Source organism: Streptococcus caledonicus, assembly GCF_042656225.1.
In the GTDB taxonomy this organism is placed as follows: domain Bacteria; phylum Bacillota; class Bacilli; order Lactobacillales; family Streptococcaceae; genus Streptococcus; species Streptococcus caledonicus.
The window spans coordinates 9,173-63,754 of the sequence record NZ_JBHSOJ010000028.1 but is presented as its reverse complement, the minus strand read 5'-3'; the positions used below and the strand labels follow the sequence as shown (position 1 = coordinate 63,754).

Annotated in this window: 41 protein-coding genes and 2 pseudogenes; 10 read left to right on the top strand and 33 right to left on the bottom strand. The window is 39.4% G+C overall.

Features of this window, described 5'->3' with window-relative positions; all coding sequences use genetic code 11:
- Positions 1-76: 76 nt before the first annotated feature.
- The 7 genes and pseudogenes from ACFPQ3_RS09980 to ACFPQ3_RS09950 all read right to left on the bottom strand — a co-directional run bounded on the left by ACFPQ3_RS09980 (position 77) and on the right by ACFPQ3_RS09950 (position 7,166).
- Positions 77-370, bottom strand: coding sequence for a dihydrofolate reductase family protein (locus ACFPQ3_RS09980; RefSeq protein ID WP_380434449.1), 294 nt, complete (start codon positions 368-370; stop codon positions 77-79).
- 510 nt (positions 371-880) lie between these two features.
- Positions 881-1,336 carry a hypothetical protein gene (locus ACFPQ3_RS09975; protein ID WP_232323250.1) on the bottom strand — a complete coding sequence of 152 codons (456 nt, stop codon included), beginning with the start codon at positions 1,334-1,336 and terminating at the stop codon, positions 881-883.
- Positions 1,314-1,650 (bottom strand): annotated as a pseudogene (locus ACFPQ3_RS09970) (aldo/keto reductase); the annotation flags it as partial. The gene ACFPQ3_RS09975 and the pseudogene ACFPQ3_RS09970, both read right to left, overlap by 23 nt.
- A 113-nt stretch (positions 1,651-1,763) precedes the next feature.
- Entirely contained in the window at positions 1,764-2,591 is an 828-nt protein-coding gene (locus ACFPQ3_RS09965; protein ID WP_156806890.1) for an MBL fold metallo-hydrolase, read from the bottom strand.
- A gap of 1 nt (position 2,592) precedes the next feature.
- Entirely contained in the window at positions 2,593-3,828 is a 1,236-nt protein-coding gene (locus ACFPQ3_RS09960) for an MFS transporter (protein ID WP_232323249.1), read from the bottom strand.
- Positions 3,828-5,252, bottom strand: coding sequence for a 6-phospho-beta-glucosidase (locus ACFPQ3_RS09955; RefSeq protein WP_156806888.1), 1,425 nt, complete (start codon positions 5,250-5,252; stop codon positions 3,828-3,830). The genes ACFPQ3_RS09960 and ACFPQ3_RS09955 overlap by 1 nt, the downstream gene beginning before the upstream one ends.
- Before the next feature lie 63 nt (positions 5,253-5,315).
- The gene (locus ACFPQ3_RS09950; RefSeq protein ID WP_156806886.1) at positions 5,316-7,166 is read right to left on the bottom strand and encodes a beta-glucoside-specific PTS transporter subunit IIABC; all 1,851 of its coding nucleotides are present in this window, start codon (positions 7,164-7,166) and stop codon (positions 5,316-5,318) included.
- Between the two features lie 165 nt (positions 7,167-7,331).
- Between ACFPQ3_RS09950 and ACFPQ3_RS09945 the strand changes: the two genes are divergently transcribed.
- Positions 7,332-8,183, top strand: coding sequence for a MurR/RpiR family transcriptional regulator (locus tag ACFPQ3_RS09945; protein WP_156806885.1), 852 nt, complete (start codon positions 7,332-7,334; stop codon positions 8,181-8,183).
- A 116-nt stretch (positions 8,184-8,299) separates the two neighbouring features.
- On the opposite strand, the gene ACFPQ3_RS09940 is transcribed toward ACFPQ3_RS09945, so the two are convergent.
- The 12 genes from ACFPQ3_RS09940 to ACFPQ3_RS09885 all read right to left on the bottom strand — a co-directional run bounded on the left by ACFPQ3_RS09940 (position 8,300) and on the right by ACFPQ3_RS09885 (position 18,850).
- Positions 8,300-8,479, bottom strand: a complete 180-nt coding sequence (locus ACFPQ3_RS09940; protein ID WP_156806884.1) for a hypothetical protein — start codon at positions 8,477-8,479, stop codon at positions 8,300-8,302.
- Positions 8,480-8,500: 21 nt separating this feature from the next.
- Positions 8,501-9,271, bottom strand: coding sequence for a nucleoside phosphorylase (locus ACFPQ3_RS09935; RefSeq protein ID WP_156806882.1), 771 nt, complete (start codon positions 9,269-9,271; stop codon positions 8,501-8,503).
- A 181-nt stretch (positions 9,272-9,452) separates the two neighbouring features.
- Entirely contained in the window at positions 9,453-10,070 is a 618-nt protein-coding gene (gene cysE, locus ACFPQ3_RS09930; RefSeq protein WP_156806880.1) for a serine O-acetyltransferase, read from the bottom strand.
- 9 nt (positions 10,071-10,079) lie between these two features.
- Positions 10,080-10,826 (bottom strand): SseB family protein, encoded by a 747-nt coding sequence (locus tag ACFPQ3_RS09925; protein WP_156806878.1) that lies wholly within the window; start codon positions 10,824-10,826, stop codon positions 10,080-10,082.
- A gap of 1 nt (position 10,827) precedes the next feature.
- Positions 10,828-13,086 carry a polyribonucleotide nucleotidyltransferase gene (pnp, locus tag ACFPQ3_RS09920; RefSeq protein WP_156806876.1) on the bottom strand — a complete coding sequence of 753 codons (2,259 nt, stop codon included), beginning with the start codon at positions 13,084-13,086 and terminating at the stop codon, positions 10,828-10,830.
- A gap of 303 nt (positions 13,087-13,389) precedes the next feature.
- Positions 13,390-13,755, bottom strand: a complete 366-nt coding sequence (locus ACFPQ3_RS09915) for an HIT family protein (RefSeq protein ID WP_156806874.1) — start codon at positions 13,753-13,755, stop codon at positions 13,390-13,392.
- Between the two features lie 17 nt (positions 13,756-13,772).
- Positions 13,773-14,012 (bottom strand): GlsB/YeaQ/YmgE family stress response membrane protein, encoded by a 240-nt coding sequence (locus tag ACFPQ3_RS09910; protein ID WP_156806872.1) that lies wholly within the window; start codon positions 14,010-14,012, stop codon positions 13,773-13,775.
- A 643-nt stretch (positions 14,013-14,655) separates the two neighbouring features.
- Positions 14,656-15,948 carry an adenylosuccinate synthase gene (locus tag ACFPQ3_RS09905; protein ID WP_156806870.1) on the bottom strand — a complete coding sequence of 431 codons (1,293 nt, stop codon included), beginning with the start codon at positions 15,946-15,948 and terminating at the stop codon, positions 14,656-14,658.
- Positions 15,949-16,109: 161 nt separating this feature from the next.
- Positions 16,110-16,340, bottom strand: a complete 231-nt coding sequence (locus ACFPQ3_RS09900; RefSeq protein ID WP_156806868.1) for a hypothetical protein — start codon at positions 16,338-16,340, stop codon at positions 16,110-16,112.
- 58 nt (positions 16,341-16,398) lie between these two features.
- Complete coding sequence (locus ACFPQ3_RS09895) at positions 16,399-17,280, bottom strand: hypothetical protein (protein WP_156806866.1); 882 nt, start codon at positions 17,278-17,280, stop codon at positions 16,399-16,401.
- Positions 17,281-17,282: 2 nt separating this feature from the next.
- Complete coding sequence (locus tag ACFPQ3_RS09890) at positions 17,283-18,050, bottom strand: hypothetical protein (protein ID WP_156806865.1); 768 nt, start codon at positions 18,048-18,050, stop codon at positions 17,283-17,285.
- Entirely contained in the window at positions 18,047-18,850 is an 804-nt protein-coding gene (locus ACFPQ3_RS09885) for a hypothetical protein (protein WP_156806863.1), read from the bottom strand. The genes ACFPQ3_RS09890 and ACFPQ3_RS09885 overlap by 4 nt, the downstream gene beginning before the upstream one ends.
- 196 nt (positions 18,851-19,046) lie before the next feature.
- Here ACFPQ3_RS09885 and ACFPQ3_RS09880 point away from each other — a divergent pair, with 196 nt between their 5' ends.
- The 4 genes from ACFPQ3_RS09880 (at position 19,047) to dusB (ending at position 23,107) form a co-directional block, all read left to right on the top strand.
- A complete protein-coding gene (locus tag ACFPQ3_RS09880) occupies positions 19,047-19,874 on the top strand; it encodes a hypothetical protein (RefSeq protein ID WP_156806861.1) in 828 nt (275 codons plus the stop codon).
- 18 nt (positions 19,875-19,892) lie between these two features.
- Positions 19,893-21,167, top strand: a complete 1,275-nt coding sequence (locus ACFPQ3_RS09875) for a toxic anion resistance protein (RefSeq protein WP_156806859.1) — start codon at positions 19,893-19,895, stop codon at positions 21,165-21,167.
- A gap of 103 nt (positions 21,168-21,270) precedes the next feature.
- Positions 21,271-22,137 carry an Hsp33 family molecular chaperone HslO gene (gene hslO / locus ACFPQ3_RS09870; protein ID WP_156806857.1) on the top strand — a complete coding sequence of 289 codons (867 nt, stop codon included), beginning with the start codon at positions 21,271-21,273 and terminating at the stop codon, positions 22,135-22,137.
- Entirely contained in the window at positions 22,130-23,107 is a 978-nt protein-coding gene (gene dusB, locus ACFPQ3_RS09865; RefSeq protein ID WP_156806855.1) for a tRNA dihydrouridine synthase DusB, read from the top strand. The genes hslO and dusB overlap by 8 nt, the downstream gene beginning before the upstream one ends.
- Positions 23,108-24,152: 1,045 nt before the next feature.
- Here dusB and ACFPQ3_RS09860 read toward each other — a convergent pair.
- A complete protein-coding gene (locus ACFPQ3_RS09860; protein ID WP_156806853.1) occupies positions 24,153-24,719 on the bottom strand; it encodes a TetR/AcrR family transcriptional regulator in 567 nt (188 codons plus the stop codon).
- Between the two features lie 412 nt (positions 24,720-25,131).
- On the opposite strand from ACFPQ3_RS09860, the gene ACFPQ3_RS09855 reads away from it, so the two are divergent.
- Complete coding sequence (locus tag ACFPQ3_RS09855; RefSeq protein ID WP_156806851.1) at positions 25,132-25,743, top strand: DUF6287 domain-containing protein; 612 nt, start codon at positions 25,132-25,134, stop codon at positions 25,741-25,743.
- A gap of 81 nt (positions 25,744-25,824) precedes the next feature.
- On the opposite strand, the gene ACFPQ3_RS09850 is transcribed toward ACFPQ3_RS09855, so the two are convergent.
- The 4 genes from ACFPQ3_RS09850 to ACFPQ3_RS09835 form a co-directional block, all read right to left on the bottom strand.
- Positions 25,825-28,269: an ATP-dependent Clp protease ATP-binding subunit gene (locus tag ACFPQ3_RS09850; RefSeq protein WP_156806849.1), complete on the bottom strand. Its 2,445-nt coding sequence runs from the start codon at positions 28,267-28,269 to the stop codon at positions 25,825-25,827.
- 2 nt (positions 28,270-28,271) lie between these two features.
- A complete protein-coding gene (locus ACFPQ3_RS09845) occupies positions 28,272-28,727 on the bottom strand; it encodes a CtsR family transcriptional regulator (protein ID WP_156806847.1) in 456 nt (151 codons plus the stop codon).
- 170 nt (positions 28,728-28,897) lie between these two features.
- Positions 28,898-29,260 (bottom strand): DUF1033 family protein, encoded by a 363-nt coding sequence (locus tag ACFPQ3_RS09840; protein WP_156806845.1) that lies wholly within the window; start codon positions 29,258-29,260, stop codon positions 28,898-28,900.
- An 884-nt stretch (positions 29,261-30,144) separates the two neighbouring features.
- Positions 30,145-34,026, bottom strand: coding sequence for a MucBP domain-containing protein (locus ACFPQ3_RS09835; protein ID WP_156806843.1), 3,882 nt, complete (start codon positions 34,024-34,026; stop codon positions 30,145-30,147).
- Between the two features lie 247 nt (positions 34,027-34,273).
- Here ACFPQ3_RS09835 and ACFPQ3_RS09830 point away from each other — a divergent pair.
- Positions 34,274-35,049, top strand: a pseudogene (locus ACFPQ3_RS09830) (IS30 family transposase); the annotation flags it as partial.
- Positions 35,050-35,228: 179 nt separating this feature from the next.
- On the opposite strand, the gene rpoC reads toward ACFPQ3_RS09830, so the two are convergent.
- The 3 genes from rpoC to pbp1b all read right to left on the bottom strand — a co-directional run bounded on the left by rpoC (position 35,229) and on the right by pbp1b (position 45,524).
- On the bottom strand, positions 35,229-38,861 hold the full coding sequence (rpoC, locus tag ACFPQ3_RS09825; RefSeq protein WP_156807116.1) for a DNA-directed RNA polymerase subunit beta': 3,633 nt from the start codon (positions 38,859-38,861) through the stop codon (positions 35,229-35,231).
- Between the two features lie 229 nt (positions 38,862-39,090).
- The gene (rpoB, locus tag ACFPQ3_RS09820; RefSeq protein WP_156807115.1) at positions 39,091-42,684 is read right to left on the bottom strand and encodes a DNA-directed RNA polymerase subunit beta; all 3,594 of its coding nucleotides are present in this window, start codon (positions 42,682-42,684) and stop codon (positions 39,091-39,093) included.
- A gap of 320 nt (positions 42,685-43,004) precedes the next feature.
- On the bottom strand, positions 43,005-45,524 hold the full coding sequence (gene pbp1b, locus ACFPQ3_RS09815; RefSeq protein WP_156807114.1) for a penicillin-binding protein PBP1B: 2,520 nt from the start codon (positions 45,522-45,524) through the stop codon (positions 43,005-43,007).
- Positions 45,525-46,688: 1,164 nt separating this feature from the next.
- Here pbp1b and tyrS point away from each other — a divergent pair.
- Together tyrS and ACFPQ3_RS09805 are read left to right on the top strand one after the other, a co-directional pair.
- Positions 46,689-47,945: a tyrosine--tRNA ligase gene (tyrS, locus tag ACFPQ3_RS09810; RefSeq protein ID WP_156807113.1), complete on the top strand. Its 1,257-nt coding sequence runs from the start codon at positions 46,689-46,691 to the stop codon at positions 47,943-47,945.
- Positions 47,946-48,040: 95 nt separating this feature from the next.
- A complete protein-coding gene (locus tag ACFPQ3_RS09805; protein WP_156807112.1) occupies positions 48,041-48,184 on the top strand; it encodes a hypothetical protein in 144 nt (47 codons plus the stop codon).
- 91 nt (positions 48,185-48,275) lie between these two features.
- Here the strand turns inward: ACFPQ3_RS09805 and ACFPQ3_RS09800 are convergent, their stop codons facing one another.
- Positions 48,276-48,965, bottom strand: coding sequence for a rhomboid family intramembrane serine protease (locus ACFPQ3_RS09800; RefSeq protein ID WP_198039936.1), 690 nt, complete (start codon positions 48,963-48,965; stop codon positions 48,276-48,278).
- Entirely contained in the window at positions 48,940-49,485 is a 546-nt protein-coding gene (locus tag ACFPQ3_RS09795; RefSeq protein WP_156807111.1) for a 5-formyltetrahydrofolate cyclo-ligase, read from the bottom strand. The genes ACFPQ3_RS09800 and ACFPQ3_RS09795 overlap by 26 nt, the downstream gene beginning before the upstream one ends.
- A gap of 303 nt (positions 49,486-49,788) precedes the next feature.
- Between ACFPQ3_RS09795 and ACFPQ3_RS09790 the strand changes: the two genes are divergently transcribed.
- Positions 49,789-51,117, top strand: a complete 1,329-nt coding sequence (locus tag ACFPQ3_RS09790; protein ID WP_156807117.1) for an MATE family efflux transporter — start codon at positions 49,789-49,791, stop codon at positions 51,115-51,117.
- A gap of 561 nt (positions 51,118-51,678) precedes the next feature.
- On the opposite strand, the gene ACFPQ3_RS09785 is transcribed toward ACFPQ3_RS09790, so the two are convergent.
- From ACFPQ3_RS09785 to ACFPQ3_RS09770, 4 genes are all read right to left on the bottom strand, one after another.
- Positions 51,679-52,806: an N-acetyldiaminopimelate deacetylase gene (locus tag ACFPQ3_RS09785; RefSeq protein WP_156807110.1), complete on the bottom strand. Its 1,128-nt coding sequence runs from the start codon at positions 52,804-52,806 to the stop codon at positions 51,679-51,681.
- A 48-nt stretch (positions 52,807-52,854) separates the two neighbouring features.
- Entirely contained in the window at positions 52,855-53,553 is a 699-nt protein-coding gene (dapD, locus tag ACFPQ3_RS09780) for a 2,3,4,5-tetrahydropyridine-2,6-dicarboxylate N-acetyltransferase (protein ID WP_156807109.1), read from the bottom strand.
- A gap of 221 nt (positions 53,554-53,774) precedes the next feature.
- Positions 53,775-53,900: a hypothetical protein gene (locus ACFPQ3_RS09775; RefSeq protein WP_269747758.1), complete on the bottom strand. Its 126-nt coding sequence runs from the start codon at positions 53,898-53,900 to the stop codon at positions 53,775-53,777.
- A gap of 96 nt (positions 53,901-53,996) precedes the next feature.
- A partial coding sequence (locus tag ACFPQ3_RS09770) for an IS30 family transposase (RefSeq protein ID WP_380434435.1) occupies positions 53,997-54,582 on the bottom strand: 586 nt, incomplete at its 5' end.

Here is a 54,582-nt window from a genome sequence, read left to right as displayed (position 1 = left end):
AAAAGAAATAGAATTCCTAGGAAATCATTGAACTATCAAACACCATATCAAGTTTTTCTGACTAACTTGAAAATGTCTAACTTAATTTGACAAATGAGGATTTCAAAGACTGTCCATCAATTAAAGCGGAGGTGTCTTTTCCACCAATCAGTATCGGAGACACAACGATATCGACAAAGTCAAATAGCTTTCCACGTAGGAACAATCCATCTACAGTTCCTGCCGACTGTACCGTCAATCTGTCACAGCCATAATCTTTATTTAGAATTTCAAGAGCCTCTTTCAGCGAGATTTGCTCTTGAAGAATAATGTGTAGATTATCCTCTTTTACAGAAAAAGCCAACTGTTTCGGATTGGATGTTATAACCACCGCCTACTTTGAACGTGCGCAGAAATACCTTACACCATTTTCCGTCAGATGGTGATTATCCAACAGTACAAATGATACCGGCATTTTTGATGGGAGCAGCTTTTCACTAATACCAATCTTAGCCTATACTCGACCCGTGTTAAAAGACCATAAGTCCGTGGATTGTTCAATTTCATAGTATTGATGCAACCCTTCCGCTACTCCGGTTATCTTAAGGAAGTCCTTATCTACATCCAATTCGACCGAAGTATCCGTGCTGATTTTGCCGTCAACAGACATCAACATAAATAAAGGTTGTTATCGGTCTGCCCCTTCTTTCATCCTCGATTCTTTTATTTTTTCGGTAGTTTAAATTTAATATTCACATTGCCACCAAGTACACTTACTCCTACCACTAACCCCGCTACAAGGACAGAACTTGCGATTTTTACAATGCCCCTATTAAACTGCCGCTTCTCCGAATCCTTCTTGTCAACCATACGAACCGTTTCTGTTTCCTGCGAACTAATCTCAGTATCCTTTTAGCTTACAGTTTTCAGAATTTCCATTTTTTTCAAGAATGGCTTCTCGTTCCTTGGCACTCAATTCCGGATTATCCAAGCACTTACTTACGTCAGCGTGTACTTTTTCGGCAAAATCATAGAACTGCTTTCGGCTATCTGTCGAGATATCCAATTCCTTATCAGCTGTTGCGTAAACCTGCTTTATGCTCTCATCATCGCTTGAAATTATGTTTCCCAAGATATCCTTGTACTCAGACATGGATGACTGAATGAATTTTACAAACTCAGGAAACTGTGCAATGACTTCTTTTGCAACATCCGACCGTAGTTCACTTGATTTGGACGCGATACTCAAGACGTCTGTTTTCGACAAATTCTTAAAATCTGTCCTTTTCATTATATCAAGTGCCTGTTTTTCAATTGGCGTAATAGTAGTTTCAACGATGAATATAAAGGATATCAATATAATCTGTTCCTAAACGCTTCAAACTCGCCTCTACTTGATTAATAATTGACTTTCGTGATAAACCTTTTATATTTTCCCCTCATGGAGACCATATCCGAAAAACACTTTTGTCGCCATAACAACTTCGTTGTGATCTGCAAAATCATGCAAAGCACGCCCTAAATATTCTTCACTAGTCCCTTTACCATAAACATTTGTAGTGTCAAAAAATTAATTCCCATATCCAAGGCTTTTTTAATAATCACACGTGATTTTTCTTCATCAAGCAACCATTTCCAACGAAAGCTTTGACTGGCATCGCCAAGGCTCATACAAGCACGACAGATTTTTGATACTTCTAATCCAGTATTTCAGAATTTTGTGTATTCCATAATTTCCTCCAACATCATAACAAGGTTTGAATTGAGTTCAAGCAGATAACTTCTTACAGACTAACCACTTTATTTTTTAAAACCAATCTTTGTCCCACATTTAACGCATGTACCCTTTCTGGATTAACAACATCCGTCAATAATTTTTCCGGATTTCCATTAAATGTATTCCAATCAGGAGCATCGACACTTCCCCAGTGAATACAAATTAATTCCGCTTTAGGGTAAGTATTAGCTAATTTAACAGCACCTTCATAAGTAATATGCCAATCATTATCACTAAAATCAAACAGAATAACGGCTGGATCAGGCATATTTAAATGCTCCGGAAGCAAACGTGAATCACTCGGTAACCAGATAGCACCATCTGGCGTATCCATCCAGTAACCCAAATACTCTTCCTCACGCCACTCACGGTACTTATATTTTTCTAATCCATTTTGCCAGTTGTGCTTGGTTGGTGTTGGAGTGACAAGAGTATTGCCTATCGGAAATGGCTGCCCTAGTGAACACTCTTGTGTTGGGTAACCTTTTTCTATCATGACCTCTGAGACATAAGGAGGTGCATAATAAGCTTTAGTAACTGTTTTGATATTTGCCAGAGTCTCAAAACTTAAATGATCACCATCAATATGACTAATCAGTAGACTATCAACCTTTGGAATGGCTGTGCTTTCAATCGGCATATCAATTAGTAAAGGCATATCAAATCCATCTAAAATCGGATCAATTAAAATAATGTGACCGCGACTATTAATTAAGATACTGGCATTACTTAACCAACGAATCTCCGTGTGCGATATAGCCACAAACGCTTCTTGGGTAATTTTTTCTGTTGCAAAAGGCATGGCTTGTCCATGCGAACTATATGATAATTTCATCTCATTTCTCCCTTACCATTTTTCTCCTATAAAAAGCTGAAAATAAACTTATTGTGCTGATCAAAAGAAAGACAACAAGCACTATCAGTGTCGGAAAGTAACTTCCTGTAAAATCATAAATGTAACCAATGATTGAAAAGGCTAAAGCCGCACCCAAGTTCCCCGCGAAGGAAATAATCGGGAATCGTTTCCCATAGGCTTCATCTCCAAAAATATCGCGCGTTACTAACGCTAGTGATACACTGCCTAAGCCATAACAAGATCCAAAAAGAAATGCTGCCAATAATAAGAAAACCGTTAACTGTGTTTGCATCAATAGCAGATTCCCTGAAAGTGCTAGCGCCAGCAGAACAGTTGTTGCTTTTAAGGACCCGAAGCGGTCACTTAAAGCGCCAATCACCAACTTAAAAATAATATTACCTAGCATCCCCATTGATAAAAGGCTAGCTCCTAAGGTCACCGATAACCCAACGCTTGCAGCATATCCTGGTAAATGCTGGGTCATACTCGACATAAATCCGATTAAGCTGGCAAAGACTAATAAAGCTCCTAATGAAAGACCTGTTGACGGATTCTTATCCTGAGACATAATAACTTGATCGTTTTTCAATGATTGTTTTCCATAAGCTTCACTACCTTCATCTTCTGGAGTCATCGTAAAAGGATAAAGAATAGCCGGTAGGCAAAGCAAGCCAATCAGTAGCGCTTCAAAACCATAAGCTCCTCGCCACCCTATATGGACAATAACCTCTGAAAAGATAGGTGAAAATACAGTACCCACTAACCCAGAAAATCCTAACGCAATACTCGTAGCCAACCCGTTTTTTTCTTTAAACCACTGATTAATAATCAACGTGATTGTTACAATTGAAAACATACCTGTTGAAAACCCTCGAATGGCTCCTAAAATATAAAACTGCCATAGATGACTTGAGATAGCCATTAAAGCTGTTCCTAAAACCGCCATAACAACAGAAAAGGTTAAAACTAGTTTTAAAGGATAGCGACTTAGTAAATTTGGTACAAATAAGGCACTAATCGCAGTCACTAAAGAAAATATGGTCATGTGGAAAGCAAAGGCACCTCTTAGCATTCCCAAATCTTCAGAAACCACTGTATAAAAGACTCCTGAGGTGTTAATCGATACTCCAATAGCTGCTGCGGCAAGTCCACATAAAACAGCTAAAACAGTCCAAGCCTTGTGATACCGACGCATCATGTCACCTTCTTTCTTCATTATAGCACTTCTCCATTACTTGCAATGACGTCCTTATACCAATAAAATGATTTTTTAGGCGTTCTTACTAGTGTACCGTTGCCTTCGTCGTCACGGTCAACATAAATAAAACCATAGCGCTTACTCATTTGGCCAGTTGATGCGGCAGTTACGTCAATAATCCCCCAAGTTGTGTATCCCATTAGTTCGACACCATCAATCTCTACAGCATCCTTAAAGGCTTCAATATGCTGGCGCGTGTAATCAATCCGATAATCATCCTCTACATAGCCAGTCTCATTAGGGACATCTTTAGCACCCAAGCCATTTTCCACAATAAAGAGAGGCTTTTGATAACGATTGTAAAGCATATTAAGAGATGATCTAAGCCCAAGAGGATCAATTTGCCAACCCCAGTCTGTTGAAGGGAGATTGGGGTTTTTGATAGATTTAAAAAGATTCCCAGTTGTAGTGGCATAATCCTCATCATACCCGGATACCGTCCGTGAAGAATAGTAAGAGAAAGAGACAAAATCCACAGTATTTTCTTTTAAAATACGCTCATCCTTTGGTTCAACAGATAAGGTGATCTTTTCACGTTCTAATTTCTTGAGAGCATAGCTAGGATAATAACCTCTTGCTTGAACATCAATAAAGAAATATTCCCCATTGTCACGATGAATCGCCTCCAGATAATCCTTTGGTCGACAGCTATAAGGGTAGTGACTACCTCCTGCAAGCATACAACCGACTTGATTGTTCTCATCAATATCATGGGCAATTTTAGTTGCCAAAGCTGACGCTACTAATTGATGATGGGCAGCCTGATATTTGAGGGCTTCAATGTCATCTCCCTCTTTAAATATCAAGCCTCCACCAACAAAAGGTTGATGCAGTAAGATATTGATTTCATTGATTGTTAGCCAATACTTGACTAGCCCTTTATAACGCGTAAAAACGGTCTGTGCATAATTGACATAGGCAGTCACCATGCGACGATCTCTCCAACCACCAAATTTTTTAATCAAAGCTACTGGTACATCAAAATGAGCTAAGGTTACCAATGGTTCAATCTGATGCTCTCGTAATTTTTTAAAAATAGCCTCATAAAAACGCAAACCTGCTTCATTAGGCAGTGCATCGTCTCCATTTGGGAAAATGCGTGTCCAAGAAATTGACATCCGATAAGCTTTTAAGCCCATTTGCGCCAATAAATCAATATCCTCCATGTAATGATGGTACATATCAATGGCTTCTTCACTTGGATAGAAATAATCGGAGCGACGTTCTAGATTATCTAAGCTCCCAAAAGCTATGGCTTTGCGATCTTCACCAATTGGCATCAAGTCCGTATTCGTGAGACCTCGACCACCTTCAAAAATACCACCTTCTGCTTGATTAGCAGCTGTCGCACCACCCCATAAAAAATGCGTAGGTAATGTCATCTAATCTTCTCTCCTTCTACTTTAATCAGTTTATCTCCTTATGAATATAAGAAAATAAATAGGTTACACTCTAACTTCGAGGACAAGTTCACCTGTACTTTTTTGACCATCTGCCACTTGATCAATCTGTGAAAAACTTGCCGTATTGGTTACAACCACAGGAATTTGTGTCCCATAACCAGCTTCTGTAATATTATCCAACTCAAAACTAATCAGCTTTTGCCCCTGACTAACATGTTCCCCTTCTGAAACGTAGGTTTCAAAAAATTGTCCATTTAATTCAACCGTATTTAATCCAATATGGATAAGCAGTTCCACACCACTATCCGATACCAAACCAATAGCATGTTTGGTTGGAAATACTGTCATTACTGTTCCATCAAACGGCGCTGTTACTAGTTCACTATCCGGTTCAATCGCGAATCCCTTCCCTAAAGCTTCAGAAGCAAAAACAGGACCTGAAACCTGATTCAAAGGAATCACACGACCTGAGATAGGAGTGACGACAGTTGTATCAGCGATGGTAAGAGTTTTTGTAGCAGGTTCTTCAATGCTAACTTTTTCAAAACGAAGGGACAAGAAATAAGTGATGATTGCAGTTGACACAATCGTAATCCCCATCGCAATTAAAATATTAACGAAGAAAAACATGGTATTATCGCCAATATATAGCAAGACCGCTGGCAAACCTGAAGACCCTGTTGCAAAACGGTGAACTTGCATGATTCCCGCATAAAGTCCTCCTAGGCCTCCACCAGCCATTGAAGCATACAAGGGGTATTTTTTAGGAAGACTCACACCATATAGAATTGGTTCAGTAATCCCCATATATCCTGTAATAGCTCCTGAGGTTGCTATTTGTTTTAATTTTTTATCTTTTGTTCTCATCGCAACAACTGCTGCAGCTGTTGCTTGTGCCATGTTAGAGCAAAGTGCCCCTGGCCCAAAAATACTGTCATATCCAAGTTGAGCCATTTGCATAACTCCCAGGGGGGCTATACCATTATGAATCCCAAACATTACCATTACTGGCAAAAGCCCTCCAATAAGAACCGCTGGTAACCAACTTGCTGTCTCAGACAGGTAAGTAAATACCGTCGCAAGCCCTTGCCCAATTAAAGCACCAATTGGTCCAAGAATAGAGAAAGCTAAAGTTCCCATAATGAGAAAGGTAAGCATGGGGACAAAAACTAATTCTACAGATTTTGGAATTATCCGATTAAGCCATTTTTCAACATACGATTGCACAAAAACAACCAGAATAGCCGGAATAACCGATGACGTATAAGTTGCTAAGGTAAACGGAATCACATTGAAAAATCTGACTGCTTCGCCTGTTGTTACCAAATTAATCCAGTTAGGATGTAACATCATTGCAATCACACCTACTGCTAAAATAGGATTAGCTTTTAATTTCTGAGCCGTTGTAACAGCTAAAATCAATGGTAAGAAATAAAAAACACCATCAGCAAAGGTATTTAACATGACATAGGTTTGAGAAGTGTTATCAATAACTTTGAAAACCATCAAAAGTGCCAAGACAGCCTTTACCATTCCAGCCCCGGAAAGTGCTGGAATCACCGGTTGAAAAGCACCCGCTACGAAATCAATGATTTGTTGCACAAAAGGTGATGTTTCCTGCTCTCCTTCATCCTGAGAAAGTTCCCATAAGATAAAACTCACTTCTTCAAAAACATCCTTAACATGCGTTCCAATAACAACTTGGTGAACACCAGCATTAACCAAATACATACTAACACCATCTAAGTGCTCTAATTCCTCTTTTTGGACAAGTTGCGCTTCTTTTAGTTTAAAGCGTAAACGCGTTTGACAATGGTAAACATCAGCAATATTATTTTTACCACCTAGTTGCGTAATAATGTTCTTTGCCAATTCATGATATTGCTTAGCCATAAAAAATCTCCTTTAAATTACTGCAATCATTTTTGTAATTTCTTACCCTCAGTATATCCCAGCTGTTGGACAAGGGCTAGCTTTTTTGCTAAACTTGGAATACGGTTTCAAAAAAACACTCAAAATAGCCTCAAATCGTGAAATGAAGTGAAATAAGGAGGCGCTATGTTACAAGCGATTAAAGATTATACTGCCAATGGACAAACATCAAAAGCCGTTATTGCAACATTTCTATTAGAAAACTTAGGCACCATTGAACATTTTTCACTGGAAGAACTAGCTACCGCAACCTTTACCTCAAAAGCTAGTTTAGTTCGTTTTGCTCAATCTCTCGGTTACAAAGGATGGACCGATTTTCTCCCTGCTCTGCTATCCGAACGTTATTATTCTGATACGCACTATTCAGATGTTGACCACAATCTTCCTTTTAACGAAGATGATGACCTTGCTTCTATCATCCAAAAAATTGCAACTGTTGAAAAAGAAAGCATTCAAGACACTGCTGATAAGATTAGACCAGAAGATCTCGATAAAGCAGCAGACTTAATCAAAAAAGCCAAACGAGTGGTTCTCTTCGGCCTTAGTCCCAATGAATATTTAGGCTATCTTTTCAGGCGGAAAATGCTCACCATTGGTAAAATTATTGAAATTGGACATTCAGGAGAATTTGGGTTAACAAGTTCGTCGCTCCAAGAAGATGATCTTGCCATTATTATCTCTTATTCTGGTAATTCTGAAACCATGGAGAGCCTTCGCTACATTCCTTTATTAAAAGCCAAGAAGACAAAAATCATTGCCCTAACCAGTGAAAGTGGAGATTTGCTCAAAGAAGCTGCTGACACAACCTTTCTTCTATGTCCCAAAGAAGATAAATTCAAAAAAATTGGAAACTTCTCAACTGAAGAATCCATCTTATTTATTCTTAACACACTATATGCCACCTATTTTAAAAAAGATTTTTTCTCTAATTATGTCAAGAAAGTCAATTTATCCAGTAAGCTAGAACAGGGAAGGTAAACACGCAAAGAGATAATCACTCTCTAAAGAGCTATAAAAGTCAATAAAAAGCCTAAAATCCATCAGTCGGATGCTAGGCTTTTTAGTATTTGGTAATATCTTTTGAATGGCTATCTTTATCTATGATTTTTATCTTGTTGATATTGTTTGTAAAAGCGAACACCACTGACCAACGTAAACGTCAACCAAATCAATCCTAACCAAGTTTTAGCTAACAAAACATTATGAATCGTTAAATAGCTGCCGCAGGCAATCATGACCAGATAAGACCAATAGTTTTTTAGAAATGATACCATCATTAACCTCCTTAAAATAAATTATGACAACTCTTCCGCAATCTTTAAGGCTACATCAAAGAAGCGAAGCAAGTTATCCTCATCATGCCCATCACGCGCATCCCAGCCATTATCCACATCAACATAGTCTGAGGTGTAAAAGAAATGGTAGACATCAGCCGCACGATACTGCGCCCAAGCTGCCACAGAAGCCCATTCCATATCAACCACCTGAGCTCCTGCTGCCATACGACGTTTAACCTTTTCTGGCGTCTCACGGTAAAAGGCATCCGTTGTCCAAGCCTTGGTCTGAGTATGGGGAATATGGTGATTATCCAAAATAGCTGCAAAGTGCTCCATGTGCTCAGTTGAATACCCAATCTCCTCAGAAGTTGGCGCATAGTGATAAGAAATTCCCTCATCACGCAGACTAGACGTCGGTAAAATAATTTTATTGGACTCCAAATCACCATCCAAAACACCACAAGTTCCAAAAATAATAAAGTTTTTAAAGCCAGATACTTTCAACTCTTCCAAGGTTCCAACTAAAGCTGGCCCACCAAGAAGCGCCTTCATCACAGCCACCTTTTTGCCCTTATGCTCATAAATGTACCAAGGATGTTTGCCATTGATATTAGACTTATAACCACCTTGGTAAACACCATCCTGCTCTGTAATTAAACGAAACAAGGTTCCTGAAAAGGGCATGATAATCGTATCACAAATTTCCGTAATCCCAATCTCACCTTTGACCGTTAATAAATCCTCTGGCTCAATCACGGCCTTGGTGTTTTCAAATTCTTCTAGTAGCATAGGCAACCTCCTAAGTGTATTGATTTATTATAAACAAAAGCTCCGAAAATCACAACGACTTTTGGAGCTCTGCTTTATTTTTAATGAGTTGAGACCATTTAGTTAAGGCAATGATATTCCGAAAAAGATTTCCTGATATTATTCTTCTTAAAACCGAAGTCAAAAATAATAATTCTATTTCTCACAATCCTGCTGAACGATGGCTCGCCTCACGCAATTCTTCTAATTTTCTGAGATAATGTTCACGATGATCTTCCAAATCGTGGATGACCTCGTCATCCTTTTTCCCATGGACACGCACAATTTTTGCTGGCATGCCAACAACAGTAACATTAGCTGGTACATCTGCTAGCACAACTGCGGCTGCACCCACTTTAGCATTCTCACCAATTTCAATAGGTCCAATCACCTGAGCGTGTGCCGAAACAAGAGCACCCTTACGCACTGTTGGATGGCGTTTGCCCACATCCTTACCAGTTCCACCGAGAGTTACACCATGATAAAGCATAACACCCTCTTCGACAATTGCTGTTTCTCCGATTACCAATCCAGCCCCATGGTCAATGAAGACTCCTGGCGCTATCTGAGCTCCCGGATGAATTTCAATATGAGTCCAAAAACGCCAAAACTGGCTGTGCATCCGTGCCATTAATCGAAAATTATGATTCCAGAGCCAATGTGACAAACGGTGTGCGGCCAAGGCTTTCAATCCAGGATAGGTTAAGAGAACTTCAAGGCTATTACGAGCCGCTGGATCAAGTTCTTTAACAATATTGATACTTTTTTTCCACCAGCCCATAGTTCCCTCCTACTTAATATCTTCCCACTTCACTAAAATTTGTTTATCATCAAAAGAATCGATCACTATACCAATGGTGTCTGAAATCTCATTTTCTCCGTCTACAGGTGACTTGATATCTTGCAGCGTCCACGCAACCACAATACCATTAGCTTGTTTAAATCGCCCCCCGAAGTCATCCTCACGATACCATTTGGCAAAACTAGTCATATTTGAAAATACTGGAACAAAGCTATTTCCTTCTTGATTTGATAAAGTAGGGAAAAGTCTATCACTAGAGCCATCGGTATTTGGATGTACAAAAACTGGCACTAGGTAATATTTTTCTAGCAAAATTGCTTGGATATTGTTATCTCCCATCACCTGATTAAGGATTGTCGTATAATGATTGACAAAAGCGATTAATTCACTGGATTGAAAAATACTTGAATTTCCCATGTCTCCTTCTTTTTTCAGATTAAAGACGATACCTGAAAGTTGTTTCACGATGACCTCTTCTAGAATGCCAAGCGTTTTTCGTTCACCCCAATGTTGTTCACGAGCGCTAGCTTGTTGCGCTTTAAAGGTTTCAAAATCAGATTCATCTGTAAAAACTGGCGTGACCTTTTTGCCATCAATCTCTAGAGCATACGGTTTATCGCTTGCTAGCACCTCTTGGCCATGAAGCCCCATAACAAAAGACATGATGCTCAAAAAATCAGTTGGATCTGCAATAAAATCACGGAGTTGTTGGTCAAGTTTTCCTAATCCAGTCATCTTAGTCTGCCTTTTCTTCTGTTGAACGAGATTTGGGTTCACGGAAATGTCCGCCTAATCCACCATTATGGTGTAGCTTGCGTTCTTCTTTCCCATTTCCATTGTGCTCTCGGTGACGAGGACGACCGGAACGCTCTTTTTTAGCTTCTTCAGTATAGCCTTCTGGTTTTGGCAGAAGAGCCTTCATAGAGGCATCAATACGGCCTTTTTCGTCAATTTTAATGATTTTAACATCAACTTCATCACCAATCTCTACCAAGTCTTCAACACGATTTGTTCGCGCCCAAGACATTTCTGAGATATGAACAAGCGCATCTGTTTTTTCAAAAAGATTAACAAAAGCACCGAATTTCTCAATACGAACTACTTTAGCATGATAAACTTCATCAATTTTGGCTTCACGTACCAGCCCTGCAATGATTTCTTTGGCACGGTTAATGGCTACTTGGTCGGATGAGAAGATAGATACCAAACCGTCTTCGTCAATGTCAATTTTAACACCTGTCTCGGCGATAATTTTATCAATGGTTTCCCCACCTTTACCGATGACAATTTTAATCTTATCAACATCAATTGTAATGGTATCAATTTTAGGCGCTGTTGGTGCTAATTCTGGACGAGGCTCAGCAATTGTCGCTTCAATCAAGTCAAGAATTTCAAAACGAGCTTTCTTAGCTTGGTCAAGGGCTTCTTCAAGGATTTGAGGCGTAATCCCTTCAATCTTAATATCCATTTGAAGCGCTGTAATACCGTCACGAGTACCCGCAACTTTGAAGTCCATGTCTCCGAAGTGATCTTCAAGACCTTGAATATCTGTCAAGACAGTATAATTTGTTCCATCTGAAATAAGCCCCATCGCAATACCGGCAACTGGTGCTTTGATTGGCACACCACCCGCCATAAGAGCAAGGGTACCTGCACAGATAGAAGCCTGTGACGATGAACCGTTTGATTCAAGCACTTCTGCTACTAAACGAATAGCGTATGGAAATTCTTCAAGACTTGGCAAAACTTGCTCAAGCGCACGTTCGCCGAGAGCTCCGTGACCAATTTCACGACGACCTGCAGCTCCGTAGCGACCTGTTTCACCAACAGAGTATTGTGGGAAATTATAATGGTGAAGGAAACGTTTTTTGTACTCGTCATCTAAACCATCAATAATTTGTGTCTCACCCATCGGAGCAAGGGTCAATACTGACAAGGCTTGAGTCTGACCGCGTGTAAAGAGACCTGAACCATGCACTTTTGGTAGAAAATCAATCTCAGCATCCAGAGGACGGATTTCATCAATACGACGACCATCAGGACGGATTTTGTCTTCGGTAATTAAGCGACGCACTTCAGCATGCTCCATTTGCTCAAGAATCTCTGCCACATCGCGCATGATGCGAGTAAATTCTTCATGCTCAGCAAATTTTTCTTCGTATTCAGCAGTCACACGTTCTTTCACAGCTTCAGTTGCTGCTTCACGCGCCTTTTTCTCTTCAACTTGCACCGCTTGTTGCAAATCAGCATTGTACTTAGCGATGATTTCAGCCTGCAATTCTGGGTCAACTTTAAGAAGCTCTACCTCTGCCTTTTCTTTACCAACAGCCGCTACGATTTCTTCTTGGAAGGCGATCAATTCTTGGATGGCTTTGTGACCAATAAGCAGGGCTTCGAGCATGATGTCTTCTGATAATTCTTTTGCACCAGATTCTACCATGTTAATGGCTTCTTTAGTACCAGCAACTGTCAATTCTAAGAGCGAAGCTTCCTGTTGTGACTTGTCTGGATTGATGATAAATTCACCATTGATATACCCAACCTGCACACCAGCGATTGGACCGTTAAATGGAATGTCTGAGATTGACAAAGCCAATGAACTACCAAACATGGCTGCCATCGGAGCGCTAGCATTTTCATCATAAGAAAGAACCGTGTTAATCACTTGAACTTCGTTACGGAAGCCTTCAGCGAACATTGGGCGAATGGGACGATCAATCAAACGAGCTGTCAAAGTCGCATCTGTTGACGGACGGCCCTCACGCTTCATCCAACCACCAGGGAATTTCCCAGCAGCATACATTTTTTCTTCGTAGTTCACTTGAAGAGGAAAAAAATCACCTGTTGCCATTTTTTTAGACATAACAGCTGCCGTCAATACTGTTGATTCACCATAGCGGACAACTGTCGCACCATTAGCCTGCTTGGCAACTTGACCAATTTCAACCACAAGCGGACGACCCGCAAAAGTTGTTTGAAATACTTGTTTAGACATAAGATACAAAGAGTGTTAAAACCGCGATAGAAAAACAAGAAACTAACGATATGCATTCGCACACAAAAGTCTACCATTTTTCAACGCTTGTAGCCTGCGTTCAAGAACAGACAAACTAAACGGAACACAAGCTAGTAACACCCTCTCCTTTCTTTAAATAATATAGATTCGATACCTCTTGGCTACAAAGGTCAACCATTCCCTACTGACTCACCTTTGTATCAAGCACGTATCTGTTTCATTTTACCATAAAGCAATTTAAAAACCTAGCAGTTATCAACAACCACTAGGCAAAATCTCTTCTTAAAATAAGATTTTATCAAATGGGTGATTTTCAAGCGTCATGTTATCCCAAAACCCATCATTTTCATAACGAGGAATCAAGTGACTATGGAAATGCGTCCCCTCATCCATCAGACGTCCATTATTTGTCGCAAGAGTGACTCCTAAAATAGTAGAACTTCTTTCCATCTTTTCAATCAACTGAGTCTGAAAGGTAAGCATATCTAGCTTCTCATTAACTGATAACTCACTCAGTGACAGGAGATGTTGCTTAGCAATAACCAATAAATGCCCTTCTTGAATAGGATCAATGTCCCAGACTGCAAAAAAGTAATCTGACTCTGCAACCCAACTTTCCTTAGGCAAGTTACAAAAAATACAAGCCATATCTTTCTCCGAAATTATTAACGTCTGCCTCCAAAAAAGAAGTCAACGACAGCAATGACAATAATAGCACCTAAAATTGACGGCAACAAGGCCATTCCTGCAAAGGTTGGTCCCCAATGACCAAACAAGGATTGTCCAACTGATGAACCAATCCAGCCTGCAAACACCTTTGTAAAACACCCCATACGTTCCCCACGATTCGTGATAGAACCTGCAACTGCACCAATAAATAAACCAACTAACATTGACCAAATCATGATAATTCTCCCATCATTTTCTAACTTTTCTTACAAAGTCTATTATCAGTATAGCACATCTCTCCAAGAGGCTGGGAAAAAAAGTATTCTGTCCTCCCCTTTTTATAGTGCTAGTTGTTGGACGTAGTGTGGTTGATTAAAAATTTCCAACTGTATACTTCTTCATTTTCAAGCATCCACCTAAACATAGTTGCGATTTAAAGCCTTGGATACTTGACAAAGTGGTAGAAAAAGGTCTCCCAGACCTTTTCAAGTGGAACGAAAGTTGACAAAGTTAGCAATGAAACCTCCTTCGGAGTATCATTATTGCTTGATTTGAACCTAACTATTACGAGAGATGATTAGCTGTACTTGTTGACTATTCGATAGCGTACAACCTAATCCTTCTTATAGAGAAAGAAACATTTTATCCTCACCACGTTCATTAGTTCATCAATGATATTATAGGATTTAAAACTCTAATTTTGATTTTGAATGAGTATTATTTTTCGTGATTATCCTTAGTAAAATAGCCCTGTCAAAGACAGAGCCATTTTTAGGAGATTTAATATGAAAAAGAAAATTGATGGGTTTCCTATTTCTAGGATAAGAATAGTATAACCCACCAATGTTAAGATAATATAAAGCTTATCTTAATTTTTCCTTAAATATTCGCCCAAACTGACTCAAGGATGTTGGTTTGTTCACGACCTGGTCCTACTGAGAAAGTAGAGATACGAACACCTACCAACTCACCGATACGGCGCACATAGTTGCGGGCATTTTCAGGAAGTTCATCAAGGCTACGAACACCTGTAATATCTTCTTCCCAACCTGGAAGTTCTTCATAGATTGGTTTGCAACGTTTCAATTGCTCCAAGCTTGCTGGATAGTGGTCAATGCGCTCACCATCAAGATCGTAAGCCACACAGATTTTCACGGTTTCAAGACCTGACAAGACATCGATTGAGTTAAGTGACAAGTTTGTGATACCTGACACACGACGGCTATGGCGCATCACCACTGAGTCAAACCAACCCACACGGCGTGGACGACCTGTTGTTGTGCCGTACTCATGACCGATTTCACGAATGCGTTCACCAATCTCATCAAAGAGTTCTGTTGGGAATGGGCCGTCACCAACACGGCTAGTGTAAGCTTTACATACCCCAACAACCTTGTTGATTTTGCTTGGACCAACACCAGAACCAATCGTTACACCTCCTGCAACTGGGTTTGATGAGGTAACAAATGGGTAAGTCCCTTGATCAATATCAAGCATAACCCCTTGCGCACCTTCAAAGAGAACACGTTTTCCAGCATCAAGGGCATCGTTTAAGATTACAGAAGTATCTGTTACGTATTGTTTAATTTGTTGACCATACTCATAGTACTCTTCAAAAATCTCGTCAAATTCAAGCGGTGTGCTGTCATACATTTTCTCGAAAAGACGATTTTTCTCAGCAAGATTTGTTTTCAAACGCTCAGCAAAAATCTCTTTATCAAGCAAATCTGCAATGCGGATACCAACACGCGCAGCCTTATCCATATAAGCTGGGCCAATCCCTTTGATGGTTGTACCAATCTTGTTATCCCCCTTAGCATCTTCTTGAAGTTGGTCCAACTTGATGTGGTATGGCAAAATGACATGGGCACGGTCAGAAATACGAAGATTGTCTGTCGTCACTCCTTCATCGTGAAGATAGTTAATTTCTTTTACTAGAGATTTCGGATTTACGACAACACCGTTACCGATAACTGAGATTTTTTCTGGAAAGAAAATGCCCGATGGGATCAAGTGCAATTTAAACTTTTTGCCGTCAATGACAATGGTATGTCCAGCATTATCGCCACCTTGGTAACGTGCAATCACTTCTGCATCTTGACTGAGAAAGTCAGTGATTTTCCCCTTACCTTCATCACCCCATTGGGTACCAACAACTACTACTGATGTCATAACTAAGATACCTAGGACATTAGGTGCTCCCTAACTTTAGAGTCTACCCATTGTCCAATTCCTTTCAGACTTAAAACTTATGGCAGGAATTTCACCTGCAAGTTTACATATTACATCTCATTATAGCAAAAAACAGACGTTTATTCAAGAAACAGATAATTTTAAAGCAAAAACCAATAAACCCGCTGTAAGTTACTTTGTAGATATACAATAACCGAACTTTTACTTTTTAAAAACCGTTTGGTTGATATAGTTTCCACTTTTATTAAGAGAGAAAGAAAATCTTCTAAATCAAGCTTTGAATAGTCCAAAAATAAGGTATTCTCCGTTTCGGAAATCACATATAGAGCCTTACGTGGAGAACTAAACTTTTCAACAAGATCTTCTACCACTGTCCCGCCTTCACTTCTAACAATGTCATACTTATCTAAACTATCAATAGCATTTGAATCAATCCGTCACTTCCTCCGTGAGTGATTCACTAACTTTAGAGGAAACTCTATAAGTTCCATCCTCTTGTTTTTCCAACCTAATGAAAACATTTTTATTGTCTCTATAATATTCTGTTCGATAAACTAACGAGAGTTCAACGTATTTCAAAGTTCCACTATGATAGCCACTGATAGTAGATTCTTGAGGAAGCCCACCAATTTTAATAACATCCTCATAAGTTGCACCACCTGCCCCTGTATCAGCACTTCCTACAACAAGCTCTGAAAAATTTTCAGCTGTCCAAGAAAGATCTTCCGATGCTTTTTGGATTTGAAATTGGTCATCCGTCATATTATACGTGTTTTTTCCTTTTAAATAGTAGTCATCACCATTTTTATAAAAGGTTAAACTAACTTGTCGTCTATCTTCATAGATATCATAATCATAACATTTATAATCAATAGCTACAGTCTGTTCATCATAAATTAATCTAGCACTTGAGGGATTGCCAAATTTCTCGATAATACTTGACAAACTATCTCCTGTAGCCGTTTGCTTATCGCCTACAACCAATCCTTCATAATCAGTCAAGGTCCAATTAAAAGCAAAATCTTCCTTGCTGGCCACTAAACGGCGTGTAAAAGCATTTTGCAAGTTATCATCATCTTCTTGATAGATACTGATTTCTGATTTCTCTGACCAATCAAAACGATTTAAATTCGATTTCACCGACCAAATCCCACCACCTATTAAAAGAGCAACCCCTAAAAGCAAAGCCCCCTGCTGCACGGACCGCTTACCTTTTAAAAACTCTTGATAAGTTCGTTTTGACTCTTTATCTAGTTCGTTTCTGATAACTTCAAGTTCATGATATCGATTATTTTTCTTTTTTATCGCCATAGTTAATCTCTAAACACTCCATCTTTGGTCACTAGTCGCAATCCCTTATCATCCGTATTTGTAAAGGTCAATGATACTGAGTTAATTGTTGAGGTTGGATCATTATCCTCTTGATAAAAAAGGGTTAGCTGATGAAATTCATTAAATTCAGTTTGAAAAATATCCGTTACTGGGCCATATTGGGCCAAAATCTCTTTAGGCGTCTGATTTAACGAGAGATTATCAACTTTCTCTTTCGTCCATTTAAATGAAAAGTTCTCTGCTGTCGCGATAGGATAAGTATCATCCTTAAGATTCGTATAACTCTTCTGATAGAGACGATAAGTGCCCTCTATAGCCATGAAATACAGATCAACCTTACGATAATCTTCTGGATGGCTATAATGAGCAACAACAATGCTCCTTCCTTGATAGTCCTCAGAGGTGTCATAATTATCTGCTCTACCATGCTGTTTTGTCACTGCTTCTAAACTCGTTGAATCAGCATAGTCCTCGGCCACTTTAAGGTCACGATAATTAGCTACTGTCCAGTCAAAAACTTCTTTTTTCTTAAATCCTTTGATGTGCGAAGCATAATCCGCTCTCTGGATAGACCAAGCTTTATCTCCTTTTTGGTTCATTCCTCCCAAGAGATATCCTATTATTATGAAGAGCATTAAGGCTACTATTCTTATTACAAACTTCCATATCTTTGATACTGGATTATCTAAATCCTTAATTGCCTCATCAATCCCATCAATGATTATCGGGTCCTGTTCTCTTTTTGTCATTCTGCTTTCACCCTAAATTCTCCATCTTTTCGAGACAACCTAAAATCACCTGTTTCGTCTAATCTAAAAAAATCAAAATTCACATAATTTTTACCCTCAAAATCTGAATAATTCAGCGTTAGCGTCAGCTCATCATTGATACCGATACTGTAAATACTACTAGGCGGCCCAAATTGTTTTAGAAACTCTTCAATCTTAACGCCACCAACACCCGAGCCTTCTTCCCCGACCTTGACTGAGTCAAACTCCTCAGCAGTCCAAAAATGCGTCACTTCTCCAACCGTATCTTCATAAGGTATACCATCTAAATCAGTAAAAAACTTATAAGTTAACGTAAATTCTCCATCAAAATCGTTAAAAACCAATACAACATGACTATAACTATCTCCCGTTCCTATCATAGTTCCATAGCTCAATTGCAAAGATTCTTTACTGTCATCTAATGAAATCATTTCCACCCCAGAAGGATTACCAAATTTTTCCAGCACCTCATCAAGACTTGTTTCGGATACCTTCTGATCGTCCCAATCAAGCTTGACAAAGTCATCATAAGTCCAGGCGAATTTTTGTTTATTTCCCTTTGTAATAGAAATATTACGAGCGTATTCCGATAAGGTATCATAACGTTTGATATCTCTAAAGAAAAAGATATACATCACTGCTCCGACTATCATCAAAGGCAAAAAAATACGAAGATAAGTCCATATTGTTCGTAACCGTATTCCTCCCCTTCTTGTATGCTCTACTATGTCCTCAATTTCTTGAACAATTGTTTCAAATTCATCCCGATTTTTAGCCATAATAGCCTCCTCTATTATTATTCATTATAACACACTTTTATCATTCATATACAAGTCACAAAAGTGAGCTAAACCCTCTCTAACTAGCCTTAAAATCTTCTATTCTTTTTTAATTACTCACATTTACTTGCCCCTAATTATTCCAAAATATGATAAAATAAAATTATCTATCATCCCTAATCAGAAAGGATTAGTTATGCCTTCTCAAACACCTCGAAAACCTATAGGTTGGGGCCCGATTATCGGTCTAATAGTTGTTTTTGCTATATTTTCAGAAGATTTGATACCTCTTCTACTATTTATAGGTGCCGGATACGGGGTGTATTACTCCGTTACTCGTAAATCAGCATTAGAAAATAAAAATACCGCCTTGCGTTTGCAAGATCTCAAAGAGACAATCTCACAGTGCGATCGTCAAATTAAATTACTCGAAAGTTATCTTGATGACAAAAATTTCACTCAATACAGTATTCTAGCCAAACAAATTCTTCCAAATCTAGCCACCATTAAAAGTGAAACTGACGCTTTAAAGAGCAAAATAGATTTAAATATCTACAAACGTATCATGAAACGTGCTGGAAATGAAGAAGATAAAATTAATATCCAATTAAGAGCTCTCAATATCTCAACGGACACTTCTTCTACATCTGAACAAGAAGTGGATATCCTGACACGTGCACCAGAAATCGTAACTACTTATCAGAATATCCAACGAGACCACATGGAAATTCTTGAAAAATTAAAGAACGCTGAAAACGCTTCAGAGCTAAAAGCACTTCATGATATCAACATGCAACGATTCAAGGATATTTTGGACGGTTATCTAAAAATCAAAGAAACTCCTAAAAATTATTATAACGCAGATGAACGTTTAGCTCAGGCCAAAACGGCGCTGGAAAAATTTGATAAAAATCTTGACGAAACTCTTCGTCAGCTCAATGAAAGCCAGCTTAGTGATTTTGAAATCAGTCTCAGAATGATGGAAGAAAAAACACAATCCCATAGTTCTGATACTTACTCATAATGAAGAGAGGTACCTAGCATGTCTAACACTTTTAACTTTGACATTGACTCTATTGCTAACAATGCACTCACCAAAACTGATAAAACCACCCAAATTATCGAAGCAGCATCAACTACTACTGGACAAATGGCTTTTTTAGAAAAACTGACGCCTGAACAACAATCAGCTATCCAATCCAAAACTCCTGCCCTAGTTGATAGTTTCATAGCCGACCAAAACACCTTACTTGATTTTGGAACCAGTGCTGTTGAAAATGTCAATGCAACCGTTAACCATATCTTAACTGAGCAGAAAAAATTAGAAATTCCACAGGTTGATGAACTCTTACTCAATGCCAACCGTGAGTTAAATGGTTTTGTTACTAAATATAAAGACGTTAAACCAGCTGAATTAGAAAAAAAAGATAATTTCTTCAGCAAGTGGTTTAAACAAAGTAAAAATACTCTACAAGACTTCTACTTTGATTCTAAATCCTTAGAAGAAAAATTGGACGGTATGGTCGTAACAGTTGTCAAGCAAGAAGATACCCTAGCTCGTAACATTGTTTCTGCCGAAAAACTCATCGAAGATAATACAAAATCTATCGAAAATTTAGTTGGCGTAATTGCCTTCATCGAATCCACTCAAATGGAGTCTGCTAACCGCGCTAGTCGCCTTCAAAATGAAATTGCGACTTTGGATAGCACAACCCCAGAATATCAAATAAAAAGTAATGACCTCGCTCGCATGACAGAAGTTATTAACACCCTTGAGCAACAACATACTGAATACGTCAGCCGACTCTACGTTGCTTGGACAACTACTCCACAGATGCGTAACCTTGTTAAGGTTTCCTCAGATATGCGCCAAAAATTAGGCATGTTACGCCGTAACACGATTCCTACAATGAAGCTCTCTATTGCCCAACTTGGTATGCTTCAACAATCTATCAAGTCAGGCGCTACTGCGGATGCTCTCATCAATGCTAACAACGCTGCGCTTCAAATGCTTGCTGAAACAAGTAAAGAAGCCATCCCATCAGTCGAACGTGCTGCTCAAAGTCCTACCGTTTCGATACAATCCGTTACAGCATTAGCAGAAAGCCTCGTAGCTCAAAACAATGGTATTATCGCAGCAATCGAAAACGGCCGACAACAACGTGCACAATTAGAAACGGCAATTGTCAAATCTGCTGAAACCATCAACGATTCTGTCAAACTCCGTGATGAAAAAATTGTTCAAGCCATTCTCAATGAAGGAAAACAAGTCCAAGAGGAAGTTAAAAAACCAATTGAGGAAGTAACCTCAGAATAATTTCAAAATATCATTTTTCCACTCTAACATTAGCACCATCTCCCACTGAAACGAGGCTCAACAAGGCCTCGTTTTCCATTCTTTGTGGTATAATGGAAACATTATGGATAAACTTATAAAATCAATTTCAACATCTGGTGCTTTCCGTGCCTATGTCCTTGACAGCACAGAAACGGTTAGAACCGCTCAAGAAAAACATCAAACCCTCTCGTCTTCTACGGTCGCACTCGGTCGTACTCTGATTGCTAATCAAATCTTAGCAGCCAACCAAAAAGGCGACAGCAAAATCACTATCAAAGTTATCGGTGACAGTTCCTTTGGCCATATCATTTCAGTTGCTGATACAAAAGGACACGTCAAAGGCTACATCCAAAATACTGGTGTCGATATCAAAAAGACTGCTACTGGTGAAGTTCTAGTCGGTCCTTTCATGGGGAATGGCCATTTTGTCACCATCATCGACTACGGAACAGGAAATCCTTATACTTCTACAACTCCTTTAATTTCGGGAGAAATTGGTGAAGATTTAGCTTACTATATGACCGAATCAGAACAAACTCCATCTGCTGTAGGTCTTAATGTCCTTTTAGACGAAAACGATAAGGTTAAAGTTGCTGGAGGCTTTATGGTACAGGTTTTACCAGGTGCTTCTGAGGAAGAAATTTCTCGATACGAAAAACGTCTTCAAGAAATGCCTGCTATCTCTAGTTTGCTTGACTCTGAAAATCATACAAATGCTCTTCTTACAGCCATTTACGGCGACGATGCGTTTAAAGTTCTTTCAGAAGAAGCTATCGGATTTGCCTGTGATTGTTCTCACGAACGTTTTGAATCTGCTTTGATTACTCTTGGAAAAGCAGAGCTAAAAGCTATGGCTAAAGAAGACCACGGAGCTGAAATCACTTGTCAATTCTGTGGCAGTCACTACCATTTCACCGAAAATGATTTAGAGGAGCTTATCAATGACTAAACTCAGTTCATCCTTTATGATTGGAAATGTTGACATTCCACACCGCACTGTTCTAGCTCCAATGGCAGGAGTTACTAACTCTGCCTTTCGTACCATTGCTAAAGAATTTGGTGCAGGTCTCGTCGTTATGGAAATGATTTCCGAAAAAGGACTTCTTTACAACAACGAAAAGACCCTCCACATGCTCCACATTGATGAAAATGAACATCCAATGTCCATTCAACTATTCGGTGGAGACGCAGAAGGTCTAAAGCGCGCAGCTGATTTCATTCAAAATAATACTAAAGCTGATATCGTTGATATCAATATGGGTTGCCCCGTTAATAAGGTTGTTAAAAATGAAGCTGGCGCTAAATGGCTAAAAGACCCGGACAAGATTTACCACATCGTCAAAGAAGTAACCTCTGTTCTTGATATCCCATTGACTGTCAAAATGCGCACAGGTTGGTCTGATAGCTCTCTAGCAGTTGAAAATGCTCTTGCTGCAGAATCAGCTGGTGTTTCTGCTCTTGCCATGCATGGCCGTACCCGTGAGCAAATGTACACTGGTACCTGTGACCACGAAACTCTTGCCCGTGTTGCCAAAGCCATTACAAAAATTCCATTCATTGGAAATGGTGATGTTAGAAGCGTCCATGATGCGAAATATATGATTGAAGAAATCGGAGTTGATGCGGTGATGATTGGACGCGCAGCTCTTAACAATCCACATCTCTTTACTCAGATTAATCACTTCTTTGAAACAGGCGAAGAACTACCTGATCTTCCATTTACCAAAAAATTAGACATCGCAGAAGAACACCTTCGTCGTCTCGTTAACCTTAAAGGTGAGAAAGTAGCTGTCCGTGAATTCCGTGGACTTGCGCCTTACTATCTCCGTGGTACTTCTGGCGCTGCTAAAGTTCGTTCAGCTGTTGCCAAAGCTGAAACTTTCTCAGAAGTCCAAGGGCATTTGGATACCTTGAGATGATTTCCAATTTGCTCACAACACAACAGCATGATAAATAAGAAAGGCTGGGTAAGACTTCAATGATAACTTACCTAGCCTTTGTCATATAATTCTTCCAAAATAGATTTAAACTCATCTGCCAAGCTTCTGAATCTTACTTCCCCATATAATGATAAACACTCGCTTTAATGGTATTGATAAAAGGTAATAAAACGATTACATTAGTTAATAAAACAACTGATAACATCATTTTTGAAACTATCTTTGTAAAACACTTATATTCTCCTTTTTTAACAGAACAATTACCTTTCAATATTCTTCTTTTGATCTATCAGATAATCAGTTAAAAGTATCATCCCATAAAAATACCTTTTTATTATAATTAAAAAGTAACTACTCACAGCCAATGAAAAATATTCCTATAATTTTCCCAAAGAACTACAATCCCCTGAACTCCTTTCTAAAAAGTTATCTTATTTTTTGATACCCTCACTATACACCTAATTTTCTAAAAATAATTATATTTTTACAACATTTTTATGATACAACAAAAGAGTTGATTACCTTTAATCAAGCATGCAATCTAACACTTTAGAATGAGAGTAGGACAAAACCTGGACACTGAAACCAAAAACGAGAGTGAGACAAAAATCGTTAAATCGTCACAAAATGACAATGTCGATTGTCCTCGCTCTCTAGTTTATATGCTTAGGCTGAAACTGTCCACTCCCACATCCGCAAAGCTCCAAAGGTCTAGGAGGTCTGGGAGACCTTTGGAGGTTGGAAATAAGATGAAGAAAGTTCATCACATTCGTATAGGATGGCCGCTAACGATTGCGTGGTACTACGAATGAGTGAGAATAATCCAATAGATTATTTTAAAATAAAGAAGTGTCCAGTTGCAAACTTCCAATCAACCACTGCGTTAATCTGTTATTACCATTAAAAATAGAAGGTTGGGATATTTATGTCCCAACCTCGTTTTTAGATACAATTTATTAGAAAATCAGATTGAATAGTATTATTTTTCTAACCTAAAAATAATTTTATCCCAAACTCCTGATATTTACAAATACTTTTCTTTCAAAGCTGTCATAGTTGTTTCAATAACAGCTAAATTCTGGTTGACTTTGAGAAGAACAATAGCTCCTTGGATAGTTACAATAATCTGCTGAGCTTCTTGGAGGCTTTTTTTCTTTGACCAGTTTGGATGACTGTCATCCAAAACATCTGACAACTTGCTCTGCCATTCTTCCATAAACCCTTGAAGCAATAAACGAAATTCCTCATCCTGTGTTGAAAGCTCCACAATGAGGTTACCTACTGGACAGCCATAAAAAATGTCTCCGTCTTGACTTAAATGAAAATCGTAGACCCAATCTAACATGGCTGAAAGTTTATCTGAAGACGATTTTTCTGATTGGAAAATCCCTTGAAACAATTCTATCCGCCATTGATCTAAAAGCAGTTTAGTTGCGACTACGCCCAACTCCTTCTTCGATGAAAAATAATGATACAGCTGACCTTTCCCTACACCAGATGCAGTTATAATGTCACTGATTGATGTGGCAACATAGCCTTTGAAATATATAAGCTCTTGTGCCTTTAATATAATCATATCTCTTACTGCCATATCAAGTCCTTTCAAGCTAGTTTCATAAGTGTAAGGAGGGGAAATGAAATGTTTTGATTCCTAAATCACATTTTTTACACGTCACTAGAAGCTAATCATTACAATTGTACCAATTGGTAAAGAAATGTCAAGTCTGTCAAATAACTTATGGTATACATATAAGGAATAAGCCTGCGCTATTTTCTAAAGACACATGATTTTGATATACCATTAGCCAACTGATGTAATACCATCTTCAAGTTAATCCTACTAAGAATAGTCTTTCAAGTCATAATCATTTGTCATGAAAGCATCTGACTAAAACAACTAAATACCAAATAAATATTTCAATAAAGTGACATCTTTTATTGATTTTGAAATATTTTTGTAATATAATGTAATCAAAACAACACAATAACCAAGGAGTATCCTCATGAAAATCAGCCCAAAAGCAACTACTAGTGTCCTCCTAACTAGTCTCTTCCTGTTAGGAGCTTGTGGAAAAAAGAAGAGTGAATCTGCCAATAACCAGTACACTGTTCAAAGCAGCAAAGTCGCTACTAAAAAATCTGAAAAATCTTCTTCAACTGCTAAAAGCTCCTCAAAAGCAACTGAGGGAAGCCCAGAAAACACTTTAGCTAGTAGCTTTAGCAATGCAGAAATGCAAGCAACTACCAGCCAGTCTCAGATTTTAAAACCAGCTAATACTAGCTCTTCTATTGATGTTGATGCCCTTATCAATGATGACTTGACAACCATCGTAGGGGATTGGTCTAATGACCTAGGGGAAACGATTACCATCAATCCAGATCGACAAGTAACAAGTACACATCGAACAGCAACACTCCAAATCTCTCCAGGGGAAGCCCGTGACAATTGTTACTTCTCAGGTATTGGAGATCCTACACAATTAGTCGGAGGAGCCGGTTTTATCGTTATTCCAGCTGGAGTTCCAAACCCACATTTTGGAGATGTCACCGATTTTGATCGTATCCTTATTGGACAATCTGTCGCTGCTGATGAACACCCATTTACACGAAATTAAGCAGTAAAATGAAAAGCATAAAATCTCAATTTCTATAAAATATTAAAACCGCTAAGATGAACTCCTAGCGGTTTTATTTGCTTATACAATCTCAAACTTTAATTTACCTTTAGACAAACCAACCTTCAAGGTTTGTCCTTGGACTAGCTCACCAGCTAAGATCAGTTCTGATAACTTATCTTCAACTTCTGTTTGGATAGTTCGACGAAGTGGACGAGCACCCATTTCAATATCATAACCATCTTGTGCCAAATATTTGAGGGCTGCAGGCTGAAATTTTAGGGTGACACCCTTATTCGCCAAAACTTTCACAAGAGGCTGCACCATAATCGTTACAATCTCACGCATATGCGCTTCATCAAGGCTGTGGAAAACAACTTTCTCATCAATACGGTTGATAAACTCTGGACGATAAGCTTTCTTCAATTCTTCAAGAATCCGTTTTTCCATTGCCTGATGATTGTGAGAGATAGCTTGAGCTCCAAATCCAACTGTCTTATCATCACGTAATGCAGTAGCTCCAAGATTTGAGGTCATGATGATAATGGTATTTGAAAAATCAACCTTGCGGCCACGACTATCTGTCAAGACACCGTCATCGAGAACCTGTAACAGCACATTGAAGATATCTGGGTGGGCTTTTTCAACCTCATCAAACAATAACACTGAATAAGGTTTGTTGCGAACTTTCTCAGTTAATTCACCACCCTCATCGTAACCAACATAACCAGGAGGGGCACCATTAAGACGACTCGCCGCAAATTTTTCCATATATTCTGACATGTCAAAACGAATGAGTGCCGATTCATCATTAAACAACACTTCTGCTAACGCTTTGGCTAATTCCGTCTTACCAACTCCAGTTGGTCCTAAGAACATGAAAGAGCCGATTGGACGTTTACCTGTACGAATCCCCGACTGATTACGACGAATAGCACGGCTAATAGCAGACACTGCCGCATCTTGTCCAACCACACGTTTATGGAGCTCTGTCTCCAAGTTCAAGTATTTCTTACTATCTGCTTGGCTTAATTTTTCCACAGGAATACCTGATAAACGGCTAAGAGTCGTTAAAATGTGTTCTTCTGTTACTGAAATTGCTGGACGAACATCATTTTTTTGCGATTCTTTCAATAATTGACCAACGCGTTTTAAATCACCAGCAAGAAGAGCTTCGTCAATTGGGTTAAGAGTCTCTTGGGCTTCTTTTTTAGTCATAATCTGAACAGTGGCGCTAGCCTCATCAAGCAAATCAATCGCCGAATCTGGTAACTGCTTACTGGTTAAATAACGATGCGCAGCTTTAACCGCAGTGACAATAGCTTCATCAGAAATAGAAACATGGTGAAAAGTTTCATAACTTGGTCTAAGTCCCTTTAAAATAGCTACTGCATCAGCTTGACTCGGCTCTTCAATCATAACTTTAGCAAAGCGTCGTGAAAGGGCTGCATCTTTTTCTAGATGTTTCTGATACTCAGACTGAGTAGTGGCTCCAACCATGTGAAGAGTTCCGCGTGAAAGGGCAGGTTTTAAGATATTGGCTGCATCAAGCGTTCCATCAACACCACTACCAGTTCCCATTATCGTATGCAATTCATCAATAAAGAGGATGATTTTACCATCTGTTTCAATGTCTTCGATAATCTGATTCATGCGCTCTTCAAAGTCACCTCTGAAGCGTGTTCCTGCAACAACAGACATCATATCAAGCTCTAAAACTCTCATTTCTTGAAGCTCATATGGAATCTTACCGGTAGCGATTCGTTGCGCAAGCCCGTAAGCTAGAGCTGTTTTTCCGACGCCGGCATCACCAACTAAAACAGGATTATTTTTAGTCTTACGGCTCAGTACCTGAATCATACGAGTGATTTCTTTATCACGTCCAATAACAGGATCTAAAAGCCCTTGTTCTGCCATTGCTGACAAATCTCGCGTAAAATCAGACAATTCTCCTGCAGTTGAAGGTGGCTTCATCATGTCAGAGAAGCTACCGCCTGCTTTAATCTTTTTAGGTTTTCTAAGTCCATGGATAGCTTTTAAATCCTCTTTAGAGATTCCAGCATGACGTTCTAACGTTTTCCTGAGGTCAATCAAACGAAGCGAATTGCCATCATCCTTCACTTTAAATCCAGCTAATTCTAAAATACGGGTTGCTAACAAATCCACATTAACCAAAATCGCAAAAAGAACATGCTCTGTTCCAACTTCATCATTGTTCATGACTTTGGAAATAGCAGAAGCGTACTCTAGAACTTCTCTCAAAGCTTTGGAAGTCGGACGAAGAAGATCACTCCTTTTTATATTATCCTGCGGAGCTTTTCCTATAGCCAAAATAGCTGCCGCTTCATACTCTTCTAAGGAAATTTCTCCCTCATACTCTGCAAAACTTAATCCTGCAACTGAGTCATGCAACATAACCATCCCTAGAAGTACATGCCAGGTCTCCAAATAAGCACTATTATAACGGGCAGCCTGCTCCTGACCTAGGCGGAGAGCTTCCTTCATTTTTAACGAATATTCAACCATACTTATCCTTTTCTATCTAATCTTTGAAGAAGTGTACGAAGTTGTCTCGCGCGAATCTGATTCGCATTAACACCTAGAATCTCATCACTACAAACTCCCAATAAAATATTTCCTTCACGCTCTGTGATGACGCCTTGATCATAGAGAAGTTGCATTAAATCAGCAAATATTTGTTCCGTTGGATTTTGGCAATACTTACTTAGTAAGTCACCTAAAAAATGGTGCTGATCGGAAAAAGCAACCTTAACAATACGGATGTAACCACCGCCACCTCTTTTACTTTCTACCACATAGCCGCGACTTTCTGTAAACCGTGTCTTAATCACATAATTAATTTGGCTAGGAACCACTTGAAATGATTCCGCCAATTGGGAGCGCTGAATCTCTGCAACACCCGTTTGAGCTAGTAGGCGTTTGATATGCTCTTCAATATAATCAGAAGTGTTTTTTAGGACCATAACCCCTCCTTTTACATAATCAATTTAAAACTGAACCGCATTGTTTCTGTGATACTCTTAAAAACAGTTCTATATTTTGACTAATACTGACCTTATTATAGCAAATTTCTAACCATTTTTGAACTATTAGACTTATAGTTGACGAAAAAAAGGAGACTTAGCTCCTTTTATTAACCTAATGCGCATGCTGAAGGAAATTTCGGTTGATCATTTGCTTCTTCCAACAACTTATCATGACACCCTACTGGTAGAATTTCAAAATCTTTGAGTAGAGCAATAGAGTGGTACTGCTGTAAATTTTCATCACACTCTTCACACCAGCGTTGTTCATTAACGTCCCAAAAAGTAGCCAAAAAACTAGATCGACTTTCAAAGCTAGGAAACACCTTTTTTAATCTTTGCAGCAGTTCAAGATACTCTTTCACAGCAACATTAAAATCTTGAAATTCTTGCAAGGAGACAATATCATTCTTCCAATCCTCTAAAAACCACCAGGGTTCAAAATCCCCATATAATTTAATAATTTGATACATAATACATTCCTTATCGTTTGACCTATTATATAAGATTTTTGTCTGTATTGGAAAAGATTTGCTCAGAGAGAACGTATTCCTTAAAATAATCTAAATCTCTGGAAAGAGATACATACCAACAAATACTCTATCTTAGACTTTTCAAATCAAAGCGCAGCTTTTCTTTTGAAAAAATGAATACATTGAAATAATGCTAAAATGCAACATTCTTTATAATACTAATTTAGATTTTTTAGTATTTTTGTTAGCAATTCTCCTAATATGGCGTCGATGCTCCTACGAAATTCCTTCTTCTTGGCAAGGCTAGCTCTCCTCGCTATATCATTTTAAACTCAGACTGAAACCAGCCACCGGACAGTTTGAGTTTACCACTACGGAAAGTGCTAGTTGTGGCGATTTTGCCGCCTGTAAGGAGTGGAGAAAATACCAGTAATGGGAGATTAGGAAACAACTCCATATTGAAAAGAAATGAATTGTAACACTAAGACAATTTATCTTCAACAAGATTACTATTTTAAAGAAAATGCAAAGCATTGCTATAAGATAGAATCAAAAAATGCGAAACTGAAATACAGACATTCTCTTGATGTGGTTATGGCTCAGGTCTTTTCAACATGGAATTACAAGCAACCACAGCGATTTTTGTGGCTAATATGAAATGGATTATGACTCTTATCAATCAAAAATAGGGCAAAGCAAAGAGGAATCTACCCAAATAGTAGGAGATAGATTCCTCTTTTTTTATTTTATTGAAGCTATAAAGACGACTTTTTCAGTGGGTTCGCAAACTTATCCTCTCTTGACGTTAGAATAGTCAATTCACTACAGTTGACAAAGATTCGAAAGCCGTAGCACAGAAATTGAAGTTTCTAGATAATCATCTTCTAGTCTTCTTTGCGACGGAGAAAACCTGCAATCCCAAAGACAGCTAACATAGTTACTCCCACTAGACTTAATGAAGACCCACTGTCACCTGTACTTGGAAGGTTTTGACCAGTTGGAGTTATCGCCGTAGTTGTTTGATTAGGTTTTACTGATGATGGCTCAGTTCCCTTAACTTCTTCATACTCATAGGTAATAACCTGTTTGCCTTCAATTACCTTCCCATTTGACGGAGCATCCCCTTCATTTTTACGAACAGCAACTAATCTATAGATTTTGCCATCTTTCTCAATAAGTTTCGGTGCTTCATCTGTATATGGGGTATCAACCGGAGTATCTTGTGGTTTAACCGTCCGATGGTCTGCAATTTCCGTATCTGTCCCTTTGACGACATACCGAGCAACAACCGAACCTGTCTTCACAACTGGCTGCTCAACAATTGGTTTATACAGGTAAACAACATGCTGAGTTCCTTCAGTAACAGTTCCTTTAGCTGGAGCACCTGTTTCATCTACTTTAACGAGCTCATAGCCTTTAAAGGTTTCTGGAGTTGTTACATAGGCCTCACCAACTCTACCATTACGGATAACATCAGTGGTCTTTCTCAAAACCTTGCCGTCGAGGGTCTTATGCTCAACTGTTACTGTACCGTTCTTTTCAACTACCGTTTCAACCTTTTTGTAGATGTAAGTAACAGTCTTCTCTCCCTCTTCAACTTTACCGTTAGCATCTGCGCCTGTTTCATCAACCTTCACAAAGGTGTAGCCATCGAAGTTACCAACAGAAGTCTGATAGTCTGAGCCAACAGCGCCATCACGAACAACGTCTACTGGTCCTGCAAGGACTGTGCCATCTTCTGTGATGTGACGAACAAGAACACTACCTTTCTTAGTTTCTGGGGTTGGAGTTTCTGCAACCTTTTTGTAGATGTAAGTAACAGTCTTCTCTCCCTCTTCAACTTTACCGTTAGCATCTGCACCTGTTTCGTCAACCTTCACAAAGGTGTAGCCATCGAAGTTACCAACAGAAGTCTGATAGTCTGAGCCAACAGCGCCATCACGAACAACATCTACTGGTCCTGCAAGAACAGTACCATCTTCAGTAATGTGACGAACAAGAACACTACCTTTCTTAGTTTCTGGGGTTGGAGTTTCTGCAACCTTTTTGTAGATGTAAGTAACAGTCTTCTCTCCCTCTTCAACTTTACCGTTAGCATCTGCACCTGTTTCGTCAACCTTCACAAAGGTGTAGCCATCGAAGTTACCAACAGAAGTCTGATAGTCTGAGCCAACAGCGCCATCACGAACAACATCTACTGGTCCTGCAAGAACAGTACCATCTTCAGTAATGTGACGAACAAGAACACTACCTTTCTTAGTTTCTGGGGTTGGTTGGTCAACTTTTGCTACATAGTAGTAGTTAACTTTCTTTGTCGTATTGGCTTCAATCTCACCTGTTTCTTTATCCCCATCGGTGTAAGCATGGGCGCTCGTTTCAGCTGTTACAAGAACATAAGTTTTGCCGTCAACGGTAATTTCTTCTTTTTTCTTAGCTGTTGCATCATAGGTCGAACCAGCTTCACCATCTACTACAAGATCTTCTTTTGTAATGGCGTCATTTGTCAGTACTTGGCCGTCCTTATCAACAATATGGTAATGCACTTCTACATTTCCTTGCTCCGCAACCGGTTGAGGCTCTTCTTTCAACTTGTAAACATAAGTAATAACACGCTCACCTGGAAGAACTTCACCTGAAACAGCATCAATAGCTAATTTAAGAGCATCAATCTTAGAGGAGCGTAAGTTGTTATCAAGTGTTACTTCACCAACATTATAGAAACCTTCTGGAGCTAGAACATATGTCTTATCCCCAACTTTAATTTCAGCTGGTTTTTCATTATTCTCAGTTGCGTCATATTTCGTACCGACAGGTGCATCTTTTGTATCAACAAATTGAGGTTGTAATTGATTCCCATCAGTATCGACATAGTTGACTAAGACAGAGCCTGTTTTTACCTCTGGTTGTTCGATATAGTAATAGTTAACAACCTTTGTTTTGTTCGCCTCAACAAGAGCCTTATCACCATTTTCAGCATCTCCATCAGTATAAGGCTTAGCACTTGTTTCAGTTGTTACAAGAACATAAGTTTTGCCGTCAACAATAATTTCATCTTTTTTCTCATCTGTTGCATCATAGGTCGAACCAGCTTCACCATCTACTACAAGATCTTCTTTCGTAACGGCGTCTTTCGTCAGTACTTTACCATCCTTATCAACAATATGATAATGAACTTCTACGTTTCCTGTTTTTGGAGTATCTGGGATTGGCTCGTACAGGTACACAACATGTTGTGGGTTTTCAGTTACTTTACCTTCGGCTGGAGCACCTACTGGATCTACTCGAACCAACCGATAACCTGGAAATTCCTCAGAGGTTGTACTGTAAGACGTCCCAATAGAAGCATCTTTTTGGACATCTGAAGTAACTTTCAACACTTTCCCATCAACCGTCTTATGCTCAACTGTAACAGAACCTTTTACTTCTTGGTAGACATAAGTAATCGATTTCTCTTTGTCTGCTTCAATTTTTCCTGAAACAGTATCCGTACCAAGTTGTTTTGTTGTGTCTGTCAAATTATTAACTTCAGATACAGTACCTACTGGATACTCACCGGCTGGAGCCAAGCGGTAAATTTTTTCACCAACTTTGATTTCAGTCGGTTTTTCATCTTCACTTTGGGCAGTATCATATTTTGAACCTGCATCCCCATTTTCTGTATCTTTATATGTTGGTTTCAGTTTGATCGTACCGGTAGTATCTGTATAGTTAACGATAACAGAACCTTTTTTTACTTCTTCTAAACGAACTGATAAACGGAAGAGGTCAGCGTTAGAAACTTGTGAGAGGCGACCATTAACAACTGCATAATCTGACCATGCTTTGTTAAAGCCATTAGTTCTTCCATTTCTTGTAAAATCACTCCCTGCTCCAGAAAACATTGAATATGGGGTAGCACTGTGAGAGAGTTTAAAACTCACTTCTGAAACGGTTCCAAGAATACGCACTGAGCCTGTTCCTGCTGGAACCATATCTGGATAACGTCCAGAACCTGTACCACTTGCATCGGCAGGAACCACTGAACGATTGTATGTATTTTTTTCTGCGGCTTCAATTACTGTATCGGTAACTTTTAAATTAGCGCCCGTACTTGCTGCTTCTAAACGGACACCATTTGTCAGCAAAGATAAAATAGTACTATTATAGGATCCACGGCCATTTGTCTCTCTATCCAGATAACCATCTGCCGAACCACCGATACCAGAAACATCTATAATTGGGTTCACAACAGGCTCACTAAATCTAAACGTTATAACTGCTTCCTCACGAGCACCATTAAAATCCCACTGACTCGGATTATTGTAAGGAATAGGCTGTACATAAATCCCTAATGCTGGAGTTGTTGCTGGATTAGGATTGCCGACAAACATATCGGAAGTAGCTCCATAAGAAGACTGATTATCTCCTTCAACTAGATAAGACACTCCCTCTGGAACAGTTCCAAAAGGAGTAATAGTAGCTGTTAGCTTAATCTCTTTCCCTTCTTCATTACGGATAATTGTCTCGGCACCTGTGTAAGCAGTCATAAAATTAGGATCAATGTACTTATTTCCAGAAGAAATTTGATTGTTAAGTGTCCAATTCGTACTGGTCAAATAGGTCGCTTCTGCAGCATATACCACTTGACTATCCGAATTTAGAATTCCCCTTACTTGAACAGCTGTTGTAAACAACAAAGCTCCTACTGTTACAGAAGCAAGTCCTTGTTTGAACTTTCTAAGCCCAAAACGTTCTTTCTTGTTTGTATGAAAATGTTTACCAAACATTTCAATATCTCCTTTTTTTCCAAACTATTTCCCTACATATCAAATGATTGTAGCTTCAATTATCCCCTCAGGGGACTATTTTGTCAAGCTTTTTGACTCTTCATCGCAATAAACACACTAAGAAAACGATTTCCTTTTTAAAAATATTCCCGCGTTGTAAAATGAAGTGCAACAGAAAAGACATGTTCGTCTGATATACTAGAATTCCCCCAACTCAGTATAGAAAGCAGATGAACATGTCCATTAATCTACCAAAAATCAATCTTATTCACACCTCTCAGCCTCTGAACGAGGAGAAATTAGTGCCTATCTCAAGATGGGTAAGAAAACCGCTGAGATTGCTCGCCTTCTAGGTCCTCATCGCTCGACGATCAGTCGTGAAATCAAGCGCGGCAGCGTCACTCAAGTTCAAGATAAGAATGGAAAACTCTTATACTCAAATGTCTACTTTCCAGACAGTGGTCAACGTGTCATGAGACCAATCGACAAAATAGTACTTATTGCAAACTAGGAGATTGTTCCAAGACCTTCTTTAAGAAGTTGGAAAAGACTTTGAAATCCCAACCTCGCTGCCACAGTATCGACACCTTTGTCCAAACCTACAAAGAGGAACATCCGTTTGAAGTCATTCCTTCAACCAAAACAGTGTACCGTTACATCAAAGATGGCCTGTTGACGATTAAACCAATTGATTTACCTAAGATGGTGAGCATCCGAAAACGGTCTAAAGTCACATCTAAGGTCGCAAAGAAAGTCCTAGGAAATTCTATAGAAGAACGTCCTGAGTCAATTAACGACCGTTCTACGTTTGGTCACTGGGAGATTGATCTTGTACTCGGTAAGAAAACCAAGGATGAAGCTGTTGTTATGACCTTGGTAGAACGCCAGACTCGGTTTGCCCTGGCTTGTCAATTGCCGAATAAGCAAGCAGAGCCGATTAACGCTACAGTTAAGGAACTTCTTTTAGAGTATCCTATTCTTTCGATCACGTCGGACAATGGTTCAGAGTTTAGTAAGATGAATCATTTTAATCCCAGCTAATACCATTAGTTATTCTATTTTTTGTCCTAATCTATTTTCAATTTACTATAATATGATCATCTGTGACAATATAGTTCTATCTCCTCTAAGAACTTTTACCCCAAGTGTATGACTTGCCGCCATATTAAAAACAAAAAAAGAGGGAAATCCCTCTTTTCAATCTAAGCTTCCGTAGTCTCTTCAACAACTTCCGCTGATTCTTCAATGATTTCAATTTCATTGACTGCTTGCGGCTCAATATTACGGTAACGTGCCATACCAGTACCTGCTGGGATGATTTTACCGATGATAACATTTTCTTTAAGTCCGAGAAGGTGATCTTTCTTACCTCGAATCGCAGCATCTGTAAGAACTCGAGTTGTTTCTTGGAATGATGCAGCTGACAAGAATGAGTTTGTCTCAAGTGAAGCTTTTGTAATCCCCATAAGGACCGGACGTGAGGTTGCAGGCACACCTCCAGAGATGACGATCTCTTTATTAGCATCTGTGAAATCAGCAATGTCCATTAATGTCCCTGGAAGAAGATCCGTATCACCTGGATCCATAACACGTACTTTACGAAGCATTTGGCGAACCATAACCTCAACGTGTTTATCTCCAATTTCTACCCCTTGGCTACGGTATACTTTTTGTACTTCCGCAAGCAAGTAAGTTTCAACAGATAAGGTATCACGGACTTCAAGCAAACGTTTTGGTTGGATTGACCCCTCTGTAAGAGCCGCACCACGCGCCACTTCATCTCCAACAGCAACTTTCATACGGGCTGTAAATGGTACCACGTACTCACCCATACCAGTTTCACCTTGAACAAAGACTTTCTTCGTACGCGTTGAAGCATCTTCGTCAATTTCAATAACTGTCCCCTTAACTTCAGTAATAACAGCTTCCCCTTTAGGATTACGTGCTTCAAAGATTTCTTGGATACGAGGCAAACCTTGTGTAATATCGGTATTTGAGGCTACACCACCCGTGTGGAAGGTACGCATTGTCAACTGAGTACCCGGCTCACCGATTGATTGCGCAGCAATTGTCCCAACTGCTTCACCAACTTCAACCGCATCACCTGTTGCCAAGTTAATACCATAACAATGGCGACAAACACCGTGACGAGTATTACATGTAAATACAGAACGGATGGTTACTTCTTCCACACCTGCATTAACAATTTCAGCAGCCTTATCTTCAGTGATTAACTTATTAGGGCCAATAATAACAGCACCTGTTTCTGGGTGTTTAACAGTTTTCTTAGTATAACGACCTTGAAGACGCTCTTCGAGTGTTTCTGTAACTTCTTTACCATCAGTAATGGCACGGATAAGAAGACCACGGTCTGTTCCACAGTCATCTTCACGGATGATAACATCTTGAGCAACGTCAACCAAACGACGAGTCAAGTAACCTGAGTCGGCTGTCTTAAGGGCCGTATCCGTCATACCTTTACGTGCACCGTGAGTTGAGAAGAACATTTCCAATACTGACAATCCTTCACGGAAGTTAGACAAGATAGGAAGTTCCATGATGCGTCCATTAGGAGCCGCCATCAAACCACGCATACCCGCAAGTTGCGAGAAGTTTGAAATATTACCACGAGCTCCTGAGTCCATCATCATAACGATTGGGTTCTTAGGATCTTGTGTTTCAATCAAGCGTTTTTCAAGGGCTTCCTTAGCTTCACGCCATGTTGTTGTAACCGCAACATAGCGGTCATCATCTGTCATTAAACCACGACGGAAGGCTTTGTTGATTTGCTCAACTTTTTCGTGAGCTGCTTCAATGATTTCAGCCTTATTATCAATAACTGGGATGTCAGCAATTCCCACAGTCAAACCAGCAAGAGTTGAGTGGTAGTAACCTAGGTCTTTCAAACGGTCAAGGAAGGCTGATGTTTCAGTTGTACGAAGACGTTTGAAGGTTTCTGCAATGATATTACCAAGATTTTTCTTCTTGAATGGTACATTGATTTCCAGGCTATCAATAACTTCTTTAATGTTTTGTCCTGGTTCAAGGAAGTACTTATCAGGTGTTCCTTCTGTCAAGTTAGCATTATTTGGTTCTTGAAGATAAGGAATTTCTGCTGGAATAACGTCGTTAAAGAGAATTTTACCAACAGTTGTCACCATGATTTTGTGAAGTTGATTTGGTTTCCAAGGTTTATTTGGCATGCTATCAACAGCAATACCAACACGTGAGTGCAAATGAACATAACCATTGCGGTAAGCCATTACAGCTTCGTCACGATCTTTGAAAATCATGCCTTCACCTTCACGACCTGCATCTTCCATTGTAAGGTAATAGTTACCAAGTACCATGTCTTGAGATGGAGTGACGACTGGTTTACCATCTTTAGGATTCAAGATGTGCTCCGCAGCAAGCATCAAAAGACGAGCTTCTGCTTGTGCTTCTTCTGAAAGTGGAACATGGATCGCCATTTGGTCTCCGTCAAAGTCGGCATTATAGGCCTCACACACAAGTGGGTGAAGACGAAGGGCTTTACCATCAATAAGAACCGGTTCAAAGGCTTGGATACCCAGACGGTGAAGAGTCGGTGCGCGATTAAGAAGAACAGGGTGTTCTTTAATCACTTCTTCAAGAAGGTCCCAAATACGCTCATCTCCACGTTCTACCATACGTTTTGCAGCTTTAACGTTACCTGCCATATCGCGGGCAACAATTTCACGCATCACAAACGGTTTGAAGAGTTCGATAGCCATTTCTCGTGGCACACCACACTGGTACATCTTAAGAGTTGGACCAACGGCGATAACTGAACGACCTGAGAAGTCAACACGTTTACCGAGCAAGTTTTGACGGAAACGACCTTGTTTACCTTTCAGCATGTGGCTGAGAGATTTAAGAGGACGGCTACCTGGTCCTGTAATTGGACGACCGCGACGACCATTGTCAATAAGAGCGTCAACCGCTTCTTGCAACATACGTTTTTCGTTTTGTACGATGATTCCTGGAGCGTTAAGTTCCAAAAGACGAGCTAAACGGTTGTTACGGTTGATAACACGGCGGTAAAGGTCATTCAAGTCAGATGCCGCAAAACGTCCACCATCCAATTGAACCATTGGACGAAGATCCGGTGGAATAACTGGTAAGATGTTAAGAATCATCCATTCAGGTTTGTTTCCAGATTTATAGAAAGCATCAAGCACATCCAAACGACGAACGGCTTTAACACGTTTTTGACCTGTTGCTGACTTCAACTCTTCTTTAAGCTCTGCGATTTCTTTTGGTAAATCAACGCGTTTAAGAAGATCTTGGATAGCTTCCGCACCCATTTTAGCAACAAATGAACCGCAACCATATTCTTGGAGTTTTTCACGGTATTCACGTTCAGTCAAAAGCGATTTTGGTTCAAGTGGTGTATCCATAGGATCAATTACCACATAGGCCGCAAAATAAATAACTTCTTCAAGAGCACGTGGGCTCATATCAAGCGTAAGCCCCATACGTGATGGAATACCTTTGAAGTACCAAATGTGAGAGATTGGGGCTTTAAGCTCGATATGTCCCATACGTTCACGACGAACTTTTGCACGAGTCACTTCAACGCCACAACGGTCACAGACGATACCTTTATAGCGAATACGTTTGTATTTCCCACACGCACATTCCCAGTCTTTTGTTGGACCAAAGATGACTTCATCAAAAAGTCCCTCACGTTCTGGTTTCAACGTACGGTAGTTGATTGTTTCAGGTTTTTTAACTTCACCATAAGACCATGAACGGACCTTACTTGGTGAGGCTAATGTGATTTGCATAGATTTAAAACGATTTACGTCAACCACTAGTATTACCTTTCTTTTTTCTTTTGTACAAAGCAAAGCTAAGTTCAGACAGAGCATTCAGAGGTTATGGGAGCTCAGAAAAACTAATTTTCTTGAGCTCTTCCTCTACTTTCATTTGTTTTTACAGCCTCAAGCTTTTAATTATATCATTAAAAATCAAGTAGCTCGTTTTCGACTTACGACACTATCTCATTTCCCAGTGTCGGATAAAACAGTCCACTGGACTGTTTTATTCACCTTCAGTTGATGTTTCACCGTTTTCAGCTGCAACTTCTGCTGCTAGGCGAGCTTCTTCTTCAGCTTGTTTTTGACGAAGTTTTTCAAGATCATCAACGTGCATCACGTCATCATCTTCACCTTCATCAAGGTCACGAAGTTCAACTTCATTGTTTTCATCATCAAGAACTCGCATGTCAAGTCCAAGTGATTGCAATTCTTTAACAAGAACTCGGAATGATTCTGGCACACCTGGTTTTGGAATTGGTTTACCTTTTGTGATAGCTTCATAAGCTTTCAAACGTCCATTAACGTCATCTGACTTGTAAGTTAAGATTTCTTGAAGAACATTTGAGGCACCATAAGCTTCAAGGGCCCAAACCTCCATCTCACCGAAACGTTGTCCTCCAAACTGTGCTTTACCTCCAAGTGGCTGTTGCGTAACAAGTGAGTACGGACCTACTGAACGAGCATGAAGTTTATCATCAACCATGTGGTGAAGTTTAATCATGTACATGACACCAACTGATACACGATTATCAAATGGTTCACCTGTACGACCATCGTAAAGAACTGTCTTGGCATCACTATCCATACCAGCTTCACGGACTGTTGACCATAGATCTTCTGAACTTGCACCGTCAAATACTGGTGTCGCAATATGGATTCCCAAGTTACGAGCCGCCATACCAAGGTGAAGTTCCATAACCTGACCGATATTCATACGTGATGGCACCCCTAGTGGGTTCAACATGATATCAACAGGTGTTCCATCTGGCAAATATGGCATGTCTTCAACGGGAACAATACGTGAAACGACACCCTTGTTTCCGTGACGCCCGGCCATCTTATCACCCACCTTGATTTTACGTTTTTGTGCGATGTAAACACGAACAAGCATGTTAACACCTGATTGGAGTTCATCACCATTTGCACGTGTAAAAATTTTGACATCACGTACTACACCATCTCCACCGTGTGGTACACGAAGAGAAGTATCACGAACTTCACGTGATTTATCTCCAAAAATAGCATGGAGAAGACGTTCTTCTGCTGAAAGATCTTTTTCACCTTTAGGTGTTACTTTACCAACTAAGATATCACCTTCCTTAACTTCCGCACCAATGCGAATAATACCCATTTCATCAAGATCTTTAAGGGCTTCTTCACCCACGTTTGGAATTTCACGAGTGATTTCTTCTGGGCCTAGCTTCGTATCGCGTGTTTCTGATTCAAATTCTTCTAAGTGAACAGATGTGTACACATCTTCTTTCACAAGGCGCTCAGACATGATGACCGCATCTTCGAAGTTGTATCCTTCCCAAGTCATGTAGGCAACGATTGGATTTTGACCAAGAGCCATCTCACCATTTTCCATAGAAGGACCATCAGCGATAAAGTCACCTTTTTCAACGATATCACCAACTTTTACAAGAGTACGTTGGTTATAAGCAGTACCTGAGTTTGAACGACGGAATTTTTGAATAGTATAGATATCAAGCGACCCATCTTCACGACGAACCTCAACTTTATCAGCATCTGAGTAAACAACTTTACCATCATGTTGGGCAATGACTGCTGCACCTGAATCGTGTGCAGCTTGATATTCCATACCAGTACCAACATAAGGCGCTTTAGGATCAATCAATGGTACAGCCTGACGTTGCATGTTCGCTCCCATAAGGGCACGGTTAGAGTCATCATTTTCCAAGAACGGAATACATGCTGTCGCAACGGCAACTACCTGTTTAGGTGACACGTCAACGTAGTCAACAATATTTGCTGGGAATTCTTGGTTATTACCTTGATGACGACCCATGACGATTTCTTCAGCAAAAGTACCATCTTCATTAAGTTTTGAATTAGCTTGTGCTACTGTAAACTCATCCTCTTCATCAGCAGTCAACCAAACAATTTCATTGGTTACTTTACCTGTTGCACGATCAACCTTACGGTATGGTGTTTGGATAAAACCATATTTATTGAGATGACCATAGCTTGACAAGTTATTGATCAAACCAATGTTTGGCCCCTCTGGCGTCTCGATTGGACACATACGACCATAGTGCGTGTAGTGAACGTCTCGAACTTCATACCCGGCACGGTCACGTGTCAAACCACCAGGTCCTAAGGCTGACAAACGTCGCTTATGTGACAACTCAGACAATGGATTGTGCTGATCCATGAACTGTGACAACTGTGAAGAACCAAAGAATTCTTTGATTGCAGCCGTTACAGGACGGATATTAATGATTTGTTGAGGTGTCAGGACCTCATTGTCTTGAACTGACATACGCTCACGAACGTTTCGTTCCATACGCGCCAAACCGATACGAAATTGGTTGGCAAGCAACTCACCAACGGCACGGATACGACGGTTCCCAAGGTGGTCGATATCGTCCACTTTACCGATACCTTCTGCAAGGTTAAGGAAGTAAGACATTTCAGCCAAGATATCCGCTGTCGTCAACGCACGGACCTTGTCATCTGGATTAGCATTACCAACGATTGTTACAATACGGTCTGGATCTGTCGGTGCCACAACCTTGAATTTTTGGAGGATAACTGGCTCTGTTACCACTGCAAAATCATTTGGCGTGTAAACAAATTTGTTAAGGTCACCATCAAGGTGTTCTGCAATCGAATCAATCACATCCCGAGTCATGATAGTACCTGCTTCAACAAGAATTTCACCTGTTTCAGCATCAATCAAATTCTCAGCAATGGTTTGGTTCAACAAGCGTGTTTTAACATTGAGTTTTTTATTGATTTTATAACGACCAACAGCTGCCAAATCATAGCGTTTTGGATCAAAGAAACGTGCTGTCAAGAGACTACGTGAGCTATCCGCAGTTTTGGGTTCTCCTGGACGAAGACGCTCGTAAATTTCTTTAAGAGCTTCATCAGTACGTGAATCTGCCGGATTTTTATGAATATCTTTTTCAATGGTATTACGGACAAGTTCACCTTCACCAAAGATATCTAAAATCTCATCATCTCCCGAGAATCCAAGAGCACGCACAAGCGTTGTAAATGGAATTTTACGTGTACGGTCAATACGAGTATAAGCAAGATCTTTTGAATCAGTTTCCAATTCTAACCAAGCTCCACGGTTAGGAATAACTGTCGAACCATAACCAACTTTACCATTTTTATCAACTTTATCATTGAAATAAACACCTGGTGAGCGTACAAGCTGTGAAACAATGATACGTTCACCACCGTTAATGATAAAAGTACCCATTTCAGTCATGAATGGCAAATCACCAAAGAAAACTTCCTGAGTTTTGATTTCTCCAGTTTCTTTATTAACCAAACGGAAGGTTACAAAAAGAGGAACCGAATAGCTCGCATCATGAATGCGCGCTTCTTCTAATGTGTATTTAGGTTCTTTTAATTCGTAACCAACAAATTCTAGCTCCATAGTGTCTGTAAAGTTAGATACTGGAAGTACGTCTTCAAAGACTTCACGTAAGCTATTGTCTAGAAATTCTTGGAACGAGTCGGTTTGAATTTCAATCAAATTTGGTAAATCAAGAACTTCTTTAATTCTTGAAAAACTACGACGGGTACGATGTTTACCGTACTGAACATTATGTCCTGCCAAGTGATTGTTCTCCTTTTTACTATCTGACACGTGACCTTCGGTCACAGGTATTTACAAATCTGAACCAACAGATTGCTTTGTCCTTCTTGTAATTTTCAGAACCTTTAAATCTTTGTGACAACAGTCAAAGTTCTTAAAAATTAGGCACAAAAAGAGCAGCTAAATCTGACTATAAAAGCTGGATTTAACTGCTGTAAGTTTCCTTGGACAATATTTCAAGAAAACAGACGACAAATAATTTCTATATATTTTATCATATTTTCTTGACAGAAGCAACTATTTGGCCTTAAATTCTTTATTAAATTGTTTCTGATTGCCTACTAGTTGTCTGATTGATTACTTTGTCTATTATTATCATCATTATTATTGTTATTATTGTTATTATTATTGTTATTATTGTTATTATTGTTATTATTGTTATTATTGTTGGTGTTATTATTAGTATTATTGTTACTATTGCTTGTCGAGGAGTTTGATTTCTTTTTATTGGAATCATTTGGCATAAAGGTACTCCAAGCCTTAGCATAGTCACTGTCTGTCCCCCCAATCGCAAAACGATAGGTCATACTTGGTGCTCCATTTTTAGCCCAATAACTTGTCGTCGTTTGACCACCAACCGTGAAACTAGTTCCATTTACCAAAACACTTCCAGGTTTCAAACCAGTTGAAGCGAGCACAGTCGATCCAATCACACTTGGATCTAATTCAAAGCGCTTATTGACCTCAAAGACAGATGGATCTGCTTGATGAATGGCACTCGTTAAATGTGCTAAATAAGATGCCATACTTGTCACTCCCGTCCCAGATGCCAGTGGTGTATTATCGTCATGACCTATCCAAGATCCTAAGGAAGCTCCAGGTGTTGTCACAACGAGCCAAGAGTCCGTATAGTCATCTGTCGTTCCGGTTTTACCAGCCCAATCAGCATTCGCAAGTCCTCCATTGACTCCTCGCAACTCACTTAAATAACGCGTTGTGTAACCTGAGGTTAACGGACCTCTTAGCAAATGCATCATAATACTTGCTGTCGCTTTAGAAAATACTTGAACAGGTTTATGTTCATGTTTAAAGATAACAGTACCATCACTGGCAGTCACAGACTCAACAATATAATGTTTTAGATAGGCTCCTCCGTTTGCTAAAGTCTGATAAGCATTAGCTTGTTGCAAAACAGATACCTCAATACCGCCTCCTAGAGGAAGACTCTCTATGCCGTACTCTTTGATATCATATCCCATTTTTTCCATATAAGCTTCTACATCTACACCATTGTCACGTAACATCTTATAGGTCCAAAAAGCTGGGATATTCCATGAAATATTGAGCGCCTCTTGTAAAGTAATCATTTTAGTCCCTAAATCACCAACGTGATAAATCGGTTGTCCACTTGAGTAGGTCGTTGGGTAATTGGAAACAATACTTGCACTTCCCATCAAACCTTCATTGATAGCAATAGCATATGGCAGTAAGGGTTTAATGCTCGATCCTGGTGAACGTAAAGCATCCAAAGCATGGTTATTTTGGTTAGTTGCGTAATTGCGTCCTCCAACAAATCCTAAAATAGCACCTGTATTATTGTCAAGTAGTACATTTCCTACTTGAACTTCGCCTGTACCATCATCAAGTAAATGTCCATAATTAGCAACCGCATTTTGCATAGCATTGTAAATATTTGGTTTAATAGTACTTTTGACCGTATAACCACCTTGTGATAATTCTTGATAGGCTAGTTCTTGATAAAGTTCTTTTGTGGCGTCATTTTTCAGCTCATTCTCAGGTACCTTATCACGTTTGACAAGATAATCATACATAATTTTCTGAGCTTCTTCTAAAACAGCATAATAAAGATAGTCGTGACTATCAGCCATCCTTGCTTCCGGTTGCCTAAAATCTTGTTTTAAGTCATAAGCAAGGTAACTCTCATAATCTGCCTTTGTTAAAATGCCTGCGCGATACATATTGTAGAGAACACTTTTTTGACGAGTAAGCCCCCAAGCCATATCTTCGTCTGATTTAAATGCCCCAGTTGGTAAATAAGGTGAATAGACTATTGGACTCTGTGGCAAACCAGCTAAGAAAGCCGCTTGCGGAATGGTCAAATCTTTCGCAGAGACACCAAATATCCCCTGCGCAGCTTCTTCAATACCAGCAATATTTTGCCCCTTATGATTACGGCCAAAAGGGGAAACATTGAGATAATTTGTCAGAATACCATCCTTGTCCATGTGTCGCTCAAGTTCCAAAGCATAGATAATTTCAGTAGCCTTACGTTTAAAGGTTGGGTCATCTCCTAAGATTTGTTGTTTAATTAACTGCTGCGTTAAAGTTGAGCCCCCGCTTGACTCACCAATCCCAAGAACTGATCCTAAAGTTGCACGAAAAATAGCTTTCGGAACAATCCCTTTATGAGCATTGAAATTTTCATCTTCTGTTGCTACAATCGCATGTTTGACGTTATCAGAAATAGCCGAGCTTTCAACAGGTGACCGTAGTAAATCCGTATCTAACTTTGAAATCAATTGACCATCTGCGTAGGTCATCTGAGAAATCTTCGTCAAATCACTAACTTGTGCTATTAATTCCTGTGAATTTGGAAACTCAACATTATCAATTTGACTAGCTAGATAACCAAGTCCAATTCCCCCACCTAACAAACTTACCAAGGCAAGAATCAAATAAGAGAAATCAACCAAGAGCTTTAACGTTCTCAAAAAAACCAATCCATAATCTTTCCAATTATAGCGTTCAGCTTTTTTTGATGATCGCGATGAATTTTTAGAGTCATTTTTATTTTTCAAACCTTGCCAAAAATCAGCAAACTTCTTTTTCCATTTGTTCATAAAATACCTCATCGTTCATTATATCAAAAAAAGATAGAAATTAACAATTTGCAATGCCGTTCACACACTCTCTAAACGGTTATCAATTCTTTGGATGATACTACATTTTTTTTAGAGATTCAGCAATACCTACTCTGATTCAATAAAAAATGCCAGACAGACTAAACAGACAACCAAATCCTATGTGCCATTTTATCTTCTAAATCATTTAAAATCCTGTATAATTTAACTATCCAAAACTCAGCACAGACTCCCCCAAACCAAATATGTAGAAATAATAGAACACGTTTATTTGACGATTCCAGTATTGACCAACAATAAATCACACAATCGTTGCTTCTCAGCCCGTTTTCCAAAGTTTTTTAAATGTCTATTTGGTGATTTATAGCAGAGCCATCAGCTTCAACATAAGTATCATTTATATACAAAACAACACTTGTGTTACTTGCATTTGTCGCTACAGTTACATCTACAAAATGTCACGCACCTCATAGCAGATTCTGATACAGCATAGCCACCTCCACTTTGAATAAAACCGTAGACAACATAAGAATAGGGCCATCATATTGAAAGTATAAGCTGACAGAATACTATATCACACACATAGCTTTGGCGCATTCTGCTATAGCAAACACACTGGATGCAAAATTATACGTATTTTTTTGCTACTAAAACTACAGTATCGTAGGGGCCATTTATCTGAGCATAGTTAGATCAGGATTTAACTTTTCCCCATATGTTTTCTTATCTAGGACACCCAATTTTTAATCAAGCCCTAAATTTTGGTGGTGATTTCTTGATTTATTTTCATTTCTGCCTATCTTTTCCACATTATTTAGGCAAGACAGTTCATTCTGCGCATAGCATATAAGTTTATCACAGAATATGGCCATTATTTCATAAGATTACGTTAAGAATAGCTAAGCAAACCTTAATAAGCACTGCTATTATCTATTTTTTATAGCACATACTCCCAAGAAAAACACTCAGAAAAAATGCTAAAAACCATTAGCAACATCATCTCCAAATTTTTTCTAGATTTTGTTGCTCAGCTTGCTTATTTTCCTTATTTTTTGATATAATAATCTAAATTTTATAAAATGAGCAAGGTATGATGGACTTTGATGTCTGATTCTTTGTATCTTGATAAAAAGGAGAAAGCCAATGAACATTTTCGAAGAACTCAAAGCACGTGGCCTCGTCTTTCAAACGACAGACGAAGAAGCCCTCGTCAAAGCATTAACAGAAGGGCAAGTATCCTATTATACTGGGTACGACCCAACAGCAGACAGTCTTCACCTTGGTCACTTGGTAGCAATCTTGACGTCACGTCGTTTACAATTAGCAGGGCACAAGCCTTATGCCCTTGTTGGCGGTGCTACTGGTCTTATCGGGGATCCATCTTTCAAAGATGCAGAGCGTAGCCTTCAAACCAAAGACACCGTTGATGGTTGGGTGACTAAAATCCAAGGTCAACTATCACGTTTCCTTGACTTTGAAAACGGCGACAACAAAGCTGAAATGGTCAACAATTACGACTGGTTTGGCTCAGTGAGCTTTATCGACTTCTTACGGGATGTTGGGAAATACTTTACTGTCAACTACATGATGAGTAAAGATTCCGTCAAAAAACGGATTGAAACAGGGATTTCATACACTGAGTTTGCATACCAAATTATGCAAGGCTACGACTTCTACGAACTCAATGACAAGCACAATGTGACCCTCCAAATCGGCGGTTCGGATCAATGGGGCAACATGACTGCTGGTACTGAATTGCTTCGCCGTAAAGCTGATAAAACTGGTCACGTTATGACCGTACCTCTCATCACAGACTCAACTGGTAAAAAATTCGGTAAATCAGAAGGAAACGCCGTTTGGCTCGATGCTGAAAAGACTTCACCTTACGAGATGTACCAGTTCTGGCTCAATGTTATGGATGATGACGCCGTTCGTTTCTTGAAAATTTTCACTTTCCTCTCACTTGATGAAATTGTTGAAATCGAAAAAGAATTTGATGCCGCTCGTCACGAGCGCTTAGCTCAAAAAGTTCTCGCTCGCGAAGTCGTTACCCTTGTTCATGGCGAAGAAGCTTACAAGCAAGCCCTCAATATCACGGAACAACTCTTTGCTGGAAATATTAAAAATCTTTCAGCTAAAGAACTCAAACAAGGTCTCAGCAATGTTCCCAACTATGCTGTCCAGACAGAAGATAACTTGAACATCGTCGAAATCTTGGTAACTGCTGGTATAGTCAACTCCAAACGTCAAGCCCGTGAAGATGTCCAAAACGGTGCCATCTATGTCAATGGCGAACGCATCCAAGACCTTGACTACGTTCTATCCGACACCGATAAAATCGACGGCGAACTCACTGTTATCCGCCGCGGTAAGAAAAAATACTCTGTTTTAACTTATTAACGATTTCAAAAAAACTCAGCGGAATTGATATACTCCCCTTACAGTAGACAGTGAAAAAACAAAAAGTCACTAGAAACGATAAGGGGAGTTTTCCTATGTCAAAAAGAAGCCCAAAATCAGTAGAGGAAAAGTTAGAGATTGTATTGAAATATCAAGAAGGTCAGTCAATTAGACAGTTAATCAAAGAGTACCATATCAGACAATACAATTACGGAATAGATGAGAAAATACCAAACTGATGGTATTGACGGCCTTAAGGAAAATCGTACTTGAAAACACTATTCGTTAGAATTAAAACAAACAACTTATGAACTTTTTATCACAGCATTTTTATAAAGGTCTCACAAAAACGATTTCTAAGAGTAGGATGAGCAGAGCGACATAGGCCACCAAGGCTAGCATTCTCTGAGATGGTTTAAATATAAAAGGATCAAAGCGAGTTGTCAAGAAAATAGCGCAAAGACCACCTCCAACAGCTCCACCAATATGTCCAGCCAAGCTAATACCAGGCATAAAAAGATTAAAAATCAGATTCATCCCCAGCAAGAGTTGATAGTTTTGCCCTACTTGCCTGAGGTAGGGATTGCTGCCAAAATAACCAATGACAGAAATCGCTGCAAAAAGTCCAAATATCGAGGTGGAGGCACCTGCTGATACAGCATCTGGAGTGAAGAACGCAACGAAGACATTTCCCATAATACCTGATAACAAGTATAGCGTTAGAAAGCCCCAAGCTCCCCACCACTGCTCTGCCATTGCCCCAACAAAATAAAGCGATACCATATTCATAATCAAGTGTTCCCAGCCAATATGAATAAAGATTGGTGAGATGAGGCGCCAAAGCTCTGCCGGGTAATGTGTCAAATAGTTCCCATTGACACCACCAGCCTTGAAAATCGCCAAAGCTGTCGTTGACTGGCCCCAATACATCAACTGAATCACAAGAAAATAACCGATAGTTAAAGTCAAGAACGTTGCCATTATAGGATTTTGCTTAAAAATGTGTTGCAGATTTTTCATAAAGTAATCCTTTCACGGGAATATCATATTTTTGTGGTATAAAATAGCTGAGCTGACTAGGATAAATGAGACTGACAGTTTCACCTTGATAATCCTTCAAATAACGGTCGTAATATCCTGCGCCATAACCGATGCGGTAACCCTGATTGTTAAAAACAACACCTGGAACCACCACCAAATCAATCATCTCTTTAGCCACTTCTTGACTACTCTCAGGCTCTGGCACCCCAAAGGAAGAGGTGACTAGCGTCTTCGGGTCGTAGTCAACAAAAATCATTTTGCCTTTTGGATAAGTTTTAGGAATCACAATCCTTTTTCCATCCGCCAAAGCTCTTTCAATCACCAGAGTGGTGTCGTATTCAAAATCAAATGAAAGATAGACTGCTATCGTTGTCGCTGTTTGATAAATCGGTAAACAAAATAAGCGTTCTGCCAATCGTTTATCATAGTGTGATTTCCACTCCCTATCTTGCGACTTTAACATCGTTAATATTGTCGTCCTAAGTTTCTTTTTGTCCATGTTCACATCATATCATGATTTGTTACTTTTTTCATGAAAAATCGTTGTCCCCTTTTTATACAAAACTTATACATCACCTTAGACCAGCTCAAAACCCTTTAAAAGAAGCGTTTTCATCGACTAATTACGACTTTTTGAAGGATTTTAAAAACAAATTTATACAAAAACGAAAAAAAGACATCTTTTAACAACTTTCTCCTTGCATTTCTCTTTTTTAAGACGTAAAATACTGACCGAAGCTATTTATTTTTATAGAAAGGCTTGCGTCAATTGATAATACGCAAGATGCTAATAACCGCAACTATGCAAGATTTAACTAAAGGAAAGCCGATTATTGTTATTCTGCTTTTTACAATTCCCCTGCTAATTGGTAGCTTTTTTCAACTGGCCTATAATTTTGCTGATAGTATGATTGTTGGTCACACTCTCGGAAAAGAGGCTTTTGCTAGTGTGGGGGCAACTGGGAGTATTACCTTTTTAATTTTAGGATTTGCTCAAGGTCTTACCAGTGGCCTGGCTATTGTCATCGCACAAAAATTTGGGGCTAAAGATGCTCTTGGTATTCGACAGAGTTTTGTTCACGGACTATTTTTTGCTTTATTAACCGGCATTATCCTAAGTATCCTATCCCTACTTGGTCTGCACCAACTACTGATATTAATGCAAACACCTAAGAATCTCATTGGACATTCTCAAAACTTTCTAACAGCTATTTTCGGAGGGTTGATTTTTACTATTCTCTTCAACTACCTTTCTAGCGTGCTAAGAAGTCTAGGAGATTCTAAAACACCCCTATATGCCCTCATCATTGCTTGTATTATCAATATCATTCTTGACTTTACTTTCATCCTCAACTTTGGGATGGGGGTCTTCGGTGCAGGACTAGCAACCATTATTGCACAAGCTTTCTCTGTCATTTTCCTTATGATTCATATCAAAAAAGCGGTGCCCCAGCTCCATATCCACAAAAGTGATTGGCGTCTTGATAAGCAAAATTTAAAAGTTCATGCACGGCTAGGTTTTCCAATGGCCTTTCAAGCTAGTATCATAGCACTTGGGGCTATCACCTTACAAGTCGTTTTAAATAAACTAGGGACAAATGCTATCGCAGCGCAGGCTATTGCCGGTAAAACCGACCAACTTGCCATGTTACCAATGATGAATCTAGGGCTTGCTGTCTCAACCTTTACCGCTCAAAATTACGGGGCTAAACAATACCGTCGAATTTTAGAAGGTCTTAAACAATCTCTGGTAATCAATATCATCTGGTCCATTATTTTTGCACTCATCTTAGTAAGTTTCCATGAATTCTTCTCTGGTCTTTTCTTATCAAATGGTAGCAAGGAAGTCTTTGAACTCGCCCTAATTTACTTTATTATCAATGGGGCTTGCTATTGGATATTATCAATCCTTTTCATCCTCCGAAGCTTTATCCAAGGTCTTGGAAAAGGTTTTGTTCCAACCTTAGCAGGTATTATGGAATTAATGATGCGTGCAGGGGTGGCCATTATCGGTATGATTTACTTTGGATTTTACGGCGTCGCTAGTGCAAGTCCTGCGGCTTGGTTAGGAAGTGTTATCATTTTAGCTCCAAGTAGCTTCATTTTGGCTCAAAAATTGCGATATAGCTAAAATTTAGGAAAGTTTTAGATGATTTTTAGTTTTTTTTAATCCTATCTTAATAATAAGACGGTACTATATAAACATCCTAATCACCACTTCCCTAAGTGGTTGGGAAATCTCCTAATTTCCCACTTTTTCATAAATCTCCTGAACAAGCTCCTCACTATGAGGGGCTTGTTCGCGTTTTGTCATTCATTTCATTTCTCAATAGATGATTCCACTTGACCAACAGTCGTTCCATGTTTAAACAAGTACACTTTTTTATTATCACTTACTCTTTAACCAAAAAGTCTTAAAGGCCTTTTGAAGTTAGGCATAATACCGTCCACAGCCGTATAATGGCCACTAACGATGCGAGGTAGTAAAATAGTCCCGTGGACTATTTTAGGTGGCCCCTTAAAAATGAAGAAGTGTCCAGTTATAGGACTTCCCATCTGGTATTATTATAAAAAGAGAAGGTTGAGATATTTTGTCCCAACCTCAGTCTAAATGTAAACAATAAAGTACGGACGGAAGCCATTTTCTTTGAACTCATGACTTCTGTCCTCCCCTCTCTTTATGTAATTTATCTTACTGGACTTTATAGCTCAAAAATGTTGAAATTTCCTCGATGGCAAAAGGCAGAGCTTTTTCATCTGGATTCATTTTGGCATGGTGCAAAGGGTATGGACTGTCAATCCCCAACCAAAACATAACACCAGGGACCTTTTGTAACAAGTAACCGAAATCTTCACCAGTCATAGCTGGTGGACAATCAATCAGATTAACAGCACTACTTTGTCCAAAGAAAGCCATTAGCTCATCAGCTAGTTCAGGTTGATTTTCCACAGGAAGCCAAGCCCCTTGACGGAGTTCGATTTCAACTTCCATGTTAAAACTAGCCGCTACGCCCTGTGCAATGGTCTTGACACGCTCCTGCATGAGTAAGCTCATCTCCTGCGTCAAGGCTCGGATGGTTCCACGAAGACTGGCTGTCTCAGAAATGATATTACTTGTCACCCCTGCGTGCATAGCACCAAAAGTCACAACGCCCCCCTCAATAGGATCAACATTTCGGCTCACAATTGTCTGAACTTGGGTTACAAAATAAGCTGCTGCGACAAGGGCATCATTTGATAAATGTGGAAAAGCTGCATGTCCACCCTTTCCTTTAAAGGTAATATAAACCTCACAGGTCCCAGCAAAAAGGGTCGAACGGTTAGTGGCAATATCACCTACTTTAAAATCAGGTCGGACATGGAGCCCATAAAATTCATCTGGTAACCAATCTTTAAAAGCATCATCTTCATACATGAGCTTAGCTCCACCCAGATTTTCTTCCGCAGGTTGAAATAGGAAAAGCATATTTTCTTTTGGTTGTTGCTCTGCCATTTTTTCCAAAAGCCCTAAAGCAATGGTCATGTGAAAATCGTGGCCGCAGGCATGCATCCGCCCTTCATGCTGACTAGAAAAGGATAAGCCTGTGTTTTCTGTAATCGGAAGACCATCAATATCTGTCCGCCAGCCAATAGTTTTCATCGGAGACGAACCATGTAAAAAGACTAAAATCCCTGTTCTCCAAAGACGGTGCTCCACAAATGATTTGCCAGCCGTGATTTCGGCAATGCGTTCTAGCAAATAAGCCTGTGTCTTGTATTCTTCCAAACCAATCTCAGGAATTTGATGTAAGTCACGACGTGTTTTAATTAAATCTAACATATTATCTCCTTAAGGGAAAAGGCTGAGCTACCTCAACCTTTTTAGTTATTACAAATTTCTAAGAGCGTCTTCAAGCGCTGTTTTTTGTTGCGTTTGTGCATCAATTTCTTTGATAACACGTGCAGGAACGCCTGCTACAACAACATTTTCTGGCACATCTTGAGTGACAATAGCGCCTGCAGCTACCACTGAACCACTACCAACTTGCACTCCCTCGATAACTACAGCATTTGCTCCGACAAGCACATTGTCACCAATACGAACAGGCTCAGCAGAAGCAGGCTCAATCACACCAGCAAGGACTGCACCAGCACCGATATGACTATTTTTACCAACCGTTGCACGACCACCTAGAATCGCTCCCATATCAATCATGGTTCCCTCACCAATCTCAGCACCAATATTGATAACAGCCCCCATCATGATAACCGCATTATCACCAATGGTCACCTGGTCACGGATAATGGCACCTGGTTCAATACGAGCATTGATATTCCGTTTGTCAAGCAATGGCACAGCTGAATTACGACCATCTTGCTCAACCACATAGTCTTTATTTTCAGTCAAGTTCGCAAGTAGTGGCTCAATATCCTTCCAATCACCAAAAAGAACATTACCAAGTTTAGTCACCTCAGCAGGAATAGCTCCCGCCAATTCACCTTCAAACGTTACCTTTACAGTCGTTTTTTTCACAGCATTTCCAATAAAAGCAATAATTTCCTGAGCAGACATTTTTTGCGCTGTCATCATCAATCTCCTTTGTCCTTAAACTATAAGCCCTATTATAACAGAATTTTCTGAAATTTCTAGTTAAAAGATAAAAAGCCCAAAAGGGGACCTAAAATGAATTATTATAGATTTATTTTAGCAGTTTGAACCTGCAACTGAATTCAGTTACATTTGCGTCATCCTATGGTACATCAAAAACAACACGAAACGATAATTACCTTAAAATTGATCTCATCTTTTCAAGGTAACTGTTGAACATAGTAACCTGCATAGTGAGACATATTATAGGCAATGTAAAGTTTTCCAACACCCCAAAGAATGAGGCAGGAAACCATTAGAATAAGTATGGTTAGTAGTTTTTTCATCTTCGTTTTCCTTTAGATTTAGGCTTCGCAGAAGTTTTAGGTTTTATTGAAGTAGAGGTATCCTTAATCTTGTTTATAACATCCCAGATTGTCAAATTAAGCTAGACATTTTATGTAACTCAGAAAAACTTGATAAGGTGTTTGATAGTTTAGTGATTTCCTAGGAATGTTATTTCGTCTATCAGCTATAGCTGATAACACTTTTTGAGACAAGCCATTAAAATCCATTTGTTTAGGTAGTCCATGACGTCTTAATAACCCATTTGAGTGTCCATTTAATCCAGGTTGCCCAGGGCAACCTGGATCCGCAAAGAAAATATCAATATCGTGTTGGTTAGAAATCGTCTTCCAATTACTGAACTCTTTCCCACAATCAAAGGTCATTGATTTAAAGAGATGTTTTGGAAATCTTGAGAGCCATCTAGTTAGTGCTTGTTCAATATCACTAGCTTTTCGCCCCTTTGTTCGAAGCGTGATAATAGCTTTAGACTGCTTCTCTACCAATGTGATAACAACACTTTTGTGGTTTTTACCAACAATAGTATCACCTTCAAGATGGCCAAACTCACTATCAAATTCTGGATAGACTTTCGAACGCTCACGGATATCCCTCCGAAAACCTTGCTTGCCACGTTTTTCGGCCTTACCATTCGGTTTGCGATTTCCCTTCCATGGGAAATCG

Excerpts from the sequence above, each read along its gene's own strand:
- ACFPQ3_RS09950 (WP_156806886.1), bottom strand. The coding sequence starts at position 7,166 with ATGGCTAAGCAATATCATGAATTGGCAAAGAACATTATTACGCAACTA.
- ACFPQ3_RS09855 (WP_156806851.1), top strand. The coding sequence starts at position 25,132 with ATGAAAATCAGCCCAAAAGCAACTACTAGTGTCCTCCTAACTAGTCTC.
- ACFPQ3_RS09965 (WP_156806890.1), bottom strand. The coding sequence starts at position 2,591 with ATGAAATTATCATATAGTTCGCATGGACAAGCCATGCCTTTTGCAACA.
- ACFPQ3_RS09840 (WP_156806845.1), bottom strand. The coding sequence starts at position 29,260 with ATGTATCAAATTATTAAATTATATGGGGATTTTGAACCCTGGTGGTTT.
- ACFPQ3_RS09790 (WP_156807117.1), top strand. The coding sequence starts at position 49,789 with ATGCAAGATTTAACTAAAGGAAAGCCGATTATTGTTATTCTGCTTTTT.
- tyrS (WP_156807113.1), top strand. The coding sequence starts at position 46,689 with ATGAACATTTTCGAAGAACTCAAAGCACGTGGCCTCGTCTTTCAAACG.
- ACFPQ3_RS09890 (WP_156806865.1), bottom strand. The coding sequence starts at position 18,050 with ATGACAAAAAGAGAACAGGACCCGATAATCATTGATGGGATTGATGAG.
- ACFPQ3_RS09910 (WP_156806872.1), bottom strand. The coding sequence starts at position 14,012 with ATGATTTGGTCAATGTTAGTTGGTTTATTTATTGGTGCAGTTGCAGGT.
- ACFPQ3_RS09925 (WP_156806878.1), bottom strand. The coding sequence starts at position 10,826 with ATGACTGGATTAGGAAAACTTGACCAACAACTCCGTGATTTTATTGCA.
- ACFPQ3_RS09960 (WP_232323249.1), bottom strand. The coding sequence starts at position 3,828 with ATGAAGAAAGAAGGTGACATGATGCGTCGGTATCACAAGGCTTGGACT.
- ACFPQ3_RS09800 (WP_198039936.1), bottom strand. The coding sequence starts at position 48,965 with ATGAAAAATCTGCAACACATTTTTAAGCAAAATCCTATAATGGCAACG.
- ACFPQ3_RS09785 (WP_156807110.1), bottom strand. The coding sequence starts at position 52,806 with ATGTTAGATTTAATTAAAACACGTCGTGACTTACATCAAATTCCTGAG.
- dapD (WP_156807109.1), bottom strand. The coding sequence starts at position 53,553 with ATGACAGCGCAAAAAATGTCTGCTCAGGAAATTATTGCTTTTATTGGA.
- ACFPQ3_RS09805 (WP_156807112.1), top strand. The coding sequence starts at position 48,041 with ATGTCAAAAAGAAGCCCAAAATCAGTAGAGGAAAAGTTAGAGATTGTA.
- ACFPQ3_RS09940 (WP_156806884.1), bottom strand. The coding sequence starts at position 8,479 with ATGGTATCATTTCTAAAAAACTATTGGTCTTATCTGGTCATGATTGCC.
- ACFPQ3_RS09775 (WP_269747758.1), bottom strand. The coding sequence starts at position 53,900 with ATGAAAAAACTACTAACCATACTTATTCTAATGGTTTCCTGCCTCATT.
- ACFPQ3_RS09915 (WP_156806874.1), bottom strand. The coding sequence starts at position 13,755 with ATGGCTTGTATTTTTTGTAACTTGCCTAAGGAAAGTTGGGTTGCAGAG.
- ACFPQ3_RS09845 (WP_156806847.1), bottom strand. The coding sequence starts at position 28,727 with ATGGTCCTAAAAAACACTTCTGATTATATTGAAGAGCATATCAAACGC.
- hslO (WP_156806857.1), top strand. The coding sequence starts at position 21,271 with ATGGATAAACTTATAAAATCAATTTCAACATCTGGTGCTTTCCGTGCC.
- ACFPQ3_RS09955 (WP_156806888.1), bottom strand. The coding sequence starts at position 5,252 with ATGACATTACCTACGCATTTTTTATGGGGTGGTGCGACAGCTGCTAAT.
- ACFPQ3_RS09835 (WP_156806843.1), bottom strand. The coding sequence starts at position 34,026 with ATGTTTGGTAAACATTTTCATACAAACAAGAAAGAACGTTTTGGGCTT.
- ACFPQ3_RS09880 (WP_156806861.1), top strand. The coding sequence starts at position 19,047 with ATGCCTTCTCAAACACCTCGAAAACCTATAGGTTGGGGCCCGATTATC.
- ACFPQ3_RS09945 (WP_156806885.1), top strand. The coding sequence starts at position 7,332 with ATGTTACAAGCGATTAAAGATTATACTGCCAATGGACAAACATCAAAA.
- ACFPQ3_RS09905 (WP_156806870.1), bottom strand. The coding sequence starts at position 15,948 with ATGACATCAGTAGTAGTTGTTGGTACCCAATGGGGTGATGAAGGTAAG.
- ACFPQ3_RS09885 (WP_156806863.1), bottom strand. The coding sequence starts at position 18,850 with ATGGCTAAAAATCGGGATGAATTTGAAACAATTGTTCAAGAAATTGAG.
- pnp (WP_156806876.1), bottom strand. The coding sequence starts at position 13,086 with ATGTCTAAACAAGTATTTCAAACAACTTTTGCGGGTCGTCCGCTTGTG.
- ACFPQ3_RS09860 (WP_156806853.1), bottom strand. The coding sequence starts at position 24,719 with ATGGCAGTAAGAGATATGATTATATTAAAGGCACAAGAGCTTATATAT.
- ACFPQ3_RS09895 (WP_156806866.1), bottom strand. The coding sequence starts at position 17,280 with ATGGCGATAAAAAAGAAAAATAATCGATATCATGAACTTGAAGTTATC.
- pbp1b (WP_156807114.1), bottom strand. The coding sequence starts at position 45,524 with ATGAACAAATGGAAAAAGAAGTTTGCTGATTTTTGGCAAGGTTTGAAA.
- cysE (WP_156806880.1), bottom strand. The coding sequence starts at position 10,070 with ATGGGCTGGTGGAAAAAAAGTATCAATATTGTTAAAGAACTTGATCCA.
- ACFPQ3_RS09850 (WP_156806849.1), bottom strand. The coding sequence starts at position 28,269 with ATGGTTGAATATTCGTTAAAAATGAAGGAAGCTCTCCGCCTAGGTCAG.
- ACFPQ3_RS09935 (WP_156806882.1), bottom strand. The coding sequence starts at position 9,271 with ATGCTACTAGAAGAATTTGAAAACACCAAGGCCGTGATTGAGCCAGAG.
- dusB (WP_156806855.1), top strand. The coding sequence starts at position 22,130 with ATGACTAAACTCAGTTCATCCTTTATGATTGGAAATGTTGACATTCCA.
- ACFPQ3_RS09875 (WP_156806859.1), top strand. The coding sequence starts at position 19,893 with ATGTCTAACACTTTTAACTTTGACATTGACTCTATTGCTAACAATGCA.
- ACFPQ3_RS09795 (WP_156807111.1), bottom strand. The coding sequence starts at position 49,485 with ATGGACAAAAAGAAACTTAGGACGACAATATTAACGATGTTAAAGTCG.